This is a genomic window from Algoriphagus algorifonticola (assembly GCF_007655305.1).
GTDB lineage: Bacteria > Bacteroidota > Bacteroidia > Cytophagales > Cyclobacteriaceae > Algoriphagus > Algoriphagus algorifonticola.
The window spans coordinates 1-57,671 of record NZ_VLOG01000029.1 but is presented as its reverse complement, the minus strand read 5'-3'; the positions used below and the strand labels follow the sequence as shown (position 1 = coordinate 57,671).

The following is a 57,671-nucleotide window of genomic DNA, read 5'->3' as shown; positions in this document are numbered from 1 at the left end:
ACCATCCATAGCAGCCTGAAGCGCACAGATCGGATCGATTTCAGTAACAATTACTCTTGCTCCAGCACCTCTCAAAGAAGCTGCAGAACCTTTACCAACGTCACCGTATCCAGCAACAACAGCTACTTTTCCAGCCATCATCACATCAGTTGCTCTTCTGATAGCATCTACCAATGATTCCTTACAACCGTATTTGTTATCAAATTTAGACTTAGTAACAGAGTCATTGACGTTGATAGCAGGCATTGGAAGAGTACCATTCTTCATTCTTTCATACAATCTGTGAACACCTGTAGTGGTTTCTTCAGATAGACCTCTGATACCAGCTACAAGCTCAGGATATTGATCCAACACCATGTTAGTCAAATCGCCTCCATCATCCAAGATCATATTCAATGGCTGTCGATCTTCTCCAAAGAAAAGAGTCTGCTCGATACACCAATCGAATTCCTCAGCAGTCATTCCTTTCCAAGCATAAACTTGGATTCCAGCCGCTGCGATTGCCGCTGCAGCATGATCCTGAGTAGAAAAAATGTTACAAGAAGACCAAGTAACTTCAGCTCCTAGAGCAACTAAAGTCTCGATCAAGACAGCAGTTTGGATTGTCATGTGAAGACATCCAGCAATTCTAGCTCCTTTCAATGGTTGGGAAGCACCGAATTCTTCTCTCAATGCCATCAAACCAGGCATTTCAGCTTCCGCTAATTTGATCTCTTTTCTCCCCCAATCGGCAAGAGAAATGTCTTTTACTTTATACTGAATAAATTTTTCAGACTTAATTTCTGACATAGTGATATAGTTATTTAATACAAGACGTTTTCAAAAACTTTTGCAAAGGTACCGCTTAAAACCCGGAAATTAAAATTAGGTATGATAAACCGGAAATTGAATTTCTTTGAAATCAAAATATTGATTTTCACCGTTTTCCAACTCCATTTCCAACTGCCCGTTTGGCTGCACATTGACAATTTTTCCTGAGAAAGAGTCATTTTTATGGTTGAAAACTGCTTTCTCATTAAAAAGAAACAGATGGTTTAGATATTCTGTTTTCAATTCAGCCCACTTTCTCTTTTTCAAGGCTATGTAAGATTGCTCTATTTGAGTGATCAATAGTCTAAAAATCTCCTCCAGATTAAATTCTGACCCCGTGATTTTCCTCAAAGAGCTAGGACCTGATATATCAAAGTTCAATTGATTGATATTCAACCCTACCCCAACCACTGCAAACTCCCATCCTTTTCCACTATAAGAGTTTTCAATCAACATCCCTCCTATTTTACCTTCTCCGGGCACAATGAAGTCGTTGGGCCATTTGATCTGAATAAAAGGCAAATACTCAGTTAAAACTTGCCTAATCCCATTTGAAACAGCCATATTTAGAAAAAATTGTTCAGAAACATCCATAAAATTTGGACATAGTACGAGAGAAAAAGTCAGGTTTTTACCTGGCTCTACTTTCCAGATATTTCCCCTTTGTCCTTTCCCTTGTGTTTGGTTTTCACAGATGACTATACTCCCTTCTTTGGCTTTGCCTTCCCTGACTAATTGGAATGCAATGTCATTGGTTGAGTGACAGTCTGACAGGAAATGTACATCTTTTCCCAAAAAAATGGTATTGGCAAGAATTTTATACATATGTTTTTGGTTTGCCTGATACCGATTAGATTTACAGGCATTGCAAAATTAAAATATAAATATGACAGCAGAACAGCTGAGCAAAATCATCGTCAAAGGTATGGAGGAAAAAAAGGCCTCCAATATCGTGGTGATGGATCTAAGAAAAATTAAGAATACCGTAAGCGATTTTTTTGTGATTTGCTCCGGCAACTCAGACACTCAAATCGAGGCAATTTCCGATTCTATTGAAGAAATGGCTTTCAAAGCGGGAGAATCCAGCCCTTTCAGAGTGGAAGGCAAAAGTGGGAAACAATGGATTTTGATGGACTATGTGGACGTAGTAGCTCACATATTTCTGAAGGACAAAAGAGAATATTATGGTCTGGAGGAATTATGGGGAGATGCGAAAGTTACCCGAGTTGGTTAAAATCCCTCAAACTTTAACCAGATCAAACCGTTTTACCTTAAGTTTAGAGAATTACTTATCAATCAATGAGCGAAAATAATAAAAGCAAAAAATTTGTCCCTAAACCGCCTCAGAAGCCAAACTTTCAGCTTTGGTTAATTGTGGTGGCAGTCATGGTACTGATTGGACTTACTTGGATCAATCAAAGAGGTGCTATGGTGGACATCACTCAAAAGCGTTTTGAAGACATGTACACGGCTGGTGATGTAGCCAAGGTCATGATCGTCAAAAATATGGACAGAGTAGATATTACCCTGAAGCCAGCCGCTTTGTCTAAAGAAAAATATAAAGGTGAACTAGAATCGAATTCCACTTTTTTCAATCCAAACGGGCCTCATTATTCCCTACAGGTTGTTTCTTGGGATAAGTTTGCTACTGACTTTGGTGCCATGGAAGAGCAGAGACCGGACGAGGAGCGAATTGGATACTCAGTCACTACGGAAGAGAACTGGAGCAGCTGGTTTGGAAGCTTCGGCTTTCTCATTCTTTTATTCGTTTTCTTCTGGTTTATGATGCGAAGAATGGCTGGACCATCAGGACCGGGTGGACAGATTTTCAATGTTGGAAAATCCAAAGCACAGCTTTTTGATGCAGAGAATAAAGTCAAAATTACATTTGATAATGTTGCAGGGCTGGATGAGGCCAAAGAAGAGGTTCAGGAGATTGTAGAATTTCTAAAAAACCCTTCCAAATTCACCAAACTTGGAGGTAAGATTCCTAAAGGTGCTTTATTGGTAGGACCTCCAGGTACCGGTAAGACATTATTAGCAAAAGCCGTAGCAGGTGAGGCTGGTGTACCTTTCTTTACATTGTCTGGTTCTGACTTTGTTGAAATGTTCGTCGGTGTGGGTGCAGCTAGAGTCAGAGACTTATTTAAGCAAGCCAAAGAAAAGGCACCATGTATCATTTTCATAGATGAAATTGACGCAATCGGTAGATCCAGAGGTAAGGGTCAAATGCCAGGTTCAAATGACGAGCGGGAAAATACCTTGAACTCCCTATTGGTGGAGATGGATGGTTTTGGAACTGACACAGGAGTAATCGTTGTGGCAGCAACCAACAGACCGGATGTATTGGATAGCGCCTTATTGAGACCAGGACGATTTGACAGACAAATCTCCATTGACAAACCGGATATTGTAGGTAGAGAGGCGATTTTCAAAGTTCACTTGAAGCCTATCAAAACATCCGATGATGTGGATCCTAAAAAACTGGCTGCTCAAACTCCAGGCTTTGCTGGAGCTGAAATCGCCAACGTTTGTAATGAGGCTGCCTTGATCGCCGCTAGAAGAAATAAAACTGCAGTAGACATGCAGGATTTCCAAGATGCTGTGGATCGTGTAATCGGAGGTTTGGAGAAGAAAAATAAAATTATCTCTCCGGAAGAGAAGAAAATTGTAGCATATCACGAGGCTGGTCACGCTGTTGCAGGCTGGTTTTTGGAGCATGCAGATCCATTAGTAAAGGTAAGTATCGTTCCAAGAGGTGTAGCTGCCTTAGGTTATGCACAATACCTTCCTAAGGAGCAGTTCCTATACCAAACCGAGCAACTCATTGATGAGATGTGTATGACTTTGGGAGGTAGAGCTGCCGAAGAAATCATATTCGGAAAGATCTCTACTGGAGCTTTGAGCGATTTGGAGAGAATCACCAAAATGGCTTATTCTATCGTTTCAGTTTATGGAATGAATGAGAAATTAGGAAATATTTCATTCTACGATAGCAAGAGTGATGGCTATAAGATGACAAAGCCCTACTCTGAGGCTACTGCTGAGATGATTGATCAAGAAGTTCACAAACTGATAGAATTTGCTTATCAGCGTACTTTGGAATTATTGAGAGAGAAGAAAGGCGAATTGGAGACTTTGGCTAAAGAACTTTTGGAAAAGGAAATCTTATTCCAGTCTGATCTTGAAAAACTAATCGGAAAGAGACCATTTGCCAAAGAAACCACCTATCAGGCTTACACTAATAAAAAAGATGTGGTAGCTCCTGAAAGCAAAGATTCCGAACCTGAAGTCAAAACTTCTGAATCGGAGGAAAAAGAATCAAATGAAACAGATTCAGTCACAGTTTCCGAAACGGATACAAAAACTGAAAAATGATTTCCAACAAAAGCCCCGTTTTAGACGGGGCTTTTTATTTTTGTTTCTGAAATCTATCTTTCCGAATGTTTTCCCATCTGCAGAATTTTTCCCTAAAAGAGAAAAAAATCTATTTCGCCTCTGATTTTCATTTGGGAGCACCGTCTTCTGAAGCAAGCAAAAGCCGTGAAAAAAAGATTATTCAATGGCTTGATTCCATTCAATCAGATGCTGCTGCTATTTTTCTGGTAGGTGATATTTTTGATTTTTGGTTCGAGTACAAAGAAGTCGTTCCCAAAGGCTTTATCCCCTTCATTTCAAAAATCCAACAACTGAGAGAAGCTGGAATACCTATCCTGTTCTTTACCGGGAATCATGACTTATGGATGAAAGATTATTTCACGGAGGAACTTGGAATCCCCGTTTATCATCACCCCATTGAGCTCATGGTCAATGATAAGACCCTATTGGTAGGTCATGGTGATGGTTTGGGACCGGGAGATCATTCATATAAATTCTTAAAAAAGATATTTGTCAATCCTGTTGCACAATGGCTCTTTAGATGGATTCATCCAGATTTAGGAATCAAGCTAGCAAAAGCCTGGTCAGGAAAAAGCAGGATAACCAATTCTGAAAAAGGGGAAGATAGGTTTTTGGGAGAAGAAGAGTGGCTTTGGCAATATTGTAAAGACTTAGAATCCAAGAGGCATCATGACCTATATATCTTTGGACATAGGCATCTTCCTTTGGAACTTGAAGTCGGCGATCATGCGACATATTTCAACTTAGGAGAATGGGTCAGCCAGTTCACCTATCTTGAGTTTGACGGTAGAAAGGCTGAGCTAAAAAAATTCAAAGCCCCTGCAGAATATTAGTTTTTGAGTAAAGCATGCTAAATTCCTGAAATTGCATTGAAATAGGGTAAGCCATGAAATATTGCTGGATAGTTTTTTTTCTATTACCTCTGAGACTGTTTGCTCAGGAGGCAGTATTATCCAGCCCGATAGCTGATTGGGAAGTCAATCAATTGAGTTTGGTTTCCTTTGATACCAAGGATCAGATTTTTGCAAGCAATATTCAGGGAGATATTTTCCTTTTTGATTCGAGAGGAACACAAAAAAATTACTTTTCACCTCCACGTCAGGGACAACTGCATCAACTCGAAGCTGCTTGGACTGTGAATATTTTCACCTTTTCTTCAGACTTGCAGCAGTATAGAATCCTAGATAGGTTTTTAAATCCCTTGGCTGAAAATGGACTTTTGCAAGTCAACGTCACCTTAGCCAAAGCAGCGACTTTAGGAAACAACAATGTCATATGGATTTGGGATGAATCTGATTTTAGCTTAAAGAGATTAGACTACCTGAGAAATACTATACTTGATTCCCAACCTTTGAACCTAATTCTCAATTCGGAAAGCTTATCTGTCACCGAAATCAGAGAATTTAAGAATCGCCTTTTCATGAATATTCCCAGTTCGGGCGTATACGTTTTTGATAATCAAGGGAATTTTATCAAAAAGTTTGATTTAAAAAATCAGGAAAGACTCTGCTACTTTCAGGAGCAATTGCTTTGGTTGGAAGAGGGATTTATTTGGACTTTAAACCTACAGACTTTAGAGAAAAGATCGGCAATTCAAATACCAAATGCTGAATTTGAAGGTATCCAAATTGGACAAGAATTTATGACTTTGACTCATAAAAACAGGATTCAAGTCTACCGAGTACCACACGAACTCAAGCAAAGGCAATAAAAAATCCCCAAATATTCTAAGGGGATTTTTTGGATTTGGTGGGATATAATTATCCGATTTTCACCAATTCAATATCAAAGATTAAATCTTTTCCAGCCAATTGATGGTTCGCGTCCAATGTGATTTTCTCCTCATCTACGTGAGTAACAATCACTGGCATTGGTTGACCGTTAGGCCCCTGTAGGCTTAACTGCATTCCAATTTCCGGTTTGATATCAGCAGGCACCTGAGTTTTTGGCACATCAATCATCATATCATCTCTACGCTCGCCATAAGCTTCAGCGGCAGGAATAGTTACAGTTTTTTTATCACCCACAGCCATCCCGTGAACAGCCGCATCGAATCCTTGAATCATTTGTCCTCCACCTACAGTAAAGCCAAGCGGCTCTCTCTGAACTGAAGAATCAAACACACTCCCGTCTTCTAGTTTTCCGGTGTAGTGCACTTGCACATTGTCACCTTTTTTTGCTTGCATGATAATTTATTGTTTTTGTTAAAAGACAAAGGTACAAATTATAGTTGGGGAAGGAAAACCGAACAGTTCCGAAGCATAGTGTCCGAAATCATTATAAATACGTACACTTTCGAACACTTTTTAATTAAAAATGCTGAAATTAGGCTTAGAAGCGCATTGGCATCATTTTCCCCTATTACTAGTCAAAACAGACAATCATGGAGAATCAAGATCTTGGCAAAATATTAATTATTGACGATAACGAGGACTTATTATTTGCTGCCAAAATGCTTTTGAAAAAGCATGCAAAGGAAGTGACTATTGAAAAGGATCCGAGAAGAATTCCATTTTTGATCAATAATAACAATTACGATGTGATCCTTTTGGATATGAATTTTCGGGAAGATACCACCTCTGGTAAAGAGGGGTTTTTCTGGTTGAGTCAAATCAAAGAAATAGACCCAAAAGCTGTCGTAATTTTAATCACGGCATTTGGCGATGTGGAAATGGCTGTTCAGGCACTCAAAGAAGGTGCTACGGATTTTATCTTGAAGCCATGGCAAAATGAAAAACTCTTGGCTACACTTTCTGCGGCGGTTAGGTTGAAAGAATCTTATAATGAAGTAGACAAGCTTCAGAAAAAACAAAAACAGCTACAGTCCGACCTCAAAAAACCTTACACAGATATCATCGGGAGCAGTGCTTCGATGAAAAACATCTTTTCCATCATAGATAAGGTAGCACAAACAGATGCCAATGTCTTGATCTTAGGCGAAAATGGTACCGGTAAAGAATTGATTGCTAGGGCCATTCATGAAAGATCTCTGAGAAAGGACGAAATCTTCGTCGGAGTAGACATGGGAGCCATCACAGAAACCTTGTTTGAATCCGAGCTTTTTGGTCACAAGAGAGGTGCATTCACAGATGCAAAAGACGATAGAGCAGGTAGATTCGAGATTGCGGATAAAGGGACCCTTTTCCTGGATGAAATCGGGAATTTATCCATGCCCCTTCAGTCTAAATTATTGACTGTTTTGCAAAAAAGAGAGGTGACTAGAATTGGAACCAACAAGGCCATTCCGGTTGATATCCGTCTCATTTGTGCTACCAATATGCATGTGCATGAAATGGTCATGGAGAATACTTTCAGACAGGATTTGCTATATCGAATCAATACAGTAGAAATTTTCCTTCCGCCTTTGAGAGAAAGACAGGATGATATACCACAATTAGCGAATCACTTCCTGAAGCAATACAGTCAAAAGTATAGAAAGGAGTTTAGCAGCTTTACTTCCTCTGCTATGGAGTTACTTCAGCGCTATCCTTGGCCTGGTAATATTCGGGAACTTCAGCATGCTATAGAAAGGGCTATCATTATGGCAGAAGGAAATCAATTAGACTCAAGAGACTTCTTCTTCCTTTCTGCCAAACCTGCTTCAGAAAAAGCTCCAGTTTCCAATACCCTGAATCTGGATGATATGGAAAGAAGTACGATTCAGCGTGCGATTGATAAAAACGGAGGTAATATTTCCAAAGCAGCAAAAGAGCTGGGCTTGACCCGTGCATCTTTGTACAGACGATTAGAAAAATATGGATTATAAAGTAGGCTTACTGGGGCGAATCGCTCTTTTAGCCGGATCACTCTTTTTTTTAGCCTATACCATTATTGATGAATGGGGAGTCTTCATGATTTCCCTTTTCATCATTATGGTGATTATTCAAATCATTTTTCTACTTCGATATTCTGAGAGTTCATTCAAAAAAGTACGGACCTTTTTGGACAACATTAAGCAGGATAAGTATTCGCAGGTTTATCCGGTAAAATTTGACGGAACTGAAACAGATGACCTTCACATTGAATTCAATGCGATTTTGGCCAAACTCAAGGAAGATCAGGCAGAAAAAGAGGCAAATTATCAATACTTCCGCTCAGTCTTTAAGCACCTGAGCATAGGCCTGATCACTTTTGGTGAAAATGGAGAAATCCAAATCATGAATACCTCCGCCAAGAGGATTTTGAATGTGGATGAGCTTAAAAACGTTGATCAAATAGAAAACCTCAATAAAGAGCTTTTTCTGGCGATTAAAAGTTTGCGAACAGGAGGAAGTGAATTGATCAAAATCGCTCATCCCGATGGGATCATGCAACTGTCTGTTTATGTCATTGAACTTTTGATGCGGGGAGAAAAATTCAAACTGGTTTCCCTTCAAAACATCCAATCCGAATTGGAGGAAAAGGAAATGGAAGCATGGCAGAATTTGGTCAAGATTCTAACTCATGAAATCATGAATTCCATCGCTCCCATTTCTTCCTTAGCCGGCACGCTCAAGGGCGAATTGGAAAATCAATTGGAAAAAAATGAGGGATTGAACCCTTCGGATCTGGAAGATTACCTGATGGGAATCACTACCATCGAGAAGCGCTCAGAGGGATTGATCAGCTTTGTTTCGGACTTTAGAAGCTTGGCTCATATCCCAGCTCCAAAATTTTCCAGCATCAGAATTTCTAATCTTTTTGAGCAATTGGAAACCCTACTTCACCATCAGATACAGGCGGGTGAAATCCATCTTATCAAAGAAATTGATCCTGAAGAATTAATTCTATTTGGAGATCAAACCCAAATCGAGCAGGTGATGATCAATTTGACTCAAAATGCCATACAGGCAGTTGAGGAATCGGATGAGAAAATCATCCGTCTAAGGGCTTTTATCGATGAGGCTGGAAAAATAATTATAGAGGTCTGTGACACTGGAAAGGGCATAGAAGAAGAAGCCCTAGGTAAAATTTTCATTCCATTTTTCACTACCAAAAAGAAAGGTTCGGGCATTGGTCTCTCCCTCTCCAAGCAGATTATGAGGAGACATAAGGGCAATATTCAGGTTCGTTCTACAATCGGAGAAGGAACAGTCTTTAAATTGATTTTTAATGGTTAAGGGTATAATTTATGCTGAAATTCTTGTCGATTTTACTAAAGTCAGTATCAAAATTAACTCTCATCCATAGCTTAGACTTAAAGAGTCTTCCTTTAGAAAATGATTTTAAACCAACCCCTAACCTCTTATGCTAGCTAAAATCAAAGCCATTTTTCTAATTGTTAAAGACTGGATACTTAAACAACTTAAAAAAGTAAGCCCCGGTGCTCATGCATTTAAGGGAGCAGGGATTGGATTGATCTCCGGGTCACTGATTTTTTTCCTGATAGAAACAGTCGGGATGGTTTTAAATTTCAGGGATCCTTGGATCTTATTACTGGGTTTAGTGATCATTTTAGCTGCCACCTTAGCTGCTTTTCTATCAAACTGGTTGCTTAAAAAATGGAATGAACTTCCCCGCCTATTCAGAGTTGGACTTTTCATTGCTGTACCCCTGCTGCTAGTTACAAGACTGGGCGATGAGAGGATTCTATTATTCTTAATCCTAATTTTCGCTCTTTTGGGAGCTGGATTGGCGAGTTTGAAAAAAGGTTATTTTCCCAAACTTAGTACTCCCAAGAAAGTGGTCGTTTTTTTGGGCACTATTGTGGGTTTAGCGGGAGCAATTGCATTTATTTATTTCCTGAGTATCCGTGGTTTGGAGATGAAACCGATTATCAATGCCGGGAAGCTCGCAGAAGATAATATCCAAGTCATCCAAGCTCCTTCTCCAGCCGAAAAAGGAAAATATGGGATTAATTTTTTCACTTATGGGTCAGGAAAGGATATTAGAAGAGAAGAATTTGGAGAAGGGGTGAGCTATCAAACTCAATCCGTAGATGGAACGGCCTTTTTGGACAATTGGGAGGGAATTTCTGGTAAGTACCGAACACATTATTGGGGTTTTGATTATAGAGAATTACCACTCAACGGAAGAGTTTGGATGCCCGAAGGAAAAGGTCCATTTCCGTTGGTATTGGTAGTACATGGTAATCATCCCATGCAAGATTTTTCTGATCCAGGCTATGATTATTTAGGGGAATTATTGGCCTCCCGAGGTTTTATTTTGGTATCTGTTGATGAAAATTTTTTGAACGGTTCCTGGTCCGACTTTCCTAAGGGATTGGATAAAGAAAATGATGCAAGAGGGTGGATCTTACTTGAGCATCTAAGACAATGGAAGGATTGGTCCACAGATCCTCAGCATGAGCTATATCAAAAAGTAGATTTAGATAAGTTGGCCTTGATCGGGCATTCACGGGGCGGCGAGGCAGTAGGCCATGCTGCTATGTTAAATCAGCTAGACTACTATCCTGATGATGCCAGTATCAGACTGAACTATCATTTCAATATCCAATCCATTGTCGCAATAGCTCCTGTGGATGGGCAATACAAACCTGGTAGCAGCTTGACCAAGTTTGAAAATGTGAGCTACTTGGGAATTCACGGAGCCCAAGATGCAGATGTAGAGTCCTTCGATGGAGCCAAACAATATGAGCGCATTTCGTTTACGGATTCGGCTTATCGATTTAAAGCAGGCATTTATATTTCGGGAGCCAATCATGGACAGTTCAACAGCAGCTGGGGAGACAACGATATTCTGGCTACTTTTTCAGGCATCTTGAATAAGAAGCAATTGATGGATGTAAAAGATCAGGAGCGGGTAGCTGAGGTGTTTATATCTGCTTTTTTAGAAACTACCCTGAATCAAAAAATGGAATATTTACCACTTTTTGCAGATGCTAGAAAGGGAAGAAACTGGTTGCCTGAAAGTATTTATTTAAGCCAATTTGAAGATTCAAGGAGTCGATTTTGGGCTGGCTATGATGAGGATTATGACATAAAGACCCTCACAAAGGGAAGGCAAGCTGTTGGTAAAAATCTAAGCGTTTGGAGAGAAGGAGAAGTTATCCCTAAATATGGCCTGAAGGGCACCAGAGCAGTGTTTTTAGGCTGGAACTATGAAGAATTTGGTCAGGATACTTTGGAATGGGAAGGCACGGAAAAGCCTATACTTCCTGACTCTGTACTTTCGGTTTATTCTTTGATTTTGGATCAAAACAGCTTCCGTCCGGATTCCAGCTCTGTTTTGATTTTCTCATTGGCAGAATCAGATGAGAGTTCCAATCCTAAAAGCTCTGGAAAATGGGTGAAAAATGAGTCTAACAATGAAAATCAGAATGCTGAAGAAAACAGTGAAGAAACTGATCTAGCAGATGAGGACGAGGAAGAAGAAAAGGATGATGAGAAACCGCTTCAGCCATTGGATTTCAATATTGAATTGGTAGATAACGAAGGAGAAAAAATCAGGTTTCTTTTGAGTGATTATTCTCCATTGCAGCGATTGATCAAATCTCGAGTATTGAAAATCCAGTTTTTGGACGAAAAAGATGAGACAGAAAGTATATTTCAGTTTTATCAATTTGACTTGAATAAATTTGGTTCAAAAAATCCCTTATTTGACCCTGCGAAACTTCAGGAAATCCACTTTATTTTCGATCAATCGGAAGCTGGAGTAGTGGTATTGGATCAGGTTGGATTGATGCCGAGATTGGAAAACTAATTTTCAAAAATTCCTTTGATAAAGGATTCTACCCATTTGGAGTCTTTTAAACCAAAAATTATCAATAATCGAAGAAGTGTAAAAATACCAACGACAACATAGGGAATTGAAAAAGCTAGTTTTTTCTTCTTATACCTGACAATCAAAAGAATAATTATTCCTAAAAGTACCCCGATATTTATTCCATTTAGTATAAAAGGAGACAAAGGCAGATTTTCCGGACTTTGATAAATTCCTATCAGTACCAAAAACATCAATCTTGTGGTAGCCGGGGGCATTACCCAAAAGACGGTTGATATCATCCAGGCAGCATGGACATCAGGTTTTTTCACAGAAAAAACAGCTGCTAATACGGAAAATGCAAAGCCCAACATGGTGATTAACTCCGCAAAGGAGGTGCTGTATTTGACTGCAACCCGAGGACCTTGGTTGATATCCATGTTTCCGGAGATTACGCTTACAGCAGAAATAAAAACCGTACCCGCGATAAAAATGCCTACAAATCCTAATTTTCGATGAGTTTGGAATGACTTCTTAGATATCAAATAAGGCTGAATTATCAGGATTAAATACCAGGATAAAGCAGACAAACCATGTAAATGCCAATCTAAAGGAGCTGAAGTAAACCCGAGCCAATACCTACTAAATCCAAAAAGGGTGATAAAAAATGGAATCAATAACCAGTAGGAGGTATTTTTATAGGAGAGCATTTATTTCTATTTTTTATTAAAAAACCCAGTTCCAGCAGTTCACAAAATCCTTCCCAATACTCTTAAAATTATCAATTTTTTCGACAAATTACTGAATGAGAAAGGATTGCCTGATATTAACCCTTGTAATTATTACCAAATTCATTCTTCAACTCATCGTTGTTCATCCCGATTTTGAACTCCACCGAGATGAGTTTTTACACTTGGATCAAGCTGACCATTTGGCTTGGGGATACCTTTCCGTTCCGCCTTTTACTTCCTGGAATTCTGTACTGATTCGATGGTTGGGAAATACTGAATTTTGGGTTCGCTTTTTTCCTGCCTTTTATGGGGCATTGACTATTTGGGTGATTTGGAAGCTGGTTGGGAAATTAGGTGGAGATCTTTTCGCCAAAAGTCTCAGTGCTGTGGCCTTACTTTGTTCGGCTCTGATCCGACTCAATATACTCTACCAGCCTAACTCGGTAGATATCCTTTGCTGGACTTTAGTATTTTACTTTTTGGTGAAGTTAATCCGAGATCAGGATCCTAGCAATTGGTATGGAATTGCTCTCTGTTTTGCTTTAGGATTTCTGAATAAATATTCCATCGCCTTTTTAGGTTTGGGGCTTCTCTTAGGAATCCTAGCCACACCCCAAAGAAAATTGCTCGGCAGCAAGCAGGTCTTCTATGCCATATTAATTTTCATACTTCTTATTTCTCCAAATTTCCTTTGGCAATGGAAGAATGGCTGGCCTGTACTGACTCATATGGATTATCTCAATCGGTATCAGTTGGCCAACAATTCCAGAATCGGCTTTCTGATGGAGCAATTACTATTTTTCTATCCATCACTTTTTATCTGGATCATCGGATTTGGAGCATTGGCATTTTTAAAAAAATTCAGGGATTACAGACTTATCCCATGGACTTTTATCTTGACCCTAGTCCTATTTACCTTCTTTAAAGCCAAAGCCTATTATGCCATCGGGCTTTATCCTGTAATCGTTGCTTTTGGAGCATTTCAGCTATCTGAATTTACCCGAAATTCATCCTTATTTAAACAAGTAATCAGGCAGAACTTACTTCGTTCAGCTCTCCTTATCTTACCAATTGGCTTATTTTTTCCAGCTGTTCCCCTGATCCATCCTTTTTACTCTCCTGAAAGAGTTCTTAACTCCCCTCCAGCTTATTCCAAGCTTGGTCTAAACCGATGGGAAGATGGAAAAGAGTATCCTTTACCTCAGGATTTTGCCGATATGCTTGGATGGAAGGAGATGGCCAATATAGTGGATGAAGCTTTTGCTCAAATGCCTGAAAAAGGTCGGAAAATGGTGATTTGCACCAATTATGGACAGGCTGGAGCGATTAATTTTTATACTCAAACACCAGGTTTAAAAGCCTTCACCATGAATGCGGATTATTTGTATTGGTTTGATTTGGAGGAGCCGGTGGATCATCTGATTTTGGTTAGAAGTGATTTTGAAAAACTAACTGAGGAAGAGATCAATTTTTTTGAAGAACATAGATTGATTGGTACAGTCAATCATCCTCTAGCTCGGGAGAAAGAAACTAGCGTGCACTATCTTCGGGGAGCTAAAATCCCTGTCAACCCAATCTTGCAAGAAGAGATAAGGGAAGAGAAAAAAATGTGGGAAAGAGAAGGGAATTGAAACTTGATAATCCTGAATCTCTTCTACCTTAACCAAACCTTTTTCCATCAGTAGGCAGGAAGAATGAAAACCGAAGCTTTCAATTGGGATTCTAATTTAGATTTTGAACAGTATTTTATTCGAAGTACTCCTTTATCAGAAAATATTATCTGATTATCTGCAATCATGCCAGTTGCCCTATTTTCTTTGCTGACTGGTTGGAAGACCGAAGACCGAAGACCGAAGCTTCCGGATTCTGATCCTTTTAGCAGACAATAAGCCGTATTTTTGTTAATCCTGGTAAGAAAGTGGATATCCATTATATATTATTTTGGGAAATAACCGACAATGAAAAGATGTTAAAAAATTAGTAATCAACTGCTTATTAAATTATTTTTCATAGGTCTAAAAAAAATAAAATATGAAACCAATATTAGTCTTCATTGCAAGCTTTCTATTTTTAGTGAATTTTGGAAAGGCACAAGATAACCATGCCCAATACGGACAGGCCCAAGATTTTGAGTCTTTCAAGATTCGAGACAATATTGATTTAGGAATTCCAATTGAGCCATTTTCAACCTATGGCTATGGATTGAATAAAAAAACTTCCAATAGCTATCTTGATTTCCAAATTGAGGAATTTGATTTAGTAAAAAAGCCTAAATTTTATTCTAAAGACCCCACTCAAAGAATTATGGGGTATAATGAAAACCCAATGCCCCAAATGAATTTTTCATTGCTGGCTGTTCCTCTACCCGATATCGATAGCAAGATGCCACTTCAGAAATTAGATTATTCAGAAAATCCGACACTACTAATAAAGCCTCTTTATTGAAATTGAAGACAAGGTCGAGATTTTGATATTACAGAGCCTATATATCTAAATTCATGAATTTGCTCTATTAAAAAATCAGATAAATTATAAGATTAAATTAAATTTTTTCTTAGTTTGAATTTTGAACACAAACTATTCATTTTTATGATTCGCCAATTAGATTTTTTCTTCTATTTCCGAAAAATCCAAAAAACCATTTTCTGGGTTTTGATTTCTTTTGGGCTGTTATTTCTGAATTCATGCGGAGAAAGAGAGGATCCTCTACCTGAAGGTTTTGACCTTGTTACTGACTTTGAACTAATACCATACGACTCTGTTTTCGTGATTTGGCAGGGAAGTCACGAGTTGAACCTTACACCAAAGTTTTTTGGAGCATTTGGAGATGAAATAACTTTACCATTCTATCCCACAATTCAATATTTCATTGATGGGAAAAAAAATTCAAATCCTCCAAGAATACCACTTCACCAAGAAAAAGAATTTGAACTTTATGGGAAAATCGGTCGAATAAAAAGTAAAACCTTAAAAATCAGAGTAATTGATGTTGACCCAAAGACTTATGTTTCAAAGTTTAAGGCTTCTATGGCTGATTCCACAAAGGCTCCATATGCAATTTCCGGTAGATCTTTTGTGGATTTCAATGCGAGCATTTATGATTACAGGGGAAAGGAATTTCCTGAAAATGAAAAGCCTGATTATAAATTCTTTTTTGATGGTAAAGTCTTGGAGAGTCTCCATAGGGTTCCAGTTTTAAGGTCAGGTGAAATCCCGTTTTGGGTAGAAATTGGGGATAAAAAAAGTGAGGTTGAAATACTTTACTCCCGAGAACTGCCTGACCTTTCTAAGAAATATTCTTTACCAATCATTTTCCATATTATTCATTCAGGACAAGAAAAAGGAACTACAGAAAATCCCTCACAAGAAAAGATTATCGAGCTTTTGCATGTAACAAATGAATGGCTACAAGGAGGAAAAAGTTCTCAGTTGAGGAAAGGACATAATCAAGTGGACCCCAATTTAGAGTTCTTTCCAGCCTTAATTGGACCAGATGGTTTTCCTTTGCCTGAACCAGGAATCAATCGGGTTTTTTCGGAAAAAAATTCCTACCTATACGGAGATGTGACAACTTATAAATACCTATTTGATAACATGTGGGACCCAAATAATTATGTCAATGTGTTTATAATGAACATTAACGGCGCTGACGGGTTTGCATTTGATCCACCTTTATCAGATGAAAAGCTTTCTAGGTTTTATGGATTTGTTATCACAAAGCGTTTAAATACTTTTACAATGCTTCATGAGGCAGGACACTTTTTGGGTTTGCCTCATACCTTTTCTGTTGGAAAGCACTGTTTGAATGGAGATGGGTTTATGGATACAGATTCTTATAACGATGATACAAAGAAAATCAAGGGCAAATTCAAGACTAACTGTGATGGAGAATATTTTTACCCAACTAACGTGATGGACTACTTCCCTAGTGTCCGTAATAGTTTCACCTTAGATCAAGTCAATAAAATGATATCCACGATAAATACAGGGTATTTTTTACCAACAAATGTCAATCCAAATGGCAGAAGTCAATCAAAACCTTGGGTTCGTGGAGTATTTGATCCGGGGGTTAAACCGATTGAATAAACTGTCTAATAATAGCTTAATCTTTGAGTTCAACTCCTTCAGAGTTGTGGCGCACTAAAGGATGACTCCCTAGCCCCCCAGTTTCACTGGCGGCTATTGAGGAGTTGACCCACTTCGTGGTTATAATATGATACAGACTTTTATAGAAGTTCGACAGCTTATCATTTTAGCATCCATCTAAGCTATATGAATAGAAAACAATCCTGAAAGGATTGAATCTCTCAATAACCACGTTTGCAACCCGTCGAAAAGTAAAGCGCCCTACCAGAACTTCCTGGCCATGAGGGGGTCAAACTTTTGTATTTTCTTTAAACCATCAACACGAAAAAAGTGGTGCCTGCTGCAACCTTCCTGCAACAAACACCACTAATTTCTAAGCCATTTATTAGCTTTCTTATTTCAGCTTTCTCACTTATCCTTAGGTTTATCCCTTTGCATTTCTATCATGTCAACCGGTGGCGGAGTATTGTCACCCAACAAATGGCGAACGAAGTAGTCTCCCATTTTCCAGAAGAAATACTCGGTCATATCTCCATATCCATGTCTCTGTCCAGGTAGAATCACAAATTCATAACGCTTCCCTGCTTTGATCAGCGCATTAGCCATGCGGATAGTGCCTGCAGGATGCACATTATTATCCACATCTCCGGTTGAGAGCATCAGATGTCCCTTCAAGTTTTTAGCCAAGTCAGGGTTCTTTTCAATCTGATAAACAAAGGTGGTATCACCTTTAGGTGAAATTTGTTCTTTCACTCCATGATGCTTCTCTGACCACCAACGGTTGTAGATATTATTTTCATGGTTTCCTGCAGACGAAACAGCCACTTTAAATACATCTGGGTACACTAGCATAGCGGCTGTAGACATAAAGCCTCCACCTGAATGTCCGTGGATACCTACTTTGCTTCTATCAATAAAGTCATGACGGTCTGCCAATTGCTCTACGGCCGCTTTTTTATCAGCCAAACCATAATCTCTCAGGTTTCCATAGCCATAATTGTGGTACCACTTAGAGCGTGCTGGATGTCCTCCTCTATTACCCAAGGTAACCACCACAAAACCAAACTGAGCCAATCGATCTGTTCTATCCATACTTCTGCCGAAAGACTTATTCACTGCTTCTGTCTGAGGTCCAGGGTATACATATTCTATGATCGGATACTTTCGGGTTGAGTCAAAATCGAAAGGCTTATACATGACACCATACAAATCAGTAATTCCATCATCTGCCTTGAATTTGAAAGGCTCAGGAAACTGATAGCCCGCTGCGAATAATTGACTCAAATCTGCTGTTTCAAGATCCATGACCTTGTTCCCATTTCTATCTTTCAACACAGAAACCGGCGTTGTATTCACGCGGGAATAAGTGTCTACAAAGAAACTTGCATTGTCATTGATGTCGATATCATGATTGAAATCACCGGCATTTAAAAGGCTCACTGCGCCACCATCTAGGCTGACAGAATAAAGATGCTCATAGTAAGGGTCTTCGCCTTTTTCGCGTCCATTGGCTACAAAGTAGAGTTTCCTGTTTTTGGCATCAACTCTTGCCGCACCAGCGGTATGATAAGGACCAGAAGTCAATTGTCTTTTCAAAGTTCCGTCTTTTCCATACAGGTAAAAATGCCCCCAACCATCACGTTCAGACCACCAAATCAATTCATTTCCTACCAATTCCAGCTTTTCAAAATCAATGTAGGTATTGCTTCTTTCCTCGATCACTACTTCTTTCTGATTGGAAGCTAAGTTCCATCTTACCACATCCACTTTTTTCAAATCCCGGGAAGTGATAGCAAAGTAAAACTCGTTGAGATTACCCAACCATGTCGCTGGTCTGAAATCATCATATCTAGTATTTGCCGGAGGAGTAGTAGACCAAAGGGAAACAGTCTGATCCTTGAAGGTGGAAATTGGAAGTTTCTTCATTTCCATCTGATCAAAGGAGAAATGCAAAAGCTCAGTTTGAGGCTGTTCCTTTTCACCCGGCATGGCATACTTATAGGTCTCCAAAGTTGGACGAGGATTTCGGGTGTTATGAATCACCCAAAGGTCTTTCACATCTCTTTGATCTGTTCGGGTCATTACAAACTGCTTGCTGTCAGAGCTCCAAAGTACTCCAGCCCTTTTGCGGTCATCTTTGGATTTTTCCTCTTCTACATTGTCATCACCACGACCACCCCAGCCGTATTCATAATCCTTCTCTCCATCTTCTGTAAGTTGATTTTCCACGATGGTCGAATCCTTTTCATCTTTCACCGCTTTGAGGAAATTTTCCTTATCCATCCAGTAGAGGTTGAAATTTTTCATATACACCACTCTGGAGGAATCCGGAGAAATATTGGCCCATGAAAGCCTTTTCGGATCTTTTCCCGTTTCAATTTCCGTCAACTGCTGAGTAGAAATATTGTACAAAAAAGTATGAACCTTCTTTTCCAAGGAGTCCTTGGCATTCTTGTTCTTTTCTTTGATTTCAGCCCAGTCAGACTTGAGGACATCTGCTGTACTTTTTACTTTGAATCGGATGGTATTCTCATCATCCATCAGTTTCAAATCATCCAATTTCAGATGCTGCCCATCGAAAGGATCCTTTACCGCACGGGTGATCTCAGCAGCAAGCTTATCCCTGTCAAACATTTCGGACTTGCTTCTTCTAACCGGATCCACCACATACCAGCGTTTCCCTTCGCTGGTTTCGTATTCGTACCAAAACCGATCTGATTTTTTCATCCAATGTGGGTTAACACTGGTGGAAAAGATCATCTTCTTTAGCTTCTCAGGGGAAAAACGAGATGCCAATTCATAATTACCAGAGTAAACAGGCTCTTGGGCATGACTTGTAGCAAAAGCCAAAAAGAACCCAAAAGCGAGTAAAATTCTACGCATAATCTCTATAGTTTATTTTCTGACGAAACTAAAAAACAGGAGTTTAAGCTACTTTACCGCTTGCGTAAAAAGGAGAAAGAAAAGCCTTTTGACCTCTCTGAGCCTCAGTCATACAGATAATTCATATTCAATTAACGGGCACTTCATATTCACCGAATAATCTTCTGAATTCATAGTAAATACTTAACAACCTAAACATGCTGGATTCAAATTGAGAGACTACCTTTCGATCAAAACAAAAGCGTGAAGACCCATTTCAAAACCATTGTTGTATCCGATGTGCATTTGGGTACCAGAGGATCCAAAGCCAAAGAAATAGCCAGATTTCTTAAGCAATACCGCTGTGAAAACCTCATACTCAACGGAGACATCATAGACGGTTGGCAGCTTAAAAAATCAGGAACATGGAAAAGAAAGCACACGCGTTTTTTTAACCGAATCCTCAAGATGATAGAAAATCATCAAACCAAAGTGTACTATCTGCGAGGTAACCACGATGATTTTTTGGATCAGATTCTCCCCTTGCAGATTGGGAATTTGTCCATCCAAACGGACATGATTTATGAGAGTCAGGGGAAAAAATATTTTATCACCCATGGAGATATTTTTGATAGCATAACGACTAATCTCCGATGGATCGCATATTTGGGAGATGTGGGATATACCTTTTTGCTGTGGCTCAACCGTATCGTCAATCATTATAGATTCAAAAGAGGTCTACCCTATTATTCTCTTTCCCAATATGTCAAATCCAAGGTAAAGTCCGCTGTTTCCTACATTGATGAGTATGAAAAAGAGCTTGCTAAAATGGCTAGATCAAAAGGGTGTGATGGAATTATTTGCGGCCATATTCACAAAGCTGAGGACAGGGAGATAGAAGGCGTACATTACCTCAATTCCGGGGATTGGGTTGAAACTATGTCAGCTCTGGCTGAGGATCATGAGGGAAACTGGCAGTTGATCTACTATAACGAAATAGATTTCAAAGAAATCAGAGACCATCAAATTACCAGCTTTTTTGAAGGTGAAAGTCAAGACAACATCATCCCATTGAGGCAGGTTTCCTTTGAAAACAAAAATGATGACCTAGACCCACCTGCTTTTCGATCATGAAATTTCTATTTATTGTTCAGGGAGAGGGTCGGGGTCATATGACTCAGGCTATCTCATTTTCCCAGCTACTAAAATCCCAAGGTCATGAAGTTTGCGCTGTCATTCTCGGAAAAAGCAATCGGAGAGCCATACCGGATTTTTTTAAAAGAGAAATAAATGCCCCTATCCACTGGATTCCCAGTCCAAATTTTGAAACGGATGGGGACAATAAAAAAATCAGTCTATCTAAAACCCTTCGAAAAAACTTTTTGAAAGCACCGATTTTCATAAATAGCCTTCGCGAGATCCATTTGATGAATCAAAGGCATCAGCCGGATGTGATTCTAAATTTTTATGACTTATTGGGGGGACTGTATGCCGGATTTTTTAGACCAAAAGCTGAGTTTTGGGTAATTGGCCATCAATATTTGATTAATCACAGTAATTATCTCTTCCCCAAAAAAAGAAAATTAGAACGGCTGCTGTACCAATTCAACACCAGATTAAGTGCTTGGACAGCCAATAAAATTCTAGCCTTATCTTTTGAACCACTGGAAGCAGAAGGTAAAATCACAGTTGTTCCCCCACTTTTACGAAGAGAGTTAAAGTTTTTGAACCCTTATCCAGGTGACTTTTACCTTGCTTACATGGTAAACCCCGGCTATGCTGAAGACTTGATCGCATTTGCAAAGAGCAATCCTCAAATCAAAATAAAGGGCTATTGGGATAAGAAAGGAGAAAATGAAATTATCCATCCCAGTCCCAACCTCAGCCTTCATCAAGTAAATGATCAGAAGTTTTTGGAGGATATGGCAGCTTGCAAAGGTTTGGTTTGCACAGCAGGATTTGAGTCAATTTGCGAAGCATTGTACTTGGGGAAGCAAATCATGGTCATCCCAGTAGAAGGTCAATACGAACAAGCTTGCAATGCCATTGAAATTCAGGAAAGAAAGATAGGGATAGCCGCATCGGAGTTTAATTTCAAGCTTTTAGAAAAAACAGGTATTAAGGATAAGGAAGCTGTGAAAAAATATCAAAGCTGGGTGGAAAGCTGGTCTGGGATTATTGAGGATTTGACATTAGAAAAAAGGAGCTCTCAGGTTGTCTGGCCTGAAGGCTCCTTCCCTAACTCAAATCATGCATTTGGATAATTTCCTAACAGGCTAAATTTTTTCTTTCTTCAGCACTTAAATCTTCGGGCCTTTTATAAATAGTCATCCCGTCCTTCTGAAGCCTTATGAAAGGAAAATTAGCACGATTAATACCTCTTCTTTCTATGATGGAAAGACCCATGTATCGAGCTTCCAGTTCTTTAAACTTGGTTTCCATCTGCTTAATCTTCGAGTAAGTCCAATTTGCAAAAATCCGATTCTCATTTGCGATAGCCTGAAACTCGCTATAAAGTTTCAAATAGCTTCTGACTTCATTGCTTTGAACAGCAGGGACTACATTAATTTTTGTCGAATTACTGCTAGATGAAAAGCTCATCTGTTTAGAATTACTTTCGCTTTTATTTTTAAAAACAGGAGAAATAGTATCAGTAGGAAGTGGCTTGGGCAATTGTTTTTTCCTGTTTTCTATAGCCTGATTATACTCATTCTCCAATTCCAAATACAGTCTTTCTATTTCTTTCTTTATTTCAGGTTCATCCTTTTTATCAGATAATTTAAGTTTTTCATAGCGGGCATTCTTTTGAAGAAAGGCAGTGGTGGGATCAGGATACCGGGAAATATCCTTCATCCAAGTGACTCTCCGCTGGGTAAGTGTGATAGTATCGTAATTTGAGCGCGGGCGGAACATTTCAGAATCTGGACCATATTGCTCTTGGAAATAATTTTCTCGATATAGATGCACCTGATAAGGCTGAGGGAATTGCTCAGATCGGGCATTTGGAAAAACTCTGGATTGAAATACCAGCACAAAATCTTCTGGTTTGTAATTTTCGAGCTCTTGGTTAGAAATCACTTGACCATCAATCCAAACTGCAAATTCATCTTTGTTTTTAAACGATTCAAATGCTTCGCTGTCTGGACTTTTCTTTTGTTGGGGCTTACTCGAAAACTTTAACCTATCTTTTTCATTTTCAGAGAGCTCAAAATATCTTTTTTGAGTATAATCCATTTGCTCACTTTCAATTAGGAAGATGGCATCTCTGAAGTATCGCTCTTTTTCAATCTCCTTATGTTCAGGTTGATTAGAGCTTGAGCCTCCCTGAAACTTTATTTTTCTAATATTATTTGTAGCCAGCAAATTCTGAATATCAGCAACCTCCCCCATTTTTATTGCTGGAGCAGATTTTAATTCAACGATTAGACTTTCAGCATCATATTTTACCAACTCTTGAGTAAGCTGCTCTTTACTAATTTTATTTCCTTCCCAATAAATTTCACCCTCCTCATTCAGCTGAAGCGAAACTGTCGTAACAGATTGATTTAATAAATTATTACTGTCTTCTACATTTTCTTGAGCTAAAGAGCTAACCACAGTTTTTTCTGCAAATAGCCAAATCATTGCACCTAAAAAGACAACTAAGCAGGTCAATTTTAGGATTTTTATTCCGGGATTTGAAGGCTTTTTCATCATGTCGAATCGTTTTTTGGTGAGGGAAAAATTCAAATTACTTCCGAGAGCAAAGCTTTGTCGACCCGAAAGGATAGCTAATAGGAGGTTTTGATAATCTGAAACAGGCATTTTCCTAACCACCTGTTGATCAGCTATAAATTCATGGTTAAGTCGAATAGCCATTCTGGCTAAATAGAGCCCGGGGTGGAACCAAAGCAAAACCAGCAAAGCTTCTACGAAGAGCGTGTCCCAACTGTGTTTTTGATGAACATGACATTGCTCATGCAGAAAAATTGCCTCTGGCATTCCTTCCTTTTCAAAAGGCTCTTTGGGATAAAAAATGTATTTCAGAAAGGAGAAAGGGGATATTGGCTGTTTCAACAATACCAAATTTTCCTTCCTGTAGACTATTTTTGGATTGGTTCGGATCTGATTTTGGATTCGGTAAATATTTCGGATGAACCTCAACAGAAAAATTACCATTCCCAAGAAATAAACGCCCCACAATATGGTGATCCAAGGGATCTCGACCTTTTTTGTTTGGTCTGGGATAGTTGAGTTTAGCTGAATACCTTCATCTTCTTGAATAATGGATTCCAGGTAAGGCCTTTCCGTCTCGTTTTCGGAAATAAGAAAAGGTTCTACAGGAACTTCCTGTTTCACTTCAATGGTCAATAGAGGGATCAAAAAAGAAGCAACGATCGCAGCTAGTAAAAAGAAACGATTGAATTGATAGAGCACCTCCCGCTGTAGAAATAGCCTATAAAACAAAAGCAATAGCAGCAAGCAAAGTATTGATTTGAGCAAGTATTCCATCAGTCCTTTTGATTTAATTGATCTTCTATTAAAGATTTTAGCTCTTGGAGCTCCTTTTTAGACAAATCTGTTTCTTGAGTAAAAAATGAGGCAAACTGCCCAGGAGAATCATTGAAAAAATTTTTGATCAAACCCTTGAGCTGTCTGGAAAAATAAATCTCTTTAGAAACCAGAGGAAAGTATTGTCGATTATTCCCCACAGCTTTATAAGCCACATACTTTTTGTCCTGCATTCTTTTTAAAAGCGTGGAAACAGTTGTTGCAGCAGGCTTGGGTTCTGGATAAGCTTCAAGTAAATCTTTCATGAATGCCTTACCCAAATGCCATAGATAACTCATCAGTTCTTCTTCACTCTTAGATAGTTTCATATCAGAATTATTAAGATTATTCTACAAATGTAGAATTAAAACTAATTTCTACAAGTGTAGAATTGAATTTTAACAATTATTTATAATGATCTAAACTTCAAACAAATAAAATTCAGGTTTAAAAACATTTGGCTTACAGTAGCTATTTGAATTGAATTTGAAAGAAGTAGTGTTTAGACTTTCTCAGAAAAATCAATTCAACTACCAGATACAAAACAGAAAAGCTAAATTTGAAATTAAGTCTCTGAATTATTCTAATTTCGAAACTTGCTCAACCTAGAGAACTACATGTTAGCCGAATATAAACGATTAAAAGAGGATAGGGATTTTATAAAGCATTGGAAAAAGTGGGGCCCCTATCTCACTGAGAGGCAGTGGGGAACCGTTCGGGAAGATTATAGTCCCGATGGATCTGCCTGGGAAAACGTGACCCACGATGATGCCAGAAGTAAAGCCTATCGCTGGGGAGAAGAAGGAATAGCCGGAATCTCCGACTACAAGCAGAAGCTTTGTCATGCCTGGGCTTTTTGGAATGGCAAAGATCCTTTTATAAAAGAGCGCCTTTTTGGACTTACCGGAAATCAGGGAAATCACGGAGAAGATGTCAAGGAAATCTACTATTACCTTGACTCAACACCTACCCATTCCTACATGAAGATGCTTTATAAGTATCCTCAAGCGGAATTCCCCTATCAAAAACTCATTGAAGAAAGTAAAAGAAGGGGCAAAACTGACCCTGAATTTGAACTTATAGATACTGGAGTATTCGATGATGATAGGTACTTCGATATTTTTATCGAATATGCCAAACATGATTTTGAGGATATTATTGCCAAAGCCACCATTCACAACAGAGGACCGGAAAAAGCCACCATTTGGGTGATGCCAACCTTCTGGTTTAGAAAAACCTGGTTTACCGGGCATGAACCCTTCATGCCCAAAATCAGCTTGACAAAATCCAATCGAATTAAAGCATTCAGCCCTAAGTCAGGTAATTATTCCATTTCCTTTGAAGGGAATCCGGATGTTCGTTTTTGCGATAATGAGACCAACCGGGAGCGCTTATATGGAATCCCGAATGAAAGAAACTTTACCAAAGATGCCATCAATGACTTTGTAGTCCATGGAGACGAAAGGAAACTGAATCCTGCTTTCCATGGTACCAAGGCAGCAGCTATTTACAAACTGGAGATACCTGCAGGAGAAAGTGCCGTGGTGAATCTACGTATGCAGCATCAATTGGATGATAATCCATTAGAAGCCTGTGATCCCTGCTTGGAACAAAGAAAAAAAGAAGCAGATGAATTCTACTCAAAACTTCAGCATCGCGTAACTGATCCGGATCTTAAAAGAATTCAACGCCAGGCTTTTGCCGGGATGATGTGGTCCAAACAATTTTACTACTACGATGTAGAGCGTTGGCTGGAAGGCGATCCCGGAAGGTATGTTCCGCCAAAAGAGCGAAAAAAAGGAAGAAATCATCATTGGAGGCACCTTCAAAACTATGATATCATCTCCATGCCTGATAAATGGGAGTATCCCTGGTACGCGGCATGGGACTTAGCTTTTCACTGTATTCCCATTGCCAGAATTGACCCTGAATTTGCAAAAGATCAGCTACTCCTGCTGCTGAATGAATGGTACATGCATCCCAATGGTCAAATTCCTGCCTATGAATGGAATTTCTCAGACGTAAACCCTCCTGTGCATGCTTATGCGGTACAGCGGGTATACCAGATTGACAAAAAAGCCAATGGAGGCAAAGGAGATCAGGATTTTTTGGAGAGAGCACTACATAAGCTGATGCTGAATTTTACCTGGTGGGTCAATCAAAAAGACTCCGATGGGAAAAATATCTTTGAAGGTGGCTTCTTGGGATTGGATAATATCTCCCTTTTTGACAGAAGCCATGCACAACACTATCAGGGGAAATTAGAACAGGCTGATGCCACTTCTTGGATGGCTATGTTTTCATTAAACATGCTCCGCATTTCCCTGGACCTTTGTGAATTCAATAAGGTGTACCAGTTCACTGCCACCAAATTCCTAGAGCACTTTCTATATATAGCAGGGGCAATGAATAATATCTCCGCTGAACATATATCCTTATGGGATGATGATGACAGCTTCTTTTATGATATTTTCCACGTGCCTGGCAAGGAATCTAAAAAAATGAAGGTTCGCTCCATAGTAGGCTTAATTCCGCTATTTGCCGTAGAACCTATTCGCGAAGATTTGTTCGATCAATTACCGGAGTTTAAGAAAAGGCTGGACTTCTTTCTACGGGAAAAACCCAAACTAGCTGCCTTGGTTTCTAGCTGGATCCAACCTGGATACGATAAGAGAAGGCTTTTCTCCCTATTGAGAGGACACAGAATGAAGAGCGTTCTTCATAAGATGCTCGACTCAGAGGAGTTTTTGAGTGAATTTGGAATTAGGTCTCTATCTAAATTCCATCAAAGGCATCCTTATACCATGAAAATCAATGGGGATACTTTCTCAATCAAATACACTCCGGGAGAATCGGATACTCGAATGTTTGGAGGTAATTCCAATTGGAGAGGTCCGATCTGGTTTCCGATCAACTACCTAATCATAGAGTCCTTGAAAAAGTTTGATTTCTATTATGGAGGTGACTTTTCTATTGAATATCCAACCGGTTCAGGGAATTTCATGACCATGGATTTGATAGCCAAGGAACTTTCCATGCGCTGCATCAAGATCTTTACCAAAGATGAAAACGGGCACCGACCAGTGTATGGCAATCAGCAGAAATTCCAGAACGATCCTCATTTCAAAGATTATATCCTTTTTTATGAGTACTTCCATGGAGACAGTGGAAAAGGACTGGGAGCATCCCATCAAACAGGTTGGACGGGATTAGTTGCGGAGATGATCCATAAATTTTATAAAGAGAAAACACCTTTAAAATATGGCGCTGCTACCCTATTTAGAAGCTAATAGAATAGAAGCGGGTTGCGATGAAGTGGGTAGAGGATGTTTGGCAGGTCCGGTTGTTGCCGCTGCTGTAATCCTACCTGCTGATTATGAAAATCCTTGGATCAATGATTCCAAAAAATTGGGGAAATACCAAAGGGAGGAATTGATCGAGGAGATCAAATACAAGTCCTTAGACTGGGCTATTGCAGAAGCAACGGTCGCCGAAATAGATCAGATCAATATTTTGAATGCCTCTTTTCTTGCGATGAGTCGTGCAATAGAAATGCTGAAGATAAAGCCTGAACATTTACTTATTGACGGCAACAGATGGAGATCTAAATTGGAATACTCTTACTCATGCATCATTAAGGGAGATGGCAAATTCGCTAGTATTGCCGCTGCATCTATTTTGGCAAAAGTTCATAGAGACCAAATGATGGAAGACTTAGCAAACTCATTTCCTCATTATGGATGGGAAAGTAACGTAGGATACCCGACCAAGACACACAGAGAAGGAATCCAAAAGCATGGAATCAGTCCTTGGCATAGAAAAAGTTTTCAGCTTTTGCCTCGACAATTGGATTTGGGACTCAAATGAAAAGAAAAAGCCAGCAATCAGAAACTGCTGGCTTTATTTATTTTAAGGGTGATTTTACTTTTCTTTTTTCTCTATAATTCGTTCGAAGACTAATTTACCTGCTCCTGGATTTTGACTGATGGGCTGAAGCACCAACTTATTGGCGTCAAACTCTACAATTTTTGCCTGCCTAACTTCATTGCCCTCATAGATTGTCAGGATATTTTGATCATCCAATTTGACTTTGGCCTTTTTAAGTACCAATTGCTGATTTTCAAAATCTGTAAATTTCAATGAGTCACCGGCAGAAAACTGGTAAACAGTGCTTTCAAGTCTATACTGAATTCTGTATTGCATATTGGCTTGAGTCGCCGAATCTGCATTTAAAAATTGTGGGGATTTTCTAATTCTTTCTATTCCGTCAAAATAAACCAACTGCCACTTTCCAAAAAGCTCTTGTATTTGGATTTGATTGATATTCAGAAAAAAAGAAAGAATCAATGCAGGGATCAGGGTAAGACTATTCATGTCTTCATTCGTACAATTTTGTTGCCAAAATTAAATTTTTCCCTATTGAGGAACATTAACATTTAAAAATGGAATCCATTCGGAAGCTTGTCGCTCTGCGTAATCTGCCAAAAAATAAGCTAGTGTAGGCTTAAATGGAGTGGTTTTCAAGGTTAAACCTGCCTGATCCGGAGTCTTGTCTCCTTTGTTGACATTGCAACGATTACAGGCCGTAACCAGGTTGGTCCAATTGGTTTTCCCTCCTTTGGATTTAGGAATCACATGGTCAATTGTAAGGTGGCGCTGACTTCCACAATATTGACACTCTCCTCTATCCCTTCTAAAGAGATTGGCTCTATTTAATAAAACCCCACGGTAGGGAATATTTTTATATTGATTTAGCCGAATGACAGCAGGATAAGCAAAGGAGCGACTTACCGTCCGAATTTCTAGGAGTTCATAGGTTGAAAGTACATTTGCCTTTTCCAAAAGGGTTAACACCAATGCTTTTTGCACAGTTACCACCGCAACGGGAGAATGATCCAAATTCAACACCAAAACTCGCTTTTCCATACCTATACAACTACCGTTCTTGCCTCCAAAACCACTTGATGAGATTGATTGTTTTTCAAAAAAGCCTGCCACTCGTCCAAATCAGAAACTTTAATCCGATTATCCATCCAAAGGACTTCTTCCATTCCCAAATAAATTGCAAATGAGTCTTTGGCAGTTTTTTCATCATGAAAAATAAATAAATCTCCCGGCATCGCATGATTAAAAGGGATGATTCTTCCCGGTAATTGGTCTGAATACCAGTTATACCCACCAATGGTATAAATTAATGCAAAGCCCAGCATCTCATCGAGCCCAAAAATACTTCTCCCTCCTGCTTGCCAAGGAGCATTGACATACTTCAAAGCAATATCTATCAACTGTTCCCGATCTGCTTTCAAAGCATGACTCCTGGTGGTTCCGGTAAAGCCAATATGATCCTGCCAATTGAATAATTCCAAATCAGAAAAATGGAGCCTGCTCCCGGGAAGTAGGTATAGGTTTGTGCCCAGATACTCAATGGCAGCAATGGGACTAGTTACAATTTGATAATCCTGATTGAGGAAATTCTGATAATCTCCTCCTGAAATTTCTTTTAATGATTTGGCGCTAATCCAACCTCCCATCTGGGAGTCTTCATGAAAAATACGATACCAGGTTCGGCCAGAATTCACTGCCAACACCTGATAGCACTCACCAAAAAGCAATTGGGTTTGGAGTGCTGAGTCTACTGTAGGTTTTCGATAAACCGGCAAGATGGTTTGCCGGCATATTCCGAATATTTCATTTAAGGGCCATTCGCTGGAGTTCTCTTTTGGCATCTTTTTCCTTCAGATCCTGTCTCTTGTCGTGTAATTTTTTACCTCGACCCAAAGCAATTTCCATTTTTGCTTTTCCACGGTCATTGATAAATATACGAACCGGAATGATAGTAAGACCTTTTTCCTGCGACTTAGTTTCGAGTTTTTCCAGTTCTTTTTTACTTAAAAGCAACTTTCTATCTCTCACAGCCTCATGATTATAGCTTGAAGCCATAGAATATGGGGCAATATGCATCTGTCGCACGTACAATTCCCCATCCAAAAAAATACAAAAGGCCTCAGTCAAAGACACCTTACTCTCTCGGATGGACTTGATCTCAGTGCCTTTCAGCACCATTCCCGCTACATAGGTATCTATAAACTCAAACTGAAAGCTAGCCTTTCGGTTTTTGATATTGATATGCTTCTCAAATTTATTGACTTTGGTAGCCATATTAGATTTTCATTTTTGCTAAAGGAGTGACATCCATGGATGAAAAATCTCCTTTTAAGTATTTGAAATGGGCTGCCATGGCAATCATGGCTGCATTATCCGTACAATATTCAAATTTCGGAATAAAAATATTCCAGCCTCTTTTTGTGGCCAAATCAGTCAGAGCATTTCTCAAACCTGAATTAGCTGAGACTCCCCCTGCTATAGCTACATCCTTCACGCCATATTGTTTGACGGCTGCCTTCAATTTGATCAGCAACATTTCAATAAGACTATGCTGTATACTGGCGCATAGGTCATTCAGATTTTCCTCAATGAAGGCAGGATTCTGCTGCAGTTGATCTCTCAAGAAATATAAAACCGCAGTTTTGATTCCACTAAAAGAATAATCCAATTCAGGCATGCGAGTGATGGGAAACTCAAAAGCTTTTGGATTTCCTGACTGAGCATGTTTATCGATCAAAGGCCCACCCGGATAAGGTAAACCTAGCAATTTGGCTGTTTTGTCAAATGCCTCCCCTACTGCATCATCCCTTGTCTCTCCAATGACCTGCATATCCAGGTAATTATTGACTAAGACCAACTGCGTGTGCCCTCCACTGACTGTCAGACAAATAAATGGGAAATTAGGCTTAGGGTCCTCAATGAAATGAGCCAATACGTGAGCCTGCATGTGGTTGATCTCAATCAGCGGAATCTTCAAAGCATAAGCCATGGATTTGGCGAAACTTACTCCCACGAGCAAGGCTCCCATGAGACCCGGTCCTCTGGTAAAGGCAATTGCACTGAGATCTTTCTTATTGATCCCGGAAGACTCCAAAGCCTCGTGCACCACAGGAATAATATTCTCCTGATGCGCTCTAGAGGCTAACTCGGGAACAACACCCCCATATTTTTCGTGGACTGATTGTGTGGCCACAATATTATTAAGTACTTTGCCATTTAAGATTATAGAGGCAGAAGTCTCGTCACACGAGGACTCAATTGCTAGAATAGAAATATCGTTGGTATCCATTGGAAAAGAACGCGAAAGTTACGGATTTTTTATACAAAGCCTTTCGAATACTCCTTTGGGTAATCTTAATGCTGGTGATCAGTGTAATAGCACTGGCTTTGCTTCTCCAAACCCCCAAGTTTCAAAATTGGGCTGTAGATAAATTAACAGGATATCTCAATAAAAATTCCCAGTTCACCACCAATATTGATAGGATTGACCTGAATTGGTGGGACGCCTTGGAAATCTCCGGTTTGGAAGTAAAAGACCACCGAGACAGCATTATGCTGTCTGCAAATCGCGCATTTATTGATTTTCAACTGCAGTCCTTGCTTCCTCCAAACAATCCCTCTTTGGATGAGGTAAGATTGGAAAGAGCTACAGTACAATTTTTCACTCATGAGGGAGACTCATCTATGAATATCAATTCATGGATCAAAGAATTAAATGAACTCTTCGGTTCAGGTAAAAGCGGAGGATCTGCCAAATTTGGAATTGGCCAGATTGACCTAAGGAACTCCCGGTTTTCATTGGTCAATTACAACTTACCAGTCATAGAAAAAGGGCTGGACTATAACCACATGCGCTTCGCTGATATAGCCATCAGTGCCTCTGATTTTTACGTAGATGGAGATGAAATTGGAGTTGATATAGGTCTTCTGACAGGTGTAGAGCAAGGCTCAGGATTGACGATCAAAGAATTGCAAACTCAGCTCACATACTCTTCCGAATTTCTTGAGTTTGATAAATTAAATCTGATTACCAACCAAAGTCATATCAAGGATTTTTTAAGATTCGAATATGCTAGTCCAAGTGCTTTCTCGGATTTCATCAATAAGGTAGTCGTCATCACCAGAATGAAGGAAACAGTACTCAGTCTGGAGGATTTACGTTTTTTTGCACCTACACTTCCAGACATTGAGGATGCCATCATCCTAACAGGAGAGGTACAAGGACCTGTTTCAGATATAAGATCCGAGGAATTCCTCCTAAGATTGGGAAAGAAAACGGAAATATTTGGATCCTTCCGATTGGACGGCCTTCCCAATTTTGAGGAAACCTACATCAATCTTTCTCTACAAAACTCCACTATCGAAGCCAGTGATTTAGGCCCCTATTTAAGCCCTGAAATTGAAAAAGAGATTCGTAAATTTAAAACGATCCGACTTAGTGCCGATTTTGCAGGTTTACCAAGCAGATTCACAACGAATGGACAGTTCCGTACTGGCATAGGGGAATTAAACGGACGTGTCAATTTTGATCAAAAAGACGGCGTAAACTCGATCGTCTCAAAAGTTTCCATCAAAAATCTAGATCTGGGTGTCTTGGCTGAAAATCCGGAATTGCTCCAAAAAATCAGCTTAGAGGGGAATGTCAATCTAAAGGGTAAAAGCAAAGAGGATATCCTGATCGGCTTGGATGCGGTGATTTCAAAATTGGGAATTAATGGATACACCTACTCCAATATTCGAACGGATGCGAATTATGGATTGGACCTTTTTGAGGGAAACTTATCCATATCCGATCCAAATTTGAAACTGAAAGCTTCAGGAACCATCAATCTGAGAGATACCTCTGAGGCTATCAACATCCGAATGCAGCTGGACACCGCGAATTTAGACCAAATGCGTCTGACAGATGTGGCAACTTCCTTATCTGGAGATTTTGAAATTGATACCAGAGGGATCAATATTGATGTACTAACTGGAATCATGCGCTTCAAAGATATAGCCATAGGCTATGACGGCAGATCTCTGGAATTAGGCGACTTTTTCTTTCAATCCTTATTTGCGGGAGGTACGCGAACTATGTCTCTCAACTCAGATTACATTGTGGCTGGTGCTTCTGGAAGATTTGAACTAGAGCAAATGGCGAAGGATTTACCAGTATTATTCAATCAATATCTAGCTATCCTTTTCAAGCAAAAACCTCCCGTTGCCGATATTGAAGAATACTTCAATAAGGAGTACAAACTGGATTTGAATATTCGTTTAATCGATATTAATCCGCTTTTAAAACTCTTTCAACCGGAATACAGAATCTCCAAAAATACGCTGATTGAAGGAGCGTTTTATCAAACACCGGAGAACACGATTTTCAACTTTTTTACCAGTATTGACACGATTCAATACAAAAATAATATAGCCAGAAATGTCAATATTGACTTCAATACATCCAAACTTATCAATAGTGAAGATGTATTGGCTTCCTTCTACGTTTTCTCCAAATCCCAAAAAATTGGGCAGTCCTTAGATTTCAGCAATTTTGGATTCGAGGCGATTTGGAGTAATGAAGCTTTGAATTTGGACTTTGCTTTGGATCAGGACTCAACCCGAAGCAAGGCTAGAATCAAAGCCCTGGCTCAATTTACTCCTACCCAGACTAGTATCAATTTTGAACCGTCTCAACTTATAGTGCTGGATAGTGAATGGAAATTTGACCCAAATAATGAGATCAGGATTGAATCAGAAAAAATCGCTTTTGATAATGTAAGGATACAGTCTGGAAATCAAGAAATAGACTTGGAAGGTATATTCAGCTCAAATCCTGAAGATGAATTTTATCTAACTATCTCAAATGTAAATGCCAATATCCTCAACACCTTAACTCCCCAAGCTTACGAAGGAGCCATCAATGGATCGGTTACTATCTCTGCGAGTGAGGAATTTGATAGAACTTTAAAAGCCCAAATTGAAATTGATTCTTTAAGCATCAATGAAATCATTGTAGGTGACTTTGTGGCCAGTGCAGATTTGCAGCAAAATATTCTCAATCTGACTTTAGAAAATTTTTTAAGTAAGAAAAAGGCTATTCAAATGAGCGGTACAGTTGATCTGGACTCTCAAGAGTTTGATTTGGCTGGGGAATTACGAAATGCCGAATTGGCGATTTTCGAACCCTTCTTATCCAATTACTTATCCAATATGGGTGGAACAGTTTCAGGAGATATCCAATTAACCGGAAACGTCACCAAACCTAGGCTATTGGGGCAGGGAAGAATTAATCAGGGCAAACTACGTGTAAATTATCTCAACGCCTTTTATCAACTGGATGGAAGCATCATTTTCGAACCGGGAGAAGTGAGTTTTGACCGTTTGGTAGCAAGGGATGTAAATGGCAACACTGCCAACTTAAACGGAGGTCTTAAATACCAAAGCCTCAATAATATCACGCTGGACATCAATGCCAGACTCAATAATTTCCAAGTATTGAATACTACTTCAAGAGATAATGAGGTGTTTTACGGAACAGCCTATGTGAGCGGTACCATAGACATTCTGGGTTCAACTTCCAATCTGGATATCAATGCGAGAGCGACCAGTCAACCCAATACACGAATTTTCATTCCTCTGACCAGTAGCAATGAGCAAGTGAGTGAAGAGTATATCCACATTATCAATATTCGGGATACTGTAAGAATGCAGGGTTTATCCGATGACATTAATAGACTGAATATAGAAAATGTCCGAATGAATTTTGTGCTGGATGTAACTCCTGATGCTTACACCGAAATCATCATTGACCCAAGGACAGAAGAAAAAATCTCCGGTAGAGGAAGAGGACTTTTAACCATGAATATTGATACACAGGGAAATTTCTCTTTGAGTGGAAGTTATGAAATCACCGAAGCGACCTATAATTTCTCCCTTTACAATGTTTTGAAAAAGGAGTTTACCGTAGAACCGGGCGGAAGAATCACTTGGTATGGAGATCCATATGAAGGCGTCATGAACCTTAAAGCAAAATATACGGAGACTGTATCTATCGCTCCTCTTTTAACCAGAAACTCCCTTCAGGATCAGCAAAGCACAAGTAATAGAAGATTTCCGGTAGAAGTAATCATGAACCTAAATGGAGAGCTTCTTTCACCGGATATCAATTTTGGATTTGACTTCTCCCAGTTCCCTAACACAGGAGATGTACAAACAGCAATTTCATCATTTCAGTCAAGGATCAACAACGATGAGCAGGAGATGAACCGTCAGGTTTTCTCTGTTATTATGACCCGTTCTTTCTCTCCAGAAGGCCAGTTCGCAGGGGTTAATTCATTCTCCAACAGTTTGGGACAATTACTTTCCTCCCAGCTAAACTCATTCTTGGGTCAAGTAGACAAAAACCTGGAAGTCAATTTTGATTTGGCTTCCTTGGATCAAAATGCGCTAGAAACTTTCCAATTGAGCGTTGCTTATACTTTCCTCGACGGAAGACTTCGGGTATCTCGAGACGGCGGATTTACGGACAATACAGGAAACGCAGATGCTGCGTCCATTATTGGAGACTGGCAGGCGGAATATTTATTAACTGATGATGGAGTTTATAGAATCAGGGTTTTCAACCGGAATAATTTCAACACCTTTACGTCACTGTCCCTTTCGAGAAATGTAAATACTTATGGGGTTTCAATTTCCCAAAACGTTTCCTTCAACTCTTTCTCTGAATTATTTCAAAAAATCACCCGAAAAAAGCAGAAAGCAGATCCCTTATACGAGGATTCTGACAACTATTTGAGATACAATCAAGATTCGGAAGAAAACTGGAAACCTATCAATTTAGACAATATTGAAAAGCGGCTCGACTCTTTGAAAGAGGAAAAAGTCAAGCAATATTTCAGAAAAGAAGAGGAGGATCAATAAACAATTTCCCCTCAGACTTACTTTTCTAAAAAAGTACATCCATGCAAAAAATCACAATTTTCTGGTTTCGTAGAGACCTGAGACTCGAAGACAATACGGGCTTGTATTATGCTTTGCAGCAGGAAGAAAATATATTGCCCCTTTTCATTTTTGACAGCAATATTTTAGACAAGCTGGAAGATAAACAAGATGCCAGAGTTCAGTTTATCCATGAGCAAATCACCTCAATTCACGGAGAGTTGAAGGATAAAGGAAGTTCTATCCTGGTAAAACATGGGAAGCCTATAGAGGTCTACCAAGAACTTTGCAAGGAATATTCGATTTCCTCTGTGTATACCAACCGAGATTATGAACCTTATGCCAAGGAGCGGGATCAGGAGGTGGAGAAATTTTTGAAGGAAAAAGACATAGAATTTTACACATTCAAGGATCAAATGATCTTTGAGCCCGGGGAGGTTTTAAATGGATCAGGAGAGTTTTATAAAGTCTTTACTCCTTACAGCAAAGTTTGGCTGGAGGAATTCAAAAAACAGAAAATAGAACCTCTCTCCTATTTTCACTGGAAAAATCTCGATGAAACAAAACCGTTTTCACTTCCGAGTTTGGAAGATATTGGTTTTGAAAAAACTGACATTAAAATCCCGTCCAATACAGTAGATAAGGATTTGATTTCTGAATACGACAAAACACGAAACTTTCCGGCAAAGGATGGTACCAGTAGACTGGGAATTCATCTTCGTTTTGGGACTATTTCTATTCGAAAGCTGGCCTTGGAAGCTGCCAAGCTGAATGATACCTATCTCAATGAATTGATTTGGAGAGAGTTTTATATGACTATTCTGGCCTATAATCCTCAGGTGGTTGATAAAGCATTCAAGCCCGCTTATGATCAAATTCCATGGAGAAATAACGAAGAAGAATTTAAGGCCTGGTGTGAGGGAAAAACAGGATACCCCATAGTCGACGCCGGAATGAGGGAACTGAATCAAACGGGCTACATGCATAATAGGGTGCGAATGATTGTGGCATCTTTCCTGACCAAACATTTGTTGATTGACTGGAGATGGGGTGAGGCTTACTTTGCTGCCAAATTATTGGATTATGAATTGGCTTCTAATAATGGAGGTTGGCAATGGGCTGCAGGAACCGGAACAGATGCACAGCCTTATTTCAGGGTATTCAATCCGGAGTCGCAAACTGAAAAGTTTGATAAAGATTTGAAGTATATTAAAGAATGGGTACCGGAATTTGGAACTGATAAGTATCCAAAACCGATTGTAGACCATAAATTTGCCCGACAAAGAGCACTGGACACTTATAAAAAAGCACTGGATCAATGAATATCGGAGACCGAGTAAGATTACTACATGGCAAAGAAGAAGGGATAATCAGAAAAATATCCTCAAGTGGCAGAATTGAGGTAGAAATTGAGGATGGTTTTGTAATTCCCGCCATGAAATCTGAAGCGGTCGTAATCTCAGAAGTAGAAAAATCCTATTTCGGTGAGAGTAAAGTTCAGGAAGATTTTTCGGAAATTCCTCAGGCTATTTCCGCTCCCAAAGACCAGGGAATTTATTTAGCATTTGTTCCCGTCAATGATCAAAACCTCAGTTTATATCTGATCAATGACTCGAAGCAAGATTATTTGGTTCATGTGTCTGAGGTATTCGGCAACAATCAGAGAACTCTTTTGGCAGAACAAGTTAAACCTGGGATTGCCAAAAAATTTAACGATAGACTGTTGAAAGAAATGGATGAATGGCCAGCTTTTTTGCTGCGTTTTATTCCCATTCAACAAAGGCTGGAAAAAGGTATTGCTCCTTTTGAAAGGCAGTTAAAAATCAAGCCGACCCAATTTTTCAAGCATTTAAGCACTGCTCCTTTTTTGAATAAATCTGCTTATTTGTTCCACTTGGAACAGACTACCAAAGAATTGGATATTCGGTCCTTGAACTACGAGTTGGAGCAGCTTAATCCCAAGCCGGAGGAAAAGCCTGTAAAGAAGCTTGCAAGAAGCATTGACCTTCATATTGAAGAGCTGGTGGAAGATCATCAATCCATGAGTAATTCTGAGAAATTACGGATTCAGCTAGAAACATTCGAAAGGAAATTGGATCAAGCTATTCAATCCGGAATGGATGAAATCACCTTTATTCATGGAATAGGAAATGGGGTCTTGAGAAAAGAAATTCATAAGCGATTGAGTCAATTGGGAAATATTAAGTACTTTCAAGACACACAGAAAGATCAGTGGGGTTACGGGGCAACTTTAGTAAGAATTTCCTAATTGATGCAGGTGAAAATCTCTCCTATTTTCCAGGCTTTTGAGCAGCAACATGCCGAGGCTAAGGAGCTATTTCTGACGCTTGGAAAACAAATTAAGTCCAAGAAAGCCATAGAACTTTACGGAAAATTGAGTTTTCTGGAAGTGTATGGAGACCTTTTGGCAAAAATCCATTTTGAAAAGCAAAGCTTGCAGTTCGATTTTTTCGCACCCTTCAGCAAGCTTCAAAAGAACCTGAGAAAAATCAATCATTTAAAGCTGGTTGAAAAAGGATTAAGGCAAAGAGAATTGAATCAGGATCTGACCTATAATTCTTATTCTACATTTGTTGACAAGCACAAAAAGGGACTTTATTCCGAAACCTTTGATATGGTAGTTGGCAGTTCCCTGAAAGTCTGGGATGAGTTTTTGGCAAAGTCTCAGGAAGCCAGTAAACAAATCAAGCCTTTGACCATCAATACTGCTATCAATCAGTTAATTGAGGAAGAGTTGGAGTTTTTCCACATCAATCAAAGACAAAGACTGGACAGCAAGGCCTTGAAAGATCTTTTTGAAGGCTTGAGAAAAATCATCATGCTGGAGAATCTATTACTGTATTTGGGCTTCAATTCCATATTTATTGACAGTATTCATGCAGAGATGGAAGCATTGAAGGAAAATCTCAAACCCTGGTATGCCAATCACTTGGAGTTACAATCCCTAACTCATTTTCTCTCAGATAAAGAAGATGTGTCTAAAAAATATGTTGCATGGGTGAAAGACCTTCATACAGAAAAAAAGAGCCTGACTTCCAAAGTTGAAAAGCAGGCTCAAAGTTTATTTCAGAAAATTTTGGCTTAATCAGATCCTTGACAAGGCAAAGGCCAAGTCATTTTTCAGGTCTTCAGCATCTTCAATTCCCACACTTAAACGAATTAAAGAATCCACCAATCCTACTTTTTCTCTTTCCTCTTTAGGAATGCTGGCATGGGTCATGGTTGCAGGATGCCCACATAGAGACTCTACTCCTCCTAGTGATTCTGCAAGAGAAAAAAGCTTGAAGCTTTCCATCACTTTTCTAGCGTCTTCCAGTTTATTGCCTTTAAGTGAAAATGAAATCATACCCCCAAAATCTCTCATTTGACTTTTTGCAATATCATGATTGGGATGATCTTCAAATCCAGGCCAATATACTTTTTCTACTTTCGGATGATTTTTTAAATAAGCTGCGATAGTTTTTCCATTCTGAGAATGTCGCTCCATTCTGATATGCAAAGTTTTGATTCCTCTCAATACCAAAAAACAATCTTGAGGGCCAGGAACGGCACCACAAGCATTTTGGATAAAAATTAATCTCTGAGCTAGTTCATCCTCGTTCACAACCAAGGCTCCCATCACTACATCAGAATGACCTCCCAAATATTTGGTAACGGAATGCATTACGATATCAGCTCCCAAGTCCAGTGGGTTTTGTAAAAACGGGGAAGCGAAAGTATTATCCACACCCAATAACAAATTATTCCCTTTGGCCAACTTAGACAGTGCTCTCAAATCCACAATATTCATCATGGGATTGGTGGGAGTCTCAGCCCAAATCATTTTGGTATTCTCGTTGATTTTTTCGGCGACCAAATCAACATTTGTCATGGGCACAAAGTGAAATTTGATCCCATACTTTTCATAAACCTTGGTAAACAAGCGGTAAGTACCACCATACAAATCACTGGTACTGATAATTTCATCCCCTGGATTAAACAGCTTGATTACAGCATCTATTGCCCCTAAGCCGGAAGAAAAACAAATTCCATGTTTTCCATTTTCCAAGGCCGCTAAATTATTTTGAAGGGCTGATCGTGTAGGATTATGTGTACGAGAATATTCATATCCCTGATGATCGCCGGGAGACCGCTGCACATAGGTAGAGGTCTGATAAATAGGAGTCATTATAGCACCGGTAGAGGGATCAGGCTCCACACCGGAATGAATGGCTTTGGTACCGAATTTCATGTGATTATGATTTGTTTTTTAATGGCCATAACTTGTCCCGAGTATCGGGATGAAATCCCTGCCTGCAGCAGGCAGGTCGCACAGTTTCCCCGATACATCGGGGCATGCCAGTGGGTGTCGTTCTCGTCGTGCTCGATTTCATTGGATTATTTTTATTAATGAATACAATATCCGAACAGGATCAAACTTAAATAAATTCCTTCCTGTATACTTGTAGTGGCGGGAGAAATCACTCCCTAAGGGTAACCAAATATGACAAAAAAGGGCAGTATTTTCAACTTCTTTCCCGATTACCTAAAAATTTATCCTTTAGCAACTTTAAGCTGGTTATGGGTGGTAGTTTGTCCTGCTTTGGGCAGCGCATGGATCCTAAAAAATTACCAACTGCTGCTAGCCTTTGATTCCCTTTCCTGGATTGCTTATCTACTCTTTATCTTGATTGCAAGTTTGGTAATGGGACTGGCTCTTTTACCTACTACTCTAAGTGCTGTCATCAGCGGTTTCCTGTTGGGCTGGACTGGATTACCCGCCATTATCCTCGCTTATTCCATGGCGAATGTCATAGGCTACTTTTTAGGCAAACTATTTAACTCCGGTCTCATAGAGCTATTGGAGGCCAAAAACCCTGAATTCTTAAACGAATTAGAAAAAAGGAAAAGCAATGAGGGCAAATTGATTTTCTTCATTAGAATCAGTCCTGTGATTCCATTCGCCATTTCTAATTTCTCATTTGCCTCCCTTCAGGTTCCCCTTCGCCAAGTGTTGATTTATGGGATTCCAGGAATGCTTCCAAGGACCATCTTGGCTTTTTTAGCAGGAATATTAGCCAATGATTTCTTAGGAGCGAGAGAAAAGCTGAATGATCCCATTCAAATAGGCTTTGTCCTCCTTTTTCTCCTAATCAGTATTTGGGGAATTTGGGTGAATTGGAAAAAATCTAAAGCTTAACGAAGCAAGTACATTTTGCCATAACCCCTGGTAAATCCACGATCACCAGCAGTAGGTCTATGCTCCATGAATTGTCCATTTTTTCGGATCAAAACTCTATAAATGTACACGCCATTGGCCAATTGATCTCCAAATTCATCTTTTCCGTCCCAAGCATATTCAGTGATATTATTCCCGATTCGGATAGGACCTAGCTCATCCTGCAAAATCTCCCTGACTACCTTTCCGGTCACAGTCATGATTTGAATTTTGATTTGATCCGGAACTTCCGAACCAGTCACAGTAAACACAAACCGGACACTGGTGCTGAATGGGTTTGGATAAGGATAGAAGTTTGAAATCTGTGACTCATTGACCACTTCAAAAGTAACCTCATAAGGCATAGGTGAGTCTTGATTCTGAACTTTGAGGGTATAGACTCCATCTTCTAAAGGACCTGGCTGGAAAGAAACTCTAAAGTCATTTTCATCACTGGCTGGAGTCCAAGTCAAGTTAGGATTGGAGAAATTTATTCTGGTAAAATCACAGGTATCACAATTCTTTTTCAGGAAAATATCCAATCCAACCGTGTCTGTTTTATGCAAAAACGATTGGTCATTTTTTAATATCGCATTGATCAAAACAGTCGGAGATACAATGTCCCCATCCATGATATATATCCCGTCAAAATTTACATCCAACAAGGACTGAGAATCATCTTCCTGAACAACAAAGTATGTTCCCACCTCGATTTGATTGTTTCTATAAGTTTGTTCTCGAAGAATTCTAGGATTGGCAAAAATCTCCAAAGTATTCTCCCCACCTTTTCCTATAGAGTTGAATTCTATGGTATGAGTAAAACTTTCTCCTGCCTTCAAAGCGGCAAATTTTTTAGAAAAGGATTCAACCTTTCTGGATTTTAGATTGGTCAGCTTCCAGTCCACCTGAATGGAATCCGGGAAGTCGTAAATAGAGACATTTTTAAACTCGAAGTTAAAACTACCTGATTCTCCTTCTCTAAGATTTACTCGATCTTGGTTGTTTTTCAAGATTAGCGCTCCTTCAGGTACGCCCTGAAAATTCACCTGCCATCTTTTTAGGTCGGCTGGAGCAGTTGAATTTGGATCATTCATCTCATACCGCAAGCGCAAATATGGATAGGACTGGGAATTGATAAAAGAAAGATCTAATTGGGAGGAATTCTCATTGCTGATTAACACCTCTTCTTCGCCGTTTTCTTTGACTCCCAAAATATCAAAATAGGTCTTCTCCTGCTCATTGATCCAAGGTCTATCCTTCACTGCCTGGAAAAAGTTTTCCCATGAACTGGCGGGTCCAATTCTAGGTGTGAAAATATAGCCTTCCGTCAGATAGCCTTTCAACTGAGACTTGAAAGAAAGAGTCTGCTTATTGGATGGCACTTCCATATTTGGATTCCCAACTATTTCCAAAGCTTCCCCTGGTTTCATCCCCTTTCTTCCATAAAGGATATAGGGATCACCAGTCTTGAGGGCACGAAGTGTAGCTTCACTTGCACCGAATTGCTTGATCAATTGATAGGCTTCCTCAGGCCAACTGTCAAATGTCACATTACCAACGGAGAAAATGATGACGAAATCTCCCTGCTCCACATTATTGGTAAACTCTCTTAAAATAGTTTGTCCAGGTGTAGTAATCCAGGCATTTTGAATACTTTGAATCAATTGAGGTGGTCTACCACAAGAGCGACCGTCCAAAATATCAAATCCAGGAACTGGGATAGGCAGGTATGGTTGAAGTGTTTTTTGCTGAAAAGTCACCAAGCCCAGAGATCCATTTGGGCAAAGTCGACTATTCGCATTATTTACGTTATCGATAATCTGAGGAACGTTATTCAGATAAAACTGCGTATTTCTAAAAGATAGGGTATCAACTGCAGAACCAACTGTAAATACTTCTACTCCAAGATTGACATCCTTGTAAACCAATTTTCTTTCAGCTTCATCGATGTTTAGATTACTCAACTGGTTTTCTGCGATTTGCTGGAAGGTTCTTTGCGTCCAGCCTTCTGGCCCATTTGGAATAAAGGAAAAGCTGGAACTGCTCCAAGAATCGGTTTCTCCCGGTCGTGGCTCTTGGAATTTTGTTCTCCAAAAATAAGTGACTGAATCAGCTCCCGGCAAAAGGTCAACTTTCCAAGTTGCCAAACCCTTAGAACTCAACCTAATCTCTTTTCGGTAAGCCGAGTTGAAATTGGAGGTCGTATCCATTTGCATGATTACTGTCCTGTCAGTAGGATTATTACCCGGCAACTGTGTGATTAAATCAATGGATTTTTGATTGACAATCCCATATTCCAGAGGATACAGATTGAGGGTTCCACTCAAAGGCACAAATTGAGAAATGGTAATCTGATTATTGGAAAAAGACATTTCCTCCACTTCTCTGGAAGGATTAATTTCTAAGATAATGGTGTTTTCACCGGCAGAAGCTACCCCTATGTTAGGGATAGAAAAGGAAAGACTGTCCAACCTACTAACAGCGGAAGTTTTTACTATTGGATAAGTAATTTCTTCTCCGGATGGAAGTCTTCTTCGAACTTGATAAGAAATGGAATCAAAGCCTACGATTCCTATATTTCTTAATACAAAATTCAATTTCAGACTATCAGAAAGGGCCGATATGGGATCATTGTCAAAACTTTCAATTCTAGCCTCAGATTCCGTGACAAAATAATCAGGTTTATCCGCCGGAAATAAGCGCAACGCTGGATCTCCCATCAGAATCATTTGTTCCATGTGAGAATAGTTTAGCGGAGCAGTACCGTACCTGCTCACAAAAAACCTTTCCGCCTCCATTTTTATTTCTCCTACAGAACGGTAGATCTTGGTGCTGTCGGCAAAGGCATTCAAATAAAAGGCATCAGAATACCTTCTTAAATACACATCCACCCCAATGGCTGAATTCGCCATGATATTAGAAGCTCCTTTATTAGGAGTGATGACCCAATCTTCACCTTGAGTATAATTGGTGCCAAAGGCACTACCGTAATCACAGCCATTAAACAGCATTACAGGATATTTTCCTTTATTCTGATAATTGATTGTTGGGTCAGAAGCGAAGCCGATATCAATATCCAAAATGGTTGGAGATCCATGTCCAAAGAAAGTCACCAAAGACCTTCCCTCATTCAAATCTCCCGTGATATCAATGACCTCCACCACACTATTGGACCGCTTTCTGTAGGTCGTCACATTTCCTCCTAGAAATGGTCCTTCAGCAATTCCTTTAAACCCGTTCAAAAAATTAAAATATCGGTTCAATTCGAACTCAGAAACCCCTCCACCTAAATGAAGTATTTCTTTTTGCCATGGAGCCTCCAAGCCCAGCAAGTCCTTTTCAATCGCTTTATAAAAATAATCTTCCAGCTGTTGAGAGTCCTTCGCAGGTATTCTCCCAATTGCCATGGCCGGTAGCTCAGGATTAGCTGGATCTAAATTGAGTGTAAAGACGACATCAGAAAAAGGATAACCACCTACCGGCACTAAATCTTGCTGAGTAAACACTGCCGGATTATTTCGATAGAAATAGGTAATACCACCCACACGAGCAGTACTGTAGATAGCCAAACCTCTTCCCGCCATCAAGATATGGGTAGGTTTATGGACAGGATAATAGGCCTTCAAAAATTCATAAAGTGCAATCGGAGATCTTTCACCATAACCAAATTGATCGTAGATATCCTCCATGATTAAGGTCAGGGTATCATAAGCACCGCCTTGAGGGGAAGCTCTATGTTCCGCATATGCTTTTAAGGGATTTTGAAAATTCTTAGAAGGCCTTTGTAAAGCTTTACTCCCTACCAAAATATAATCAGCGGCTTGACCAAGGTAGTCTCTGAATTTGATAGGTTTTACCTCAGTTACTTTCTGGATTACATCTTCATTTTCAAGCCAGATTTTACTTTCTTTTCCTTCTACCGCAGCTTGTAAACTTAGGTTTCCTGAATTTTTCGATAAGGAAACCCTAACCGGATTGGAAGGATCGGATATTTCAAGTGCCGCATAATTCCCTGCAATAGAAGAATATTGAATTTGCTGATTTCCAGCAGGATTGATTAGCAACTCTGATCCAAAATCACCAGTTCCTTTGTTTTTGGAATAGCGAATTTTAGCATAAGTAATAGATATATTATCCACAGCTTCAGGCCCAATCGGAGCTACGGAAATTACGATACTCCCATTGGCATTGAAATCCGTCATTCTGAGTGGAATTCTGGCAAAAACAGTATTAAATCCAGAAAAGTCCTGAACACCAACCTGCCTCTGACTGGTCCCGCTAACTCCTGCCGTTATTCTGGCCCGATGAGCATTCGCCGATCTTCCTGTCAAACCAATTTCCAAATAAGGATCTCCTGATGATGCTGGGACGCCTAATTCCCCAAAAGGAACCTGGCGGGTAGCTCCTTTTGAAATCACTGAGCTCATCCAGCCTTGACCCTGATCATAGCTAGAAAGGCGAAAGCCCAAGGTATAACTGATTCCAAGAGAATACTGATCGCTAAATACTTGAAGTCTTTCAGATTGATAAGACTGAATTTGTGGTGCAGTTGCTGCTGGAGTCCCTCTTACAGCCATTCGCTTACCTGGTGAATTAGCAATAGTCAAAAAGTAAGCGGTAGTATCGGTATGGGTGTTAAAATATGGATTAGGGATAGGCTTAACATCTCTATAAAGGATGGAGTCTAGCTTAGCATCATTTCTAATCCCATAAAAATCAATGTAGTCTCCCTCATTCAGTCTTCCGTCTTGCTCCCCTTCAATATAAATGGCCACTTCTTTTCCTCGATGAAACATCCGGATGTTTCGTGGGTCTGTGGTGCTAAGATTTATTCCTGCACTTTGAAGTGTTGCAGGGCTGATTCTGTAAATCCCATCCTTTGCAGTCGGAATCTTATAATAGACTTGATCATAGGAGTACCATATACCCTGCTGCGCAAAAAGTCCCAATGCTAGGCAACTCAGGAGATATGTAAGGAACAGCTTTTTCAATAGGTCCATCCTTTAAATTTTCGAAAATCGTCCTTCATTTTTTCCAGGGAAACTTTCACGGAAAACACATGGGAATAAGGTGTCTCTGAAACATTTCCTATATCAGAAAGCGCATAGTCAATTTGGAATTTTTCACTCAGCAAAACTCCCAAACCAGCACTTGGCATCATGCTCATAGACTTTTCACCATCAAAATCTTTGATATACTGAAAGTTGCTGACACCCGCTCGCAAGAATGCCAGCTTTTTATAGCCTAATTCCAAACCCATCTTTGGGTCTATGCTTAAAAGGGAGGTAGAAATAAGTGTATTTCTCTGCCCGTCAAAAGTCATATCCAAATCCACAGCAGTTAAGAGACTGAACTGTTTGCCAACAGTAAAACCATAGGTAAAGCTACTAATTGCTCGAGGCAAGGTTAGCTCGACTGAATTCACCGGAATCTCATTATTAGTCTGGGAGTAAATGTCTCTCACCAATTCCGCATTATGGGACCAAGCATTAAATGTTGTGGTGATATCCCTTAGCATTAAACCTAAAGTCAGGTTTTTTTTCACATACATTCCCCCCAAATCCAAACCAAAGCCCCAGGCATTTGCGAATTTTCCTACATTTCTATGAATCACTTTTGCATTAGCTCCGACTTTGAAATGATCAGATAAATCCCTGGCGTAAGTCAAGAGCAAAGCATAATCTGCTGCATTAAAAAACTGAATATTATTATAATTCAGCGCTCCATTAGCATCATAAAGGAAACGGGTATCAGGAATATCATCCACTCCAAACCTGATCAAAGAAATTGCTAATTGACTATCATTCTTGAGGGGTGTTGTGAAAGCCAGATAATCATATTGGGCAATTCCTGCAAAATATTCAGCATGCATGAGCATTGCCTCATATTGATGAGTGACCCCCATCAAGCCAGCAGGATTCCAATAAGCTGCTGTCACATCTCTGGTGGCAGACACCTGTGCTCCACCCATACCCAATGCTCTGGCTCCTACACCTATGTTCAAAAATTCATTGGAATATTTAGGGGTGAGGTCTTGGGAGAACGCCATTTCACTCTGACAACTGATTGCCAGAAGCAGGAAGAAAAAAATAAATTGAATAGTACTGTCTCCTTTCACAATCCCAAAATAACCAAAATCTTTTAGAAGCTTATAGTCCTCGAAAATAAGCATACAAATGTCCTGTATCTGTTCGCTGTCGGACACATAAATGTACGCATATTAACAAATCAAATAATCTTAAAATCATCGTCCGAAAATAATTTATTTTTTTTTCAACTTAAAAGATTAATTAAAAATTCCCTTTTACAGCTCAAAATCGATGTTTTATTTCAATAATGTATCACCTAGGGCATCAATAAAGCAAGGAATTAGGTTATACAAGGTAGCTTAGAAAAGATTGGTATCATTTTTCATTCATATAAAAGTGTCGGGAGAATGAATTCCCGAAAAAAACCACTAATCATGAACGTCGCCAACACACAAATTCAAATGCGAAAGGGACTTCTGGAGTTATGTGTTCTTCATATAATTTCCAGAGGGGAAGTTTACACTTCTGACCTGATCGATGAGCTTACCCAAGCTCAAATGATCGTGGTGGAAGGAACCCTGTATCCCCTACTCAATCGGCTCAAAACTGCTGCTTTGGTAGAGTATCGTTGGGTGGAGTCAGAATCCGGCCCGCCCAGAAAGTATTATTCCATCACAGAAAAAGGAAAAGACTTTCTCCAAACACTCACCGAAACTTGGGCATCTCTAGTCAATTCAACCCAAGAAATCACCTCCAAGAATTGATTAAAGTTTTGCACCGATCAGCAGACCCTAAATTGAAAAGACAATGAAAAAGACCATCAGCATCAATATTAGTGGAATTCTTTTCCACATAGAAGAAGACGGATATGATACGCTCAGAAAATACCTGGATGCAATCAATAAACATTTCTCTTCTTACAAAGACAATCAGGAAATCATCTCGGATATAGAAAACCGAATTGCGGAGATTTTCTTGAGCAACCTGAAAAACAACAAACAGGTAATCACAGCGGAGAACGTAGATAAACTCATCGAAAAAATGGGAACTATTGCTGATTTCGTATCAGTAGAGGAAACATTGGAAGAAGCAGATGAAGAAAAGGAATCTTCCAAGCAGGAGGATTTTTACAAATATGTAACTCCTCCGAATGCAGAAAAGAAAGGCTATAAGAAACTCATGAGAAATGAGCCCAAGAAAATTTTGGGTGGAGTTTGCGCCGGATTAGCAAATTATTTCTCAATCGACCCACTTTGGACCCGATTGATAGCTATCCTTTTGCTGTTTTCAGGAAATCTAAATTTAAGATTCGATGCCTTTGATATTTTCCCATGGGATAATTTCAGATTTAACTTAGGTCTGGGCTTCTTCGCCATTGTTGCCTACATAGTATTGTGGATTATCCTCCCAGTCTCCTACGATGTAGAGGAGGATAAAAACATCAAAAAACTCTATAGAAACCCCGATGATAAAGCTTTGGGTGGGGTAGCCAGTGGATTGGCAGCCTACTTTGGCGTAGAAGTCATCTGGACTAGACTGGCCTTTGTAGCCCTAACCTTGGCAGGAGGATCTGGTGTATTGATTTATTTGATTCTGTGGATCATTACTCCTGTGGCAACCTCGATCACTGAAAGAATTAGGATGAAAGGTGGAGAGATTACTTTGGATAACATTGATTCTACTCTTAAAGAAAATCTGAACCCACAGCCGCCTAAACCGGAATCTCAAACCAGAAAGATTCTCTTGGCGCCATTTCGGGTACTAGGCCAAGTGATTGATGCGCTAGGCAAAGCTTTGGGTCCATTGGGGTTATTCTTTCTGGCTGTGATCCGAGTGATTTTCGGTTTGATCGTATTCTTCATAGGATTATCCCTGACCATTGCTCCTATCATCGCCATGTCAGTGTATCTGGGAGTATTCACCACAGATGAATACCAGATCATGATGGATAATCTTCCCATAGAATTGATCTCCAATGTAATTCCTGTTTGGTTGGTAGTAGGCGCATCTTTCCTACTGATTATTCCGGGCATTCTTCTGATCCTTTCAGGCCTAAGTGTCTTGGTGAAAAAGAATCTGATTGGAAACAGATTTGGATTGGTAGCCTTTGCAGCTTGGATATTCTGTGTTGGAGTATGTGCCTTCCAAATCCCTAGAATTGTTGCTCAATTCAAAGAAGAGAACTGGTATAAAACCTCTGAGGCTTTGAATCCAAGCCCGGGAATTTTGATACTCCAACTTGACCCCTTGAGTGAGGAGGCAACTTTCAATGAAGTTTCTCTGAAATTGGAAGGTACTTCTGATTCTCTTCTGGTGTTGGATCAGGAATATTTCTCCCGTGGAAGAACGAAAGCAGAAGCCATGGAAAATGCAAAGGCCTTCCCTTACCAAGTGCAGGTGATGGACTCAGTTTTAACTTTCAGTGAAGGATTTGATATCAGCAATTTGGATAAATTCAGAGCTCAAAAACTAAAGCTCGTCTTGAAAATCCCTTACGATAAGCCATTTATTATGGAGAGATCTATTTTGGAAATCATCAGAAATACCTTGGGAAGAAATGGCTTTAGATCCTCAGATGTACGTTCCAGTACAGTTTGGGCATTCAATGAAGCTGGACTTGTCTGCCTTACATGCAAGGAAAATAATGAGTCGGAAGACGAGTTATTTGAGGAAGAAAAGCAAGTAGCTGACTCACTGACCCGAGCAAAATTGGATAGCATTTCCAAAGCAAAGTTTCTTCAAAACAATGAATAAAATCATTTATTATTTAAGAGAGGCATCCCAACAGATGCCTCTTTTTTTTGTAACTTCTCACAACTAAACAATAAACCCATGGATGTAACTGTAAAATTTTTGGGAGGCGCCGGATCCGTTACCGGCTCAAAATATTTAATTGACTTAGGAGAATTTGAATTTTTGGTGGACTGTGGACTCTTTCAGGGGAGAAGAGAACTTCGGGAAAGAAATTGGGATAAATTCCCCATGCCCTTGGAACAACTCGAGGCAGTAGTTATCACCCATGCTCATATGGATCATGTAGGCTATCTTCCAAGACTTGTTAAGCAAGGTTTTAAAGGTCCAATCTATTGCACTGAGGCTTCCTCGGAGTTAATCAAAATCCTGTTACTGGATTCCGGGAAACTGCAGGAAGAAGAAGCGGAATTTGCCAGAAAAAAGGGCTATTCCAGACATGATAATCCTCAACCATTATATACGGTAGAAGATGCTGAGGCCGTATTTCCCCTCTTGGTTCCCAAGGCTTTTGACCAAGCCTTTGAAATTCATCCTAAAGTGAAGGTTACTTATTTTCATGCGGGTCATATTTTAGGTGCAGCAATCACCAAAATTCTTATCAAAGGTAGCAGTCAGGAGAAAAAGTTGGTATTCTCTGGAGATTTAGGACGATTTCATGACCCACTGCTTTTCCCTCCTACGCTCATCCCTAAAGCCGATATTCTCTGGATAGAATCGACCTATGGGGATAGAATAGCACCTAAGGTCAAGCCTGAAGAAGAATTAGGATCAGCAATTCGTGATACTTTTGATCGCGGTGGATTGGTTATTATACCTTCATTTGCTGTTGGTCGAACCCAATTAGTTCTGTATTACCTGTTTAAATTAATGGAAAAAGGAAAAATCCCAAAGGTTCCGATTTTCCTGGACTCACCTATGGCTATTGATGCCACCAAACTCTACCTGGATTTTTCCACAGACCATCAATTAACTGCTGCATTGGAAGAGGATCAGCATCCTTTTAATCACCGGCAGTTACGCTACTTCCAAAAACAAGAGCAATCCATGTCACTCAACGAATACAGGGGCAATGCGATTATTGTCTCAGCATCCGGAATGGCAACTGGGGGAAGAGTCTTACACCACCTACATCATCACCTTCCTCATGAGAGAAATGGGGTCATTTTTGTGGGATTTCAGGCGGAAGGAACAAGAGGAAGAAGATTGGTAGAAGGAGAAAAATACATCACCATTTACGGAAATCAGGTTCCGGTCAATGCAAAAGTTTACCAGATTGACGGATTATCTGCACATGCCGACCAGGAAGAACTCATGGAATGGGCCGAGGGATTCACAGAAAGACCCAAAATGACCTTTATCATACATGGTGAAGAGAAGAGTGCCGAAGTTTTGGCTGATAAATTGAAAAATGAATTAAGCTGGAATACAACTATACCGAATTATCTGGAATCTGTAGTTTTGTTTGAAGGCATTTAAACTTATCTGATTATCCGCAATCATGCCAGTTGCCTTATTTTCTTTGCTTGACCGATTGGAAGACGATGACCGAAGCTTCCCGATTCTGATCTTTTGGGCTAATAATTGGCCATATTATTCTTATTACTCGTAAGAAATCGGATATTCATTTAAACTTATAGGATTATCTGAAATCTAGCCAATGGCCAATTCTCCATTTCGAATCGAGAAGGAAGACAGTGGACCGAAGCTAACCTAAATTGAATTTTCAGAAGAATCAAAAAAACAATTTCAAACTGATGAAATCGAGCACGACCCAAAGTGACACACAAAGAGACGCCCCGATGTATCGGGGAATCAATGCGAAGATTCCATCAGACCTTTGAAAAACAAATTATAACCAGATGAAAAATAAGATGTTATCCAGCCTTTTTATCATGCTTTTAGTAATACTTGCATTTTGCAAACCCATCAAACCAGAGGGTGAGGGAATCACAGGAACAGTGACATGGTTGGAAGGGAATCAAATGCCCATGATTGTAGAAGATGGCGAAAAACCCGAAGTAAATCCCAAAGGAGTCCCGGTACAAAGAACCTTGATTATTTATCCACTGACAAATTTGGCTGATGCCAAAGTGGAAGGAACCCTCTTTCAATCCATTTCTGGAGAACCAATCACCACGGTAACTACCGATGAAGAGGGACGCTACCTACTGGAGTTGGCTCCAGGTCGATATTCCATCTTCACACGGGAAGAAGATGGTCTCTTTGCCAATATTTTTGATGGGGATGGGAATATTCAGCCTGTTACCGTAAAAAAAGGAGAATGGACCTTGCTGGACATTGTGATTAATTACAAGGCGGTTTTTTGAAGGTAGAAATATGAAAGAAAGAGGCGAGAAGCGAGAAGCTAGAGCCGAGAAATCTGAAAGATAAAATTAGAAAGCTGAAAATTTGTGCATCACTAAATAACATTGATCGTTTGAGTCAATATCACAACTAACTGTAATCCAAAGTTTTAACAATTAATCGAAAAAAAAATCTGATTTTTTTCAAACTTGATGCAACGTTTTTTAACATCTCTACATCTACCTATTTGAAAGCTATTTGGAATGTTCAGTAGAACCAACTTTTCAGACGAACCAACATTGATTAAAGCATGCCTCAAGGGTGATCGGTCAGCCCAGCGACATCTTTATGATGTGTACTCCGGAAAGTTTCTGGCCATCTGCATCCGATATCTTAAAAATCGGGAACATGCCGAAGATGTGATGATAGAAAGCTTTATGAAGATATTCGAAAAACTCCCCCAATATCAAGCCAAGGGAAGTTTTGAAGGTTGGATGAAGCGAATCGTAGTCACTCAGGCTTTGATGACCTTGAGAAGCAATCGTCATCTGATGATGGAAGTTCATGTGGAAGAGGATGTGGAGTACGAACATCACCATTATGAAACCAAACATCTGGAAGCTCAAGATCTGATGGAATTAGTAGAAAGCCTACCGGTAGGCTATCGAACCGTCTTCAACCTTTATGCAATTGAGGGCTACGCACATCAGGAAATTGCCGAGCTGCTAGGTATTAGTGAAAGTACTTCCAAGTCACAACTGAATAGAGCAAGGAATGTGTTGAAAGAAAAAATTGCCACCCAACAACTCAAAGAAAGGAGAATCAATGGCTAAGAAAACAGAAAATATGGATCAGCTATTTCGGGATAAACTGGAAAATCACCAGGTAAAACCGAGTAAGCTAGCTTGGGAGAGATTGGAAAACCATCTCCCTCAAAGCAAAACCAAGCTTTCTACCTATTGGTGGGCTGCTGCAGCAGCAATCCTTCTCTTATTTACGGTGGGTTCCCTGTTCTGGCCAGCTCAAAATCCTTTAGAAGAAGAAATTCTAGCGGAAAAAGTGGAATCTTCTTCAAATGAAGAGGAAACAACTAACCAAGTTCCTGTCGAGATTGAAACGACTGAGAATCCGATTGAAATCATTGAAGAAAAAGAGTCAGCTAAAGTTGATAAAAGTTCTAATAGAGAGGCTCAACCCAAAAAGAATAACAATTCATCTTATCAGAAGCAATTAGAACCCAACAAGCAATTGATCGCTCAAAACGAAACTGCTCCTGAAAGAGAAGCAATCATTGAAAAGCCAATTGCTGAACCATTAAAGGGTTTGGAGGCTGAGATCCCCCAAATCAAACCTTTAGATCTGAATGCAACTGTAGCAGAACTTCAACCTACTGCTGAGGAAGCTCCTGCTTATAAAGTGACCATTGTGTCTAACGGAATTAAAGAAGACAAAAACCTGATTTCCGGAATCGGAAAAAAAGTAGATCAGGTAGAAGGAATATTGGGAAAAGTGGATGAAGGGTTTGCCACCTTACAAGATGCCAAAAACAGCTTATTCACCTCCCTAACGAGCAAAAAAGAAAAAGTGACCGAAAAGCCATAAATAAAAACCAACCTATTATTTAACAAAGAGCAATGGAGTCCTCGGAAACAAAAAGGCTGTCTCAAAAGTGCAATTTGTCACATTGAGCGGAGTCGAAATGTAGACCACAACCAAAGAGACGACCTTCGACTACCTGTCTGACGTCAGGCAGGCGCTCAGGCTGACACCAGGGCTACTTATGAGACAGCCTCAACGAGAATCCAAAAGATCGCTTAAAGACAATAAAACTATGAAAAAGTATCTGCTATTATTTTGCCTGATGGCCATGGTTCAAGTCGCTTTTGCAGCTAAACTGCCATCCCTTGATACAGAAATCAATAAGGACTCTGTCATCGTAGAATTCGGAAAGTCCGGAAAGGTAGTCATCATTGTAGAAAGCAAAGAAGACTTCGAAAAGCTTAAAATGATGAACATTGATGAAATCATTAAAAGCTTAGACTTACAGGAAAACAAAGAGACCGGAGAGTTAACCATCGTTCAGATCCAGAAAAAAGACGGCAGCACCAAGGATGTGGTGAAAGTTAGAGAAGAAGGTGCTGAAACTGAAGTAAACATCGGACGGATGAGGGTACTTGTGGATGAATCTGGTCAAAATACCAAGGTGAAAATTGAATCCGGAGCTAAGAAAACAGTTGACCCATCTTTCAAAACCAACTTTAACATTGATCTCGGTGTCAGCAACTATCTCAGCCCAGATGGAGGGTTTCCAACATCTGATAATCCCTATGCAGTCAAAGGCTGGGGAAGCTGGAATGTGGGATTGAACTGGATGGCTGCCCAGCGAATTTCAAAAGGTTTCTATTGGGATTTCGGATTAGGTTTTCAATTCTACAATTTCAAGTTTGAAAACAAGGACTTCCAGGCTGTTCGCGGGGATGAAATGATTGAATTTATCCAAAGAAATGATGTGGATGGATTCAAAAGCAAGATTTCCGCATCCTATATCACAGCCATGACCATGCTGGAACTGGATTTTGGAAAAATGAATGACAATGGCAAAAAAGGCCTACGCATTGCTGCAGGACCTTATGCAGGCTATAGATTAGGAGGTAGATCCAAATTCATTTACCGAGAGCTTGACGGTTCGGGAAGGAAAAAAGACAAACAGGATACCGGTCTTTACCTTCAAAACTTCCGATACGGTATCCGGGGAGAGATCGGTGTAGGAAGAGTAACTTTCTTTACCACTTACGACTTAAATACGCTTTTCCAGGATCAAAAAGGTCCTGAACTGAATCCAATTTCATTCGGAATAGTCTTTTAATCAGGGGGAGAGCCATCTCCCCCAATTACCTAACCAACTACTTATTATGAAAAATTTTCTAGCTACAATACTTGCCATTTTCATGGCATCTGGCTGGGCCTTTGCCCAAGAAACCGAATCAAAATCCATTGTTAAAACCAAAGAATTTTCCATGCTGGGAATGGAGTGGACCATGAATAAATTTGAAGATGGTACCAAAGAGTGGAATTTTGAAAATGACCAAGAAACCAAAACCTTTGTGAAGCCTAAGCCTTCCAAATTTGACTCGGATTTGAATATTGATCTGGGTATTAATGTTTGGACTCCTTCAGATGATCTTCCGGCTACCAAAGCTTGGGGTTCCTGGAATGTAGGACTCAACTGGGTTGGAGATTGGAAAGCGGCAAAAAACTTTCACCTAAAAACCGGAATAGGCGTTTCTTGGTATAATTACAAACTGGAAAACCGAAACCTCATCATTGAAAAATCTCCTAACGGAATAGAGTTCAATGAGTTTACAAACGGCGTAGGCACCAAATCCAAGTTATCGGCATCCTATGCAAATCTTTCCTTGGTTCCTACTTTGATGACCAGCAATCAAAAAGTAAGAATCGGACTTGGAGGATATGCTGGTTTACGAATTGGTGGCAGAGGGAAATTCGTCTACGAGGACAATGATGGAGACAAAAATAAAATTTTCGAAAAGTCCAATCTTTATGCAAACAACCTCAGATATGGAGCTCGCGCAGAAATTGGAATTGGAGACTTTGACTTGTATTTCAATTATGACTTGAATTCCTTTTTCGAAGAAGGCAGAGGTCCTGAAACAAATGCTATCAGCTTTGGAATTATCATCAATTAAGCTGCACGCAATCCTTTATTAAAACTTAAAAACTTCAACTCATGAAAAGCTTAACCCGACTTTATCTATTGTTTGCACTTTTATTGGTGCAGAGCTATGCTTTTGCGCAGAAAGTGTTGATAGACACCCAGAAATCCTACCCTGGGATCCGATCTATTGAAGTAGAAGGAGGCTGGCTGGATGTCAGCTATGATGGAGGAAGCTCTTCATCCGTAGATGTAGAAGCTTATCTAGAATCAGAAAATGAAAATCAAGACATCGTATTCGTGACAATTGGTGATGTTTTGAAGATTTCCTACAAAAGATCTTCCCAGATGAATTCCTGGAATAGCAAATCCAAAGGCTGGATCAAAATGTCAGGGCCTGAGTCCATTAAATTATCAATCCAAAATAGCTCGGGGAATTTGCTGGTAAGCCGCGTTAGCTCTGATGAAACTAGCCTCAAAGTAAGCTCAGGCAAAATACAAGCAAATCAAATCAGGGGAGATCTAAGGATCAATGCTACATCAGGGAATATCAAGGTTGATGGGGTGAATGGCAATGTAATGGCCGGTATGACTTCCGGAAATGCAGCTATTTTCAATGTAAAAGGGGATTTGCAGTACAAGTCCACCAGCGGTTCATTAGATGCAAATAATGTGGAAGGAGAATTAAGCGTAAGTCTTACATCAGGCAATGCCAAACTATCCAATATAGGTCAGTTAGGAGCTTTGAAGTTTACCTCAGGAAACATCCGTGCGGAGAATGCAGGGCTCGGACAGAACACCTCTTTTTCGGGTACTTCCGGTAATTTTAGAGTGCAGACACCATCAAATCTGAATGCATACAATTATGAATTGAAGGCATCTTCAGGAAACTTAAAAGTGGGAAAAAGCAGTAAGGGAAAGACTTTGGAAATCAATAATGGAGCCTCCACGACTATCAAAGGTCAGATTAGCTCCGGGAATATTACCATTGAGAATTGATGTTTATAGGATTTTTAATCAAAAAAAGGACTGAAATTCAGTCCTTTTTTTATGCTCTGAGGTTCACTTTTAATGGTTAGGAAAATTTCGCCATGATTAATTCAACCAAAGAGGGCACTGAGAAATACACGGCGAACCACGGAGTTTTAATGAGGAGACCTGTCGCTTTTTTCAGGCTGAGCGCCTGACTGACGGCTAGTTAGAGAGTCGAAAGTATTGTCAGGCTGAGCGGAGTCGAAGCCCTTTTTGCAAATCACTCCAAAACCGTCTTTGCCTCTTCCACCCTTTGCGGGAAATCAAAAGCGCTGCGCCGCTGCGAACTTTTTTTATCACATAGTTACAGTAGCAAACATAGATTTGGTTAATATTGATCCCAGACTGGAATAAGAGCCCAAAAACCAATTACTATTTACTTGCCTTAGACTTTTAGCAACTTTTGACCTCATAGAAAACATAGCTTTATATACACTTTGCCTTTTGATTCTTCTGTGGGAGAATAATAAAAATCAAATCGCTTCTACGAAGCTCTTATATACTCGTCATTCCAGATGCTACAATTAAAACGCCTCTCCGAGGCTTTCAAAAAATCTAGTCTCTCAAGAGCACCAGCGGTGCGGTATGATTGTAGAAAAATAGGTAATAAATGAACTCAGAGCACCAGAGGTGCGATTTGATAAATGCTTTGAAAATATCTTTGCTTCTTTTTTTCAAGGGCAAATTAAGCACTGCACCGCTGTGTCGCGGCGAGCTTTTTTTACCACATAGGCACAGTAGCAAACATAGATTTGGTTAATATTGATCCCAGACTGGAATAAGAGCCCAAAAACCAA

General features: G+C 39.7%; 43 protein-coding genes (1 of these 43 running past the window's edge). 28 read left to right on the top strand and 15 right to left on the bottom strand.

From position 1 onward, the window contains the following. Together ahcY and FL972_RS06360 are read right to left on the bottom strand one after the other, a co-directional pair. Positions 1-789, bottom strand: the 5' portion of a protein-coding gene (gene ahcY / locus FL972_RS06365) for an adenosylhomocysteinase (RefSeq protein WP_144604222.1). It extends 531 nt beyond the left edge of the window; the window shows 789 of its 1,320 coding nt (coding positions 1-789); its start codon is at positions 787-789; its stop codon lies beyond the left edge, outside the window. A 75-nt stretch (positions 790-864) separates the two neighbouring features. Beyond that, positions 865-1,635 carry a biotin--[acetyl-CoA-carboxylase] ligase gene (locus FL972_RS06360; protein WP_144604221.1) on the bottom strand — a complete coding sequence of 257 codons (771 nt, stop codon included), beginning with the start codon at positions 1,633-1,635 and terminating at the stop codon, positions 865-867. Between the two features lie 61 nt (positions 1,636-1,696). Here FL972_RS06360 and rsfS point away from each other — a divergent pair, with 61 nt between their 5' ends. From rsfS to FL972_RS06340, 4 genes are all read left to right on the top strand, one after another. Continuing rightward, a complete protein-coding gene (rsfS, locus tag FL972_RS06355) occupies positions 1,697-2,044 on the top strand; it encodes a ribosome silencing factor (protein ID WP_091649477.1) in 348 nt (115 codons plus the stop codon). A gap of 65 nt (positions 2,045-2,109) precedes the next feature. Next, a complete protein-coding gene (gene ftsH, locus FL972_RS06350) occupies positions 2,110-4,188 on the top strand; it encodes an ATP-dependent zinc metalloprotease FtsH (RefSeq protein ID WP_144604220.1) in 2,079 nt (692 codons plus the stop codon). A 65-nt stretch (positions 4,189-4,253) separates the two neighbouring features. Next, a complete protein-coding gene (locus FL972_RS06345) occupies positions 4,254-5,042 on the top strand; it encodes a UDP-2,3-diacylglucosamine diphosphatase (protein ID WP_091649472.1) in 789 nt (262 codons plus the stop codon). Positions 5,043-5,095: 53 nt separating this feature from the next. After that, positions 5,096-5,920, top strand: a complete 825-nt coding sequence (locus FL972_RS06340) for a hypothetical protein (RefSeq protein WP_144604219.1) — start codon at positions 5,096-5,098, stop codon at positions 5,918-5,920. Positions 5,921-5,969: 49 nt separating this feature from the next. On the opposite strand, the gene FL972_RS06335 is transcribed toward FL972_RS06340, so the two are convergent. After that, positions 5,970-6,398, bottom strand: a complete 429-nt coding sequence (locus tag FL972_RS06335; RefSeq protein WP_091649466.1) for an FKBP-type peptidyl-prolyl cis-trans isomerase — start codon at positions 6,396-6,398, stop codon at positions 5,970-5,972. Positions 6,399-6,592: 194 nt separating this feature from the next. Here FL972_RS06335 and FL972_RS06330 point away from each other — a divergent pair, with 194 nt between their 5' ends. The 3 genes from FL972_RS06330 to FL972_RS06320 all read left to right on the top strand — a co-directional run bounded on the left by FL972_RS06330 (position 6,593) and on the right by FL972_RS06320 (position 11,850). Further along, positions 6,593-7,975, top strand: a complete 1,383-nt coding sequence (locus tag FL972_RS06330; protein WP_091649723.1) for a sigma-54-dependent transcriptional regulator — start codon at positions 6,593-6,595, stop codon at positions 7,973-7,975. Further along, on the top strand, positions 7,965-9,308 hold the full coding sequence (locus tag FL972_RS06325) for a sensor histidine kinase (protein WP_144604218.1): 1,344 nt from the start codon (positions 7,965-7,967) through the stop codon (positions 9,306-9,308). Before FL972_RS06330 ends, FL972_RS06325 begins: the two co-directional genes overlap by 11 nt. A 127-nt stretch (positions 9,309-9,435) precedes the next feature. After that, the gene (locus tag FL972_RS06320) at positions 9,436-11,850 is read left to right on the top strand and encodes an alpha/beta hydrolase (protein ID WP_144604217.1); all 2,415 of its coding nucleotides are present in this window, start codon (positions 9,436-9,438) and stop codon (positions 11,848-11,850) included. On the opposite strand, the gene FL972_RS06315 is transcribed toward FL972_RS06320, so the two are convergent. Then, a complete protein-coding gene (locus FL972_RS06315) occupies positions 11,847-12,560 on the bottom strand; it encodes a hypothetical protein (protein ID WP_144604216.1) in 714 nt (237 codons plus the stop codon). The genes FL972_RS06320 and FL972_RS06315 overlap by 4 nt on opposite strands. A gap of 95 nt (positions 12,561-12,655) precedes the next feature. Here FL972_RS06315 and FL972_RS06310 point away from each other — a divergent pair, with 95 nt between their 5' ends. The 3 genes from FL972_RS06310 (at position 12,656) to FL972_RS06300 (ending at position 16,667) form a co-directional block, all read left to right on the top strand. Then, positions 12,656-14,212 carry an ArnT family glycosyltransferase gene (locus FL972_RS06310; RefSeq protein ID WP_144604215.1) on the top strand — a complete coding sequence of 519 codons (1,557 nt, stop codon included), beginning with the start codon at positions 12,656-12,658 and terminating at the stop codon, positions 14,210-14,212. Between the two features lie 400 nt (positions 14,213-14,612). Continuing rightward, the gene (locus FL972_RS06305; RefSeq protein WP_144604214.1) at positions 14,613-15,026 is read left to right on the top strand and encodes a hypothetical protein; all 414 of its coding nucleotides are present in this window, start codon (positions 14,613-14,615) and stop codon (positions 15,024-15,026) included. Between the two features lie 144 nt (positions 15,027-15,170). After that, on the top strand, positions 15,171-16,667 hold the full coding sequence (locus tag FL972_RS06300) for a M43 family zinc metalloprotease (RefSeq protein ID WP_144604213.1): 1,497 nt from the start codon (positions 15,171-15,173) through the stop codon (positions 16,665-16,667). Between the two features lie 408 nt (positions 16,668-17,075). On the opposite strand, the gene FL972_RS06295 is transcribed toward FL972_RS06300, so the two are convergent. Further along, complete coding sequence (locus FL972_RS06295; RefSeq protein WP_144604212.1) at positions 17,076-19,550, bottom strand: S9 family peptidase; 2,475 nt, start codon at positions 19,548-19,550, stop codon at positions 17,076-17,078. A 243-nt stretch (positions 19,551-19,793) separates the two neighbouring features. Between FL972_RS06295 and FL972_RS06290 the strand changes: the two genes are divergently transcribed. Further along, positions 19,794-20,663: a UDP-2,3-diacylglucosamine diphosphatase gene (locus FL972_RS06290; RefSeq protein WP_144604211.1), complete on the top strand. Its 870-nt coding sequence runs from the start codon at positions 19,794-19,796 to the stop codon at positions 20,661-20,663. Further along, the gene (locus FL972_RS06285; protein WP_144604210.1) at positions 20,660-21,793 is read left to right on the top strand and encodes a glycosyltransferase family protein; all 1,134 of its coding nucleotides are present in this window, start codon (positions 20,660-20,662) and stop codon (positions 21,791-21,793) included. Before FL972_RS06290 ends, FL972_RS06285 begins: the two co-directional genes overlap by 4 nt. A 4-nt stretch (positions 21,794-21,797) precedes the next feature. Here FL972_RS06285 and FL972_RS06280 read toward each other — a convergent pair whose 3' ends face one another. Together FL972_RS06280 and FL972_RS06275 are read right to left on the bottom strand one after the other, a co-directional pair. Then, complete coding sequence (locus FL972_RS06280; protein ID WP_144604209.1) at positions 21,798-24,020, bottom strand: M56 family metallopeptidase; 2,223 nt, start codon at positions 24,018-24,020, stop codon at positions 21,798-21,800. After that, on the bottom strand, positions 24,020-24,388 hold the full coding sequence (locus FL972_RS06275) for a BlaI/MecI/CopY family transcriptional regulator (protein ID WP_144604208.1): 369 nt from the start codon (positions 24,386-24,388) through the stop codon (positions 24,020-24,022). Before FL972_RS06275 ends, FL972_RS06280 begins: the two co-directional genes overlap by 1 nt. 288 nt (positions 24,389-24,676) lie before the next feature. Here FL972_RS06275 and FL972_RS06270 point away from each other — a divergent pair, with 288 nt between their 5' ends. Together FL972_RS06270 and FL972_RS06265 are read left to right on the top strand one after the other, a co-directional pair. Beyond that, a complete protein-coding gene (locus FL972_RS06270) occupies positions 24,677-27,349 on the top strand; it encodes an MGH1-like glycoside hydrolase domain-containing protein (RefSeq protein WP_144604207.1) in 2,673 nt (890 codons plus the stop codon). Continuing rightward, on the top strand, positions 27,321-27,926 hold the full coding sequence (locus FL972_RS06265) for a ribonuclease HII (protein ID WP_144604206.1): 606 nt from the start codon (positions 27,321-27,323) through the stop codon (positions 27,924-27,926). Before FL972_RS06270 ends, FL972_RS06265 begins: the two co-directional genes overlap by 29 nt. 54 nt (positions 27,927-27,980) lie before the next feature. On the opposite strand, the gene FL972_RS06260 is transcribed toward FL972_RS06265, so the two are convergent. Genes FL972_RS06260 through tsaD form a run of 5 tightly spaced genes read right to left on the bottom strand, consistent with a single transcriptional unit; the run spans position 27,981 to position 31,233 of the window. Next, positions 27,981-28,433, bottom strand: a complete 453-nt coding sequence (locus tag FL972_RS06260) for a hypothetical protein (RefSeq protein WP_144604205.1) — start codon at positions 28,431-28,433, stop codon at positions 27,981-27,983. A gap of 42 nt (positions 28,434-28,475) precedes the next feature. Further along, complete coding sequence (locus tag FL972_RS06255; RefSeq protein WP_091649421.1) at positions 28,476-28,985, bottom strand: HNH endonuclease; 510 nt, start codon at positions 28,983-28,985, stop codon at positions 28,476-28,478. Between the two features lie 2 nt (positions 28,986-28,987). Further along, positions 28,988-29,785 (bottom strand): SH3 domain-containing protein, encoded by a 798-nt coding sequence (locus tag FL972_RS06250; protein ID WP_144604204.1) that lies wholly within the window; start codon positions 29,783-29,785, stop codon positions 28,988-28,990. Continuing rightward, positions 29,748-30,218, bottom strand: a complete 471-nt coding sequence (smpB, locus tag FL972_RS06245) for an SsrA-binding protein (protein ID WP_091649416.1) — start codon at positions 30,216-30,218, stop codon at positions 29,748-29,750. Before smpB ends, FL972_RS06250 begins: the two co-directional genes overlap by 38 nt. A 1-nt stretch (position 30,219) precedes the next feature. Further along, on the bottom strand, positions 30,220-31,233 hold the full coding sequence (gene tsaD, locus FL972_RS06240) for a tRNA (adenosine(37)-N6)-threonylcarbamoyltransferase complex transferase subunit TsaD (RefSeq protein WP_144604203.1): 1,014 nt from the start codon (positions 31,231-31,233) through the stop codon (positions 30,220-30,222). Positions 31,234-31,307: 74 nt separating this feature from the next. Between tsaD and FL972_RS06235 the strand changes: the two genes are divergently transcribed. Genes FL972_RS06235 through FL972_RS06220 form a run of 4 tightly spaced genes read left to right on the top strand, consistent with a single transcriptional unit; the run spans position 31,308 to position 38,970 of the window. Beyond that, positions 31,308-35,846, top strand: coding sequence for a translocation/assembly module TamB domain-containing protein (locus FL972_RS06235; protein WP_186300025.1), 4,539 nt, complete (start codon positions 31,308-31,310; stop codon positions 35,844-35,846). Positions 35,847-35,887: 41 nt separating this feature from the next. Beyond that, the gene (locus FL972_RS06230) at positions 35,888-37,186 is read left to right on the top strand and encodes a cryptochrome/photolyase family protein (RefSeq protein ID WP_144604201.1); all 1,299 of its coding nucleotides are present in this window, start codon (positions 35,888-35,890) and stop codon (positions 37,184-37,186) included. Beyond that, positions 37,183-38,133, top strand: coding sequence for a Smr/MutS family protein (locus tag FL972_RS06225; protein WP_144604200.1), 951 nt, complete (start codon positions 37,183-37,185; stop codon positions 38,131-38,133). The genes FL972_RS06230 and FL972_RS06225 overlap by 4 nt, the downstream gene beginning before the upstream one ends. Before the next feature lie 3 nt (positions 38,134-38,136). Next, the gene (locus FL972_RS06220; protein ID WP_144604199.1) at positions 38,137-38,970 is read left to right on the top strand and encodes a hypothetical protein; all 834 of its coding nucleotides are present in this window, start codon (positions 38,137-38,139) and stop codon (positions 38,968-38,970) included. Here FL972_RS06220 and FL972_RS06215 read toward each other — a convergent pair whose 3' ends face one another. Further along, complete coding sequence (locus FL972_RS06215; RefSeq protein WP_144604198.1) at positions 38,971-40,116, bottom strand: cystathionine gamma-synthase; 1,146 nt, start codon at positions 40,114-40,116, stop codon at positions 38,971-38,973. A gap of 252 nt (positions 40,117-40,368) precedes the next feature. Here FL972_RS06215 and FL972_RS06210 point away from each other — a divergent pair, with 252 nt between their 5' ends. Next, the gene (locus tag FL972_RS06210) at positions 40,369-41,064 is read left to right on the top strand and encodes a TVP38/TMEM64 family protein (protein ID WP_144604197.1); all 696 of its coding nucleotides are present in this window, start codon (positions 40,369-40,371) and stop codon (positions 41,062-41,064) included. On the opposite strand, the gene porU2 is transcribed toward FL972_RS06210, so the two are convergent. Both porU2 and FL972_RS06200 read right to left on the bottom strand, forming a co-directional pair. Then, the gene (gene porU2 / locus FL972_RS06205; protein WP_144604196.1) at positions 41,061-46,082 is read right to left on the bottom strand and encodes a putative type IX secretion system sortase PorU2; all 5,022 of its coding nucleotides are present in this window, start codon (positions 46,080-46,082) and stop codon (positions 41,061-41,063) included. The genes FL972_RS06210 and porU2 overlap by 4 nt on opposite strands. Continuing rightward, positions 46,070-47,182 (bottom strand): putative type IX sorting system protein PorV2, encoded by a 1,113-nt coding sequence (locus FL972_RS06200; protein WP_449354107.1) that lies wholly within the window; start codon positions 47,180-47,182, stop codon positions 46,070-46,072. Before FL972_RS06200 ends, porU2 begins: the two co-directional genes overlap by 13 nt. A 363-nt stretch (positions 47,183-47,545) precedes the next feature. On the opposite strand from FL972_RS06200, the gene FL972_RS06195 reads away from it, so the two are divergent. From FL972_RS06195 to FL972_RS06155, 9 genes are all read left to right on the top strand, one after another. Next, complete coding sequence (locus tag FL972_RS06195) at positions 47,546-47,875, top strand: PadR family transcriptional regulator (RefSeq protein WP_091649714.1); 330 nt, start codon at positions 47,546-47,548, stop codon at positions 47,873-47,875. Positions 47,876-47,918: 43 nt separating this feature from the next. Next, the gene (locus FL972_RS06190; protein WP_144604195.1) at positions 47,919-49,865 is read left to right on the top strand and encodes a PspC domain-containing protein; all 1,947 of its coding nucleotides are present in this window, start codon (positions 47,919-47,921) and stop codon (positions 49,863-49,865) included. 78 nt (positions 49,866-49,943) lie between these two features. Continuing rightward, positions 49,944-51,341 (top strand): MBL fold metallo-hydrolase RNA specificity domain-containing protein, encoded by a 1,398-nt coding sequence (locus FL972_RS06185; RefSeq protein ID WP_144604194.1) that lies wholly within the window; start codon positions 49,944-49,946, stop codon positions 51,339-51,341. A 383-nt stretch (positions 51,342-51,724) separates the two neighbouring features. Further along, on the top strand, positions 51,725-52,192 hold the full coding sequence (locus FL972_RS06180; RefSeq protein WP_250161295.1) for a carboxypeptidase-like regulatory domain-containing protein: 468 nt from the start codon (positions 51,725-51,727) through the stop codon (positions 52,190-52,192). 240 nt (positions 52,193-52,432) lie between these two features. Next, entirely contained in the window at positions 52,433-53,002 is a 570-nt protein-coding gene (locus FL972_RS06175) for an RNA polymerase sigma factor (protein WP_091649385.1), read from the top strand. Continuing rightward, entirely contained in the window at positions 52,995-53,771 is a 777-nt protein-coding gene (locus tag FL972_RS06170) for a hypothetical protein (protein ID WP_144604193.1), read from the top strand. Before FL972_RS06175 ends, FL972_RS06170 begins: the two co-directional genes overlap by 8 nt. Before the next feature lie 229 nt (positions 53,772-54,000). Further along, entirely contained in the window at positions 54,001-55,035 is a 1,035-nt protein-coding gene (locus FL972_RS06165) for a porin family protein (protein WP_144604192.1), read from the top strand. Positions 55,036-55,081: 46 nt separating this feature from the next. After that, on the top strand, positions 55,082-55,876 hold the full coding sequence (locus FL972_RS06160; protein WP_144604191.1) for a hypothetical protein: 795 nt from the start codon (positions 55,082-55,084) through the stop codon (positions 55,874-55,876). 41 nt (positions 55,877-55,917) lie between these two features. Continuing rightward, on the top strand, positions 55,918-56,841 hold the full coding sequence (locus FL972_RS06155; RefSeq protein ID WP_144604190.1) for a DUF4097 family beta strand repeat-containing protein: 924 nt from the start codon (positions 55,918-55,920) through the stop codon (positions 56,839-56,841). Positions 56,842-57,671 lie beyond the last annotated feature (830 nt).

Coding starts and splice junctions, on each gene's coding strand:
- FL972_RS06250 (WP_144604204.1), bottom strand. CDS start 29,785: ATGCCAAAAGAGAACTCCAGCGAATGGCCCTTAAATGAAATATTCGGA.
- FL972_RS06210 (WP_144604197.1), top strand. CDS start 40,369: ATGACAAAAAAGGGCAGTATTTTCAACTTCTTTCCCGATTACCTAAAA.
- FL972_RS06295 (WP_144604212.1), bottom strand. CDS start 19,550: ATGCGTAGAATTTTACTCGCTTTTGGGTTCTTTTTGGCTTTTGCTACA.
- FL972_RS06220 (WP_144604199.1), top strand. CDS start 38,137: ATGCAGGTGAAAATCTCTCCTATTTTCCAGGCTTTTGAGCAGCAACAT.
- FL972_RS06265 (WP_144604206.1), top strand. CDS start 27,321: ATGGCGCTGCTACCCTATTTAGAAGCTAATAGAATAGAAGCGGGTTGC.
- FL972_RS06175 (WP_091649385.1), top strand. CDS start 52,433: ATGTTCAGTAGAACCAACTTTTCAGACGAACCAACATTGATTAAAGCA.
- FL972_RS06180 (WP_250161295.1), top strand. CDS start 51,725: ATGAAAAATAAGATGTTATCCAGCCTTTTTATCATGCTTTTAGTAATA.
- smpB (WP_091649416.1), bottom strand. CDS start 30,218: ATGGCTACCAAAGTCAATAAATTTGAGAAGCATATCAATATCAAAAAC.
- FL972_RS06165 (WP_144604192.1), top strand. CDS start 54,001: ATGAAAAAGTATCTGCTATTATTTTGCCTGATGGCCATGGTTCAAGTC.
- FL972_RS06195 (WP_091649714.1), top strand. CDS start 47,546: ATGAACGTCGCCAACACACAAATTCAAATGCGAAAGGGACTTCTGGAG.
- tsaD (WP_144604203.1), bottom strand. CDS start 31,233: ATGGATACCAACGATATTTCTATTCTAGCAATTGAGTCCTCGTGTGAC.
- FL972_RS06170 (WP_144604193.1), top strand. CDS start 52,995: ATGGCTAAGAAAACAGAAAATATGGATCAGCTATTTCGGGATAAACTG.
- FL972_RS06260 (WP_144604205.1), bottom strand. CDS start 28,433: ATGAATAGTCTTACCCTGATCCCTGCATTGATTCTTTCTTTTTTTCTG.
- FL972_RS06300 (WP_144604213.1), top strand. CDS start 15,171: ATGATTCGCCAATTAGATTTTTTCTTCTATTTCCGAAAAATCCAAAAA.
- porU2 (WP_144604196.1), bottom strand. CDS start 46,082: ATGGACCTATTGAAAAAGCTGTTCCTTACATATCTCCTGAGTTGCCTA.
- FL972_RS06190 (WP_144604195.1), top strand. CDS start 47,919: ATGAAAAAGACCATCAGCATCAATATTAGTGGAATTCTTTTCCACATA.
- FL972_RS06305 (WP_144604214.1), top strand. CDS start 14,613: ATGAAACCAATATTAGTCTTCATTGCAAGCTTTCTATTTTTAGTGAAT.
- FL972_RS06325 (WP_144604218.1), top strand. CDS start 7,965: ATGGATTATAAAGTAGGCTTACTGGGGCGAATCGCTCTTTTAGCCGGA.
- FL972_RS06185 (WP_144604194.1), top strand. CDS start 49,944: ATGGATGTAACTGTAAAATTTTTGGGAGGCGCCGGATCCGTTACCGGC.
- FL972_RS06340 (WP_144604219.1), top strand. CDS start 5,096: ATGAAATATTGCTGGATAGTTTTTTTTCTATTACCTCTGAGACTGTTT.
- FL972_RS06160 (WP_144604191.1), top strand. CDS start 55,082: ATGAAAAATTTTCTAGCTACAATACTTGCCATTTTCATGGCATCTGGC.
- FL972_RS06360 (WP_144604221.1), bottom strand. CDS start 1,635: ATGTATAAAATTCTTGCCAATACCATTTTTTTGGGAAAAGATGTACAT.
- FL972_RS06255 (WP_091649421.1), bottom strand. CDS start 28,985: ATGGAAAAGCGAGTTTTGGTGTTGAATTTGGATCATTCTCCCGTTGCG.
- FL972_RS06315 (WP_144604216.1), bottom strand. CDS start 12,560: ATGCTCTCCTATAAAAATACCTCCTACTGGTTATTGATTCCATTTTTT.
- FL972_RS06225 (WP_144604200.1), top strand. CDS start 37,183: ATGAATATCGGAGACCGAGTAAGATTACTACATGGCAAAGAAGAAGGG.
- FL972_RS06275 (WP_144604208.1), bottom strand. CDS start 24,388: ATGAAACTATCTAAGAGTGAAGAAGAACTGATGAGTTATCTATGGCAT.
- FL972_RS06330 (WP_091649723.1), top strand. CDS start 6,593: ATGGAGAATCAAGATCTTGGCAAAATATTAATTATTGACGATAACGAG.
- rsfS (WP_091649477.1), top strand. CDS start 1,697: ATGACAGCAGAACAGCTGAGCAAAATCATCGTCAAAGGTATGGAGGAA.
- FL972_RS06285 (WP_144604210.1), top strand. CDS start 20,660: ATGAAATTTCTATTTATTGTTCAGGGAGAGGGTCGGGGTCATATGACT.
- FL972_RS06215 (WP_144604198.1), bottom strand. CDS start 40,116: ATGAAATTCGGTACCAAAGCCATTCATTCCGGTGTGGAGCCTGATCCC.
- FL972_RS06310 (WP_144604215.1), top strand. CDS start 12,656: ATGAGAAAGGATTGCCTGATATTAACCCTTGTAATTATTACCAAATTC.
- FL972_RS06345 (WP_091649472.1), top strand. CDS start 4,254: ATGTTTTCCCATCTGCAGAATTTTTCCCTAAAAGAGAAAAAAATCTAT.
- FL972_RS06155 (WP_144604190.1), top strand. CDS start 55,918: ATGAAAAGCTTAACCCGACTTTATCTATTGTTTGCACTTTTATTGGTG.
- FL972_RS06230 (WP_144604201.1), top strand. CDS start 35,888: ATGCAAAAAATCACAATTTTCTGGTTTCGTAGAGACCTGAGACTCGAA.
- FL972_RS06280 (WP_144604209.1), bottom strand. CDS start 24,020: ATGGAATACTTGCTCAAATCAATACTTTGCTTGCTGCTATTGCTTTTG.
- FL972_RS06320 (WP_144604217.1), top strand. CDS start 9,436: ATGCTAGCTAAAATCAAAGCCATTTTTCTAATTGTTAAAGACTGGATA.
- FL972_RS06270 (WP_144604207.1), top strand. CDS start 24,677: ATGTTAGCCGAATATAAACGATTAAAAGAGGATAGGGATTTTATAAAG.
- ftsH (WP_144604220.1), top strand. CDS start 2,110: ATGAGCGAAAATAATAAAAGCAAAAAATTTGTCCCTAAACCGCCTCAG.